The organism is Paenibacillus sp. P4_E11 (assembly GCF_056401635.1).
In genome coordinates this window covers 57,672-115,342 of record NZ_JBFUIX010000008.1, presented here as the reverse complement: position 1 = coordinate 115,342, position 57,671 = coordinate 57,672, and the positions used below count along the sequence as shown (strand labels likewise).

General features: G+C 52.3%; 45 protein-coding genes and 1 pseudogene (2 of these 46 cut by a window edge). 20 read left to right on the top strand and 26 right to left on the bottom strand.

What is annotated here, in order from left to right; all coding sequences use genetic code 11:
- The 4 genes from AC1DWB_RS05745 to AC1DWB_RS05730 all read right to left on the bottom strand — a co-directional run.
- A protein-coding gene (locus AC1DWB_RS05745; RefSeq protein ID WP_477540077.1) for a DUF58 domain-containing protein crosses the window boundary here: on the bottom strand, positions 1 to 1,063 show its 5' portion. The gene continues 179 nt to the left of window position 1, outside the view; 1,063 of the gene's 1,242 nt are visible here — the first part of the coding sequence; the start codon lies at positions 1,061 to 1,063; its stop codon lies off the left edge, out of view.
- Entirely contained in the window at positions 1,060 to 2,052 is a 993-nt protein-coding gene (locus tag AC1DWB_RS05740) for an AAA family ATPase (RefSeq protein WP_477540076.1), read from the bottom strand. Before AC1DWB_RS05740 ends, AC1DWB_RS05745 begins: the two co-directional genes overlap by 4 nt.
- A gap of 61 nt (positions 2,053 to 2,113) precedes the next feature.
- Positions 2,114 to 3,547: a polysaccharide deacetylase gene (locus tag AC1DWB_RS05735; RefSeq protein WP_477540075.1), complete on the bottom strand. Its 1,434-nt coding sequence runs from the start codon at positions 3,545 to 3,547 to the stop codon at positions 2,114 to 2,116.
- Positions 3,548 to 3,647: 100 nt separating this feature from the next.
- Positions 3,648 to 4,553 carry a helix-turn-helix domain-containing protein gene (locus tag AC1DWB_RS05730; protein WP_477540074.1) on the bottom strand — a complete coding sequence of 302 codons (906 nt, stop codon included), beginning with the start codon at positions 4,551 to 4,553 and terminating at the stop codon, positions 3,648 to 3,650.
- Positions 4,554 to 4,644: 91 nt separating this feature from the next.
- On the opposite strand from AC1DWB_RS05730, the gene AC1DWB_RS05725 reads away from it, so the two are divergent.
- On the top strand, positions 4,645 to 5,460 hold the full coding sequence (locus AC1DWB_RS05725) for a phytanoyl-CoA dioxygenase family protein (protein WP_477540073.1): 816 nt from the start codon (positions 4,645 to 4,647) through the stop codon (positions 5,458 to 5,460).
- 257 nt (positions 5,461 to 5,717) lie between these two features.
- Here AC1DWB_RS05725 and AC1DWB_RS05720 read toward each other — a convergent pair whose 3' ends face one another.
- Entirely contained in the window at positions 5,718 to 6,188 is a 471-nt protein-coding gene (locus AC1DWB_RS05720; protein WP_477540072.1) for a peroxiredoxin, read from the bottom strand.
- Positions 6,189 to 6,249: 61 nt separating this feature from the next.
- Between AC1DWB_RS05720 and AC1DWB_RS05715 the strand changes: the two genes are divergently transcribed.
- The gene (locus AC1DWB_RS05715; protein WP_477540071.1) at positions 6,250 to 6,846 is read left to right on the top strand and encodes a Uma2 family endonuclease; all 597 of its coding nucleotides are present in this window, start codon (positions 6,250 to 6,252) and stop codon (positions 6,844 to 6,846) included.
- A gap of 19 nt (positions 6,847 to 6,865) precedes the next feature.
- On the opposite strand, the gene AC1DWB_RS05710 is transcribed toward AC1DWB_RS05715, so the two are convergent.
- The 3 genes from AC1DWB_RS05710 to AC1DWB_RS05700 are packed head-to-tail and all read right to left on the bottom strand — an operon-like array spanning position 6,866 to position 9,515.
- Positions 6,866 to 7,651 (bottom strand): ABC transporter permease, encoded by a 786-nt coding sequence (locus tag AC1DWB_RS05710; RefSeq protein WP_477540070.1) that lies wholly within the window; start codon positions 7,649 to 7,651, stop codon positions 6,866 to 6,868.
- Between the two features lie 6 nt (positions 7,652 to 7,657).
- A complete protein-coding gene (locus AC1DWB_RS05705; protein WP_477540069.1) occupies positions 7,658 to 8,452 on the bottom strand; it encodes an ABC transporter permease in 795 nt (264 codons plus the stop codon).
- Positions 8,445 to 9,515 carry an ABC transporter ATP-binding protein gene (locus AC1DWB_RS05700; RefSeq protein WP_477540068.1) on the bottom strand — a complete coding sequence of 357 codons (1,071 nt, stop codon included), beginning with the start codon at positions 9,513 to 9,515 and terminating at the stop codon, positions 8,445 to 8,447. Before AC1DWB_RS05700 ends, AC1DWB_RS05705 begins: the two co-directional genes overlap by 8 nt.
- A 221-nt stretch (positions 9,516 to 9,736) precedes the next feature.
- Between AC1DWB_RS05700 and AC1DWB_RS05695 the strand changes: the two are divergent.
- Positions 9,737 to 10,810, top strand: a pseudogene (locus tag AC1DWB_RS05695) (LCP family protein); the annotation flags it as partial.
- An 883-nt stretch (positions 10,811 to 11,693) separates the two neighbouring features.
- Here the strand turns inward: AC1DWB_RS05695 and AC1DWB_RS05690 are convergent.
- From AC1DWB_RS05690 to AC1DWB_RS05675, 4 genes are all read right to left on the bottom strand, one after another.
- Positions 11,694 to 11,969, bottom strand: a complete 276-nt coding sequence (locus AC1DWB_RS05690; RefSeq protein WP_477540067.1) for a hypothetical protein — start codon at positions 11,967 to 11,969, stop codon at positions 11,694 to 11,696.
- A gap of 68 nt (positions 11,970 to 12,037) precedes the next feature.
- A complete protein-coding gene (locus AC1DWB_RS05685) occupies positions 12,038 to 14,506 on the bottom strand; it encodes a hypothetical protein (protein WP_477540066.1) in 2,469 nt (822 codons plus the stop codon).
- Positions 14,507 to 14,657: 151 nt separating this feature from the next.
- Positions 14,658 to 17,141, bottom strand: a complete 2,484-nt coding sequence (locus AC1DWB_RS05680) for a hypothetical protein (RefSeq protein ID WP_477540065.1) — start codon at positions 17,139 to 17,141, stop codon at positions 14,658 to 14,660.
- A 16-nt stretch (positions 17,142 to 17,157) separates the two neighbouring features.
- Positions 17,158 to 18,600: an L-fucose/L-arabinose isomerase family protein gene (locus AC1DWB_RS05675; RefSeq protein ID WP_477540064.1), complete on the bottom strand. Its 1,443-nt coding sequence runs from the start codon at positions 18,598 to 18,600 to the stop codon at positions 17,158 to 17,160.
- 171 nt (positions 18,601 to 18,771) lie between these two features.
- On the opposite strand from AC1DWB_RS05675, the gene AC1DWB_RS05670 reads away from it, so the two are divergent.
- Positions 18,772 to 19,560 carry an AraC family transcriptional regulator gene (locus AC1DWB_RS05670; protein ID WP_477540063.1) on the top strand — a complete coding sequence of 263 codons (789 nt, stop codon included), beginning with the start codon at positions 18,772 to 18,774 and terminating at the stop codon, positions 19,558 to 19,560.
- A 235-nt stretch (positions 19,561 to 19,795) separates the two neighbouring features.
- On the opposite strand, the gene AC1DWB_RS05665 is transcribed toward AC1DWB_RS05670, so the two are convergent.
- Entirely contained in the window at positions 19,796 to 21,139 is a 1,344-nt protein-coding gene (locus tag AC1DWB_RS05665; protein ID WP_477540062.1) for an ABC transporter substrate-binding protein, read from the bottom strand.
- Positions 21,140 to 21,664: 525 nt separating this feature from the next.
- Here AC1DWB_RS05665 and AC1DWB_RS05660 point away from each other — a divergent pair.
- The 4 genes from AC1DWB_RS05660 (at position 21,665) to AC1DWB_RS05645 (ending at position 31,083) form a co-directional block, all read left to right on the top strand.
- Positions 21,665 to 22,975 carry a glutamate-1-semialdehyde 2,1-aminomutase gene (locus tag AC1DWB_RS05660; RefSeq protein WP_477540087.1) on the top strand — a complete coding sequence of 437 codons (1,311 nt, stop codon included), beginning with the start codon at positions 21,665 to 21,667 and terminating at the stop codon, positions 22,973 to 22,975.
- A 133-nt stretch (positions 22,976 to 23,108) separates the two neighbouring features.
- The gene (locus AC1DWB_RS05655) at positions 23,109 to 24,224 is read left to right on the top strand and encodes a Gfo/Idh/MocA family protein (RefSeq protein ID WP_477540061.1); all 1,116 of its coding nucleotides are present in this window, start codon (positions 23,109 to 23,111) and stop codon (positions 24,222 to 24,224) included.
- A 1,081-nt stretch (positions 24,225 to 25,305) separates the two neighbouring features.
- Entirely contained in the window at positions 25,306 to 29,844 is a 4,539-nt protein-coding gene (locus AC1DWB_RS05650) for a glutamate synthase-related protein (RefSeq protein WP_477540086.1), read from the top strand.
- A gap of 183 nt (positions 29,845 to 30,027) precedes the next feature.
- Positions 30,028 to 31,083, top strand: a complete 1,056-nt coding sequence (locus tag AC1DWB_RS05645; RefSeq protein WP_477540060.1) for a SepM family pheromone-processing serine protease — start codon at positions 30,028 to 30,030, stop codon at positions 31,081 to 31,083.
- A 54-nt stretch (positions 31,084 to 31,137) separates the two neighbouring features.
- On the opposite strand, the gene AC1DWB_RS05640 is transcribed toward AC1DWB_RS05645, so the two are convergent.
- Complete coding sequence (locus tag AC1DWB_RS05640) at positions 31,138 to 31,512, bottom strand: hypothetical protein (protein ID WP_477540059.1); 375 nt, start codon at positions 31,510 to 31,512, stop codon at positions 31,138 to 31,140.
- 153 nt (positions 31,513 to 31,665) lie between these two features.
- Here AC1DWB_RS05640 and AC1DWB_RS05635 point away from each other — a divergent pair, with 153 nt between their 5' ends.
- On the top strand, positions 31,666 to 32,415 hold the full coding sequence (locus tag AC1DWB_RS05635; RefSeq protein ID WP_477540058.1) for an HAD family hydrolase: 750 nt from the start codon (positions 31,666 to 31,668) through the stop codon (positions 32,413 to 32,415).
- A 169-nt stretch (positions 32,416 to 32,584) separates the two neighbouring features.
- A complete protein-coding gene (locus AC1DWB_RS05630; protein ID WP_477540057.1) occupies positions 32,585 to 33,058 on the top strand; it encodes an NUDIX domain-containing protein in 474 nt (157 codons plus the stop codon).
- Between the two features lie 3 nt (positions 33,059 to 33,061).
- Here the strand turns inward: AC1DWB_RS05630 and AC1DWB_RS05625 are convergent, their stop codons facing one another.
- Complete coding sequence (locus tag AC1DWB_RS05625) at positions 33,062 to 33,379, bottom strand: hypothetical protein (RefSeq protein WP_477540056.1); 318 nt, start codon at positions 33,377 to 33,379, stop codon at positions 33,062 to 33,064.
- 135 nt (positions 33,380 to 33,514) lie between these two features.
- On the opposite strand from AC1DWB_RS05625, the gene AC1DWB_RS05620 reads away from it, so the two are divergent.
- Positions 33,515 to 34,360, top strand: a complete 846-nt coding sequence (locus tag AC1DWB_RS05620; RefSeq protein ID WP_477540055.1) for a GNAT family N-acetyltransferase — start codon at positions 33,515 to 33,517, stop codon at positions 34,358 to 34,360.
- A 168-nt stretch (positions 34,361 to 34,528) separates the two neighbouring features.
- Here AC1DWB_RS05620 and AC1DWB_RS05615 read toward each other — a convergent pair whose 3' ends face one another.
- Complete coding sequence (locus AC1DWB_RS05615) at positions 34,529 to 36,817, bottom strand: helix-turn-helix domain-containing protein (protein WP_477540054.1); 2,289 nt, start codon at positions 36,815 to 36,817, stop codon at positions 34,529 to 34,531.
- A gap of 246 nt (positions 36,818 to 37,063) precedes the next feature.
- Between AC1DWB_RS05615 and AC1DWB_RS05610 the strand changes: the two genes are divergently transcribed.
- The 4 genes from AC1DWB_RS05610 to AC1DWB_RS05595 all read left to right on the top strand — a co-directional run bounded on the left by AC1DWB_RS05610 (position 37,064) and on the right by AC1DWB_RS05595 (position 41,727).
- Positions 37,064 to 38,008 carry an ABC transporter permease gene (locus tag AC1DWB_RS05610; RefSeq protein ID WP_477540085.1) on the top strand — a complete coding sequence of 315 codons (945 nt, stop codon included), beginning with the start codon at positions 37,064 to 37,066 and terminating at the stop codon, positions 38,006 to 38,008.
- 12 nt (positions 38,009 to 38,020) lie between these two features.
- Positions 38,021 to 38,905, top strand: a complete 885-nt coding sequence (locus tag AC1DWB_RS05605) for a carbohydrate ABC transporter permease (RefSeq protein ID WP_477540053.1) — start codon at positions 38,021 to 38,023, stop codon at positions 38,903 to 38,905.
- Between the two features lie 76 nt (positions 38,906 to 38,981).
- A complete protein-coding gene (locus AC1DWB_RS05600) occupies positions 38,982 to 40,613 on the top strand; it encodes an extracellular solute-binding protein (RefSeq protein ID WP_477540052.1) in 1,632 nt (543 codons plus the stop codon).
- Between the two features lie 100 nt (positions 40,614 to 40,713).
- Positions 40,714 to 41,727, top strand: a complete 1,014-nt coding sequence (locus AC1DWB_RS05595) for a ComEC/Rec2 family competence protein (protein ID WP_477540051.1) — start codon at positions 40,714 to 40,716, stop codon at positions 41,725 to 41,727.
- A 56-nt stretch (positions 41,728 to 41,783) separates the two neighbouring features.
- On the opposite strand, the gene AC1DWB_RS05590 is transcribed toward AC1DWB_RS05595, so the two are convergent.
- The 10 genes from AC1DWB_RS05590 to AC1DWB_RS05545 all read right to left on the bottom strand — a co-directional run bounded on the left by AC1DWB_RS05590 (position 41,784) and on the right by AC1DWB_RS05545 (position 51,209).
- On the bottom strand, positions 41,784 to 41,972 hold the full coding sequence (locus tag AC1DWB_RS05590) for a hypothetical protein (RefSeq protein ID WP_477540050.1): 189 nt from the start codon (positions 41,970 to 41,972) through the stop codon (positions 41,784 to 41,786).
- A gap of 165 nt (positions 41,973 to 42,137) precedes the next feature.
- Entirely contained in the window at positions 42,138 to 42,800 is a 663-nt protein-coding gene (locus AC1DWB_RS05585) for a bifunctional 2-keto-4-hydroxyglutarate aldolase/2-keto-3-deoxy-6-phosphogluconate aldolase (RefSeq protein ID WP_477540049.1), read from the bottom strand.
- Between the two features lie 71 nt (positions 42,801 to 42,871).
- A complete protein-coding gene (locus AC1DWB_RS05580; RefSeq protein WP_477540048.1) occupies positions 42,872 to 43,849 on the bottom strand; it encodes a sugar kinase in 978 nt (325 codons plus the stop codon).
- A 104-nt stretch (positions 43,850 to 43,953) separates the two neighbouring features.
- The gene (locus AC1DWB_RS05575) at positions 43,954 to 44,403 is read right to left on the bottom strand and encodes an NUDIX hydrolase (RefSeq protein WP_477540047.1); all 450 of its coding nucleotides are present in this window, start codon (positions 44,401 to 44,403) and stop codon (positions 43,954 to 43,956) included.
- Positions 44,404 to 45,017: 614 nt separating this feature from the next.
- Positions 45,018 to 45,845 (bottom strand): sugar phosphate isomerase/epimerase family protein, encoded by an 828-nt coding sequence (locus tag AC1DWB_RS05570; protein WP_477540046.1) that lies wholly within the window; start codon positions 45,843 to 45,845, stop codon positions 45,018 to 45,020.
- Positions 45,846 to 45,860: 15 nt separating this feature from the next.
- Positions 45,861 to 47,159: an enolase C-terminal domain-like protein gene (locus AC1DWB_RS05565; protein ID WP_477540045.1), complete on the bottom strand. Its 1,299-nt coding sequence runs from the start codon at positions 47,157 to 47,159 to the stop codon at positions 45,861 to 45,863.
- Between the two features lie 80 nt (positions 47,160 to 47,239).
- Positions 47,240 to 47,401 carry a hypothetical protein gene (locus AC1DWB_RS05560; protein ID WP_477540044.1) on the bottom strand — a complete coding sequence of 54 codons (162 nt, stop codon included), beginning with the start codon at positions 47,399 to 47,401 and terminating at the stop codon, positions 47,240 to 47,242.
- 442 nt (positions 47,402 to 47,843) lie between these two features.
- On the bottom strand, positions 47,844 to 49,148 hold the full coding sequence (locus AC1DWB_RS05555; RefSeq protein WP_477540043.1) for a hypothetical protein: 1,305 nt from the start codon (positions 49,146 to 49,148) through the stop codon (positions 47,844 to 47,846).
- Positions 49,141 to 50,238, bottom strand: coding sequence for a DUF58 domain-containing protein (locus AC1DWB_RS05550; RefSeq protein WP_477540042.1), 1,098 nt, complete (start codon positions 50,236 to 50,238; stop codon positions 49,141 to 49,143). Before AC1DWB_RS05550 ends, AC1DWB_RS05555 begins: the two co-directional genes overlap by 8 nt.
- Positions 50,239 to 50,243: 5 nt before the next feature.
- On the bottom strand, positions 50,244 to 51,209 hold the full coding sequence (locus tag AC1DWB_RS05545) for an AAA family ATPase (protein WP_477540041.1): 966 nt from the start codon (positions 51,207 to 51,209) through the stop codon (positions 50,244 to 50,246).
- A 271-nt stretch (positions 51,210 to 51,480) separates the two neighbouring features.
- Between AC1DWB_RS05545 and AC1DWB_RS05540 the strand changes: the two genes are divergently transcribed.
- From AC1DWB_RS05540 to AC1DWB_RS05520, 5 genes are all read left to right on the top strand, one after another.
- Positions 51,481 to 53,844 (top strand): helix-turn-helix domain-containing protein, encoded by a 2,364-nt coding sequence (locus tag AC1DWB_RS05540; RefSeq protein ID WP_477540040.1) that lies wholly within the window; start codon positions 51,481 to 51,483, stop codon positions 53,842 to 53,844.
- A gap of 186 nt (positions 53,845 to 54,030) precedes the next feature.
- Positions 54,031 to 55,671 (top strand): extracellular solute-binding protein, encoded by a 1,641-nt coding sequence (locus AC1DWB_RS05535; protein ID WP_477540039.1) that lies wholly within the window; start codon positions 54,031 to 54,033, stop codon positions 55,669 to 55,671.
- Between the two features lie 75 nt (positions 55,672 to 55,746).
- Positions 55,747 to 56,679, top strand: a complete 933-nt coding sequence (locus AC1DWB_RS05530; RefSeq protein WP_477540038.1) for an ABC transporter permease — start codon at positions 55,747 to 55,749, stop codon at positions 56,677 to 56,679.
- Between the two features lie 76 nt (positions 56,680 to 56,755).
- Positions 56,756 to 57,577 carry a carbohydrate ABC transporter permease gene (locus AC1DWB_RS05525; RefSeq protein WP_477540084.1) on the top strand — a complete coding sequence of 274 codons (822 nt, stop codon included), beginning with the start codon at positions 56,756 to 56,758 and terminating at the stop codon, positions 57,575 to 57,577.
- Positions 57,578 to 57,581: 4 nt separating this feature from the next.
- On the top strand, positions 57,582 to 57,671 hold the beginning of the coding sequence (locus AC1DWB_RS05520) for a hypothetical protein (protein ID WP_477540037.1). The gene runs 93 nt beyond the window's last position; the window shows 90 of its 183 coding nt (coding positions 1–90); its start codon is at positions 57,582 to 57,584; its stop codon lies off the right edge, out of view.

Sequence of the window (57,671 nt, the reverse complement as noted above, 5' to 3'; positions counted from 1 at the left end):
ATGCTCGCCCCGCACCCATCAAGCGGCGCAACGCCAAGAGCAGCGCCCGATCTGCCTGCGGCGTGATGCAGACAAGCGTCTGCTGTGGCGAAAGCCGCAGCGCTGCCTCGCCCATGTAGTCCGCATACGACGCTCGACTATCCGGTCGCAGCCGGGCAAGCCATTCGTACGCCAGGCGGATTGCCTCGACAGAGGTGATCGTGACACCTACATCCCCGTTCACGCTAGACCGGAGCTGCGTCCAACTGCTCCCTCCTGCGAGTGACTGCCGAACCATACCAGCGGCCGCCCGAACAGCGGATTCAAATACAGCACGGCCCCCTAACCCCTCATAGGAGGAGGAGGAGGTGTCCACACATACCGTTATTCGCTTGGAGCTTACTGGCTCGAACGTCTTCGTCTTGAGCGATCCCGTCCGTGCGGTCAACTTCCAATGAATGCGCTGGAGAGGATCGCCTGCTTCGTAAGGGCGAACGCTTCGTAATACACCACTCTCTTGCCATAATACAGCTTGTCCTCCTGTCGAACCTTCATCATCGCTGCCAGATCGGAGCAACGCCTCTATGTTCATCGGTTTCGGATAGACGAGGAAGGAAGCTTGTCCAGCCTTGTTCCGTCTTGTTTGAGCAAGACCGAACAAGTCGCCGGTGTACAGCTCGACCCCTATGGAGCGATATTGACCTCTCGGCAAATCCCTTAATTCATACTGTAAAGTCATTTCCGAGCGAAACCACGGAAACAACAGCTGCCTAAACTCCACAATGTCTCCACCAGTGTGCTGCCACGTTTCACGTACCACAAGCCACATCACCGGCCAATAAGATCGATGCCGAATACGCAGTGTTACTCGAGTCGTCTCCCCTGCATACAAACGCGAAGCTTCGACGCGACTCTCGGCGTAGACGCCCCTTAACGGAAGCAATGCAGACCCAAGCGCTGCCATGAGCAGCACGGCCATGCCAACAAAAAGAAAGGCGGCCGATTGTCCACCCTTCCATATCCACAAAGCCAAGATGACGCCAAATAAAGCTAAAAACGCGGCAAAATCCCCCCACCTTCTCATAGCGTCCCTCCAGAAGCGGAGCGCATGGATGGAACCGATCCCGATGTTGAAATTCCATGCAACACAGCTTCTGCCGTTCGGCCCGCAATTCGCGCATCCAGCTTAAGGACGAGACGGTGCGCCCATGCCGGGACCAGAAGCGACTTAATGTCGTCGGGAATGACATACCCCCGTCCTGCCATGTAAGCTCGTGCTTGAGAAGCCCGCATTAAGGCTGCTACCGCACGGGGACTCGCTCCCCACTGCAGTTCCGGGTGATTACGGGTTGCCACGGCCAGCTTCACCAAATACACCTTCAATGAATCGTCCACGAACACAGTCCGCACCTGCTGCTGCATGACCATCAATTCGTCTGGCAGCAGAACAGGTATCGCACTCTCCAACGGATGGCGCAATTGCAGCCTACCCAATAAGTCGACCTCCTGCTGCTCGCCAGGGTATCCGATACGGATTTTGAGCAAAAACCGGTCCAACTGCGCTTCCGGCAACACGAAGGTCCCTTCCTGCTCGATCGGATTTTGCGTCGCTAATAACAGGAACGGCTCCGGCAATTGGCACTCGATGCCGTCTACCGTCACACGATGCTCCTCCATCGCTTCCAACAGCGCGGATTGCGTTCGGGGCGACGCTCGGTTAATCTCATCGACCAGCACTACATTTGCGAGCAGCGGACCAGGTCTGTACTCGAACTCTGTCGTCTTCGGATTGAAGATCGATACACCCGTCACATCAGACGGCAACAGGTCAGGCGTGCATTGAATGCGCTTGAAATCCGCACCAACGATACGCGCTAAAGTACGAACTAACATCGTCTTGCCTACGCCGGGCACATCTTCAATTAGCACGTGGCCGCCGCTCAGAAATGCCAATATAGCCAGCTCAATGCATTCTCTCTTACCTAGAATGACTTTCTCCGCTTGATAGATGATTCGCTCTATGAATTCATTCGGCCGATCAAACGGAAACCGCTCCTCTCTTGCATGCGGCATGGATGGAAACCCCCTCAGAAACTAACAATCTATGTTTCTAGTATCTCCATCTCCTGCTTTTTTAGACGCTTGCCATTCGTTTCGGCACACAGATTAATCCATAGCCTTTGGAGCTAATATCCACCGTTACTTCCCGTACCGAATCACCTAAGGAATAACCTAGTACCGGACTTCCGAGCAGCTCCACGACCTTCCGGAGCGGAACCATCACCACACCGTCGCGCATCGTTACATTCGCCAAATAAACGGCCTGCTTGGTTCGACCCGGCCCTGTTACGGATATCGAGTTCATCTTCACATCTACCTGCATATCATACATGCCGTAATTCACCGTCGCCGTCCTAGTCTCCCCTTCCCAAGTGACCAACGCCCCCATCCGTTCCGCTAACGAGCGCAAGGGAACATACAGCTTCTCCTGGCGGAATTCATAGCCCGGGGCCGTCATCTCCAGCGTGTTGGTACCTAACTGCAATCGCAACGGAGGAACGATCATCTGCTTCAACGCTGAAGTAGATTCTTCGATCGATAATTCGCTCTGCCGCATCAATTGCGCGACGGACTGCTCATCCCGGCTAGCCTGTAAGGCCGCGGAAGCAGAAGCCTCCGCATCCTGTGAGGAAGTGAGCTTACCCGCATCCATTACTATTTTAAGCCCCGCATTGTCCTGAGCCTTCGTTACCCACTTCTCATACTCCTCGCGTGTCAGGGACGCTGTTTTCTTCTGCTTATCGACAGCCGACTGAATGGGCCGAACTCCACTGGACAACGGTGCGAATCGATACCCTTTTTCCTTATAAAATCGGATGATCTCCGGAAGTGCACGAACCGTCTGGTCATGTCCGGAGCTATCATGCATGAGCACGATCATTTCATGCTTCAGCGGGGTCGACGTAACATTCCGCACGATTTCCGCATAGGGAACATTGGCACGCAACGCATCGCCACTATCGACGTTCCAGTCGAACACGGTATACCCGGCCTGGTCCAAGTAATAGAAGTAGAATGCATCGAAATGCGAGAAAGTACCTCCCGGAGCCCGAATCAGATTCGTATTCACCCCGGCCGCCTCTTGCAGCGTCTGATCCGTCTTCATGATCTGATCCCAGAACATACTGAACACGGGATATAAGTTGTTATATTGATGATTGTACGTGTGATTGCCGATACTGTGGCCTTCCTCCGCCATCCGTTTTATCGCATCCGGATACTGCTTCACATGCTCACCCAATACGAAAAAAGTAGCCAACACATTCTCTTCCCGCAATATATCGAGCACCTTGGGCGTCAGCTTGCCCGGCCCGTCGTCGAATGTCAAATAAACTGTAGGCTGCTCCGGCACCTCGTATACACGTTCCTGCGTGACCTTCACTCCAGCCTTCAAGCGATCATACACGTCGTCTCCTCCCGCAACTGGGCTTCCAGCAGCCCATACCGCGGATATTGGCAAAAAAGTGATTAACATGATGAAAGAAAACGCCGTACGTAGAAATCGCATAGAAAAACCCTCCATAAGTCTATCGATTTGGACTAGTGATAGAGTATATGAAGGGCAGAGCGAAATATGCCGGACGTATATATGAAGTTATGAGAGGTTGTCAGAGTTGTTGTTCCTTGCCTCCGTGTTTCGCTTGAGCCGCTTTGCGGTATGCGGTCGGACTGATGCCATACGCCGCCGTGAACTGCTTCGTGAAATAGAAGGGGCTTGTGAAGCCCACATCCTCGGCGACTTCCGCTATCGGCCTTGACGTATATTCCAGCTGCCTGGCTCCGTGACGCAGTCGAATGTGAAGCAGCATCTCTATGATGGAATGACCAGTCTCTTCTTTGAAAAGATGGGCCAGCCGCGAGGGCGACAAGCTGACTTTCTCGGCGAGCGATTGGATTGTATGTGGCTCCTGCATGCGTAATACGAGCAGACGCCTCACCTCCTCGACTCTCGGGTCTTGCCTGGCATTCGCCTGCTCCTTACCCGATTGATGGGCGAGCAGCAGCACAATTTCCTCCAGCGCCAAATAAGCCAGCCGTTCATGGAGCAAATCCCCGTGCAACTGGTCGTCGATGAGCCGCAGGAACGCCTGATGCATCCGATCAAATGTAACTTCCTGGTTGATCAGAATGTGGGACAAGCCCGGCAACGTCTCCGGTAACGTCAAATACGCCTGCCACTCCTCAGGCGGTACAAAGTGACACCATACAAAATCCCAATGTCCCTCTTCGGCGAACGTTTCATAATGATGCGGCGTGCCTGGTGTCAATATCATCACATCTCCACGTCTGCACAGCCGAACCTGCTCTCCGATCCGATAACTGCCGCAGCCGTCCAATGTAAATGTAATTAAATAATCGCGGGTTCCCGCAGGACGATTCGTCCGGTACCCGAGCGATTCGTTGAAGTGATCCGCCAACAGCACGCCGGGCGGCGGAGATACCGTCACAGCGGGAGCAGCTGGGACTACTGGTTCGATTGATTTGACAGCAGGATCGTTAAGGAATTCAGTCATTTTCTTCATTCCCTCCCATTCCCGCTCATTCTATACTAGAGGTATGAGTCGTGCAAGTCCCATCCCAATCTGGAGAGGATTGAACCTTAACGTGAACAAGTTACCCGCCACGATAACACCGGAGCAATTACAGCAGTTTGATACAGATGGTTATTTGATTGTAAGAGGCCTATTCTCCACACAGGAAGTCGAAGAGCTCAAACAGGAATTCACCACCCTTCATCAGAATGGTCCTGTCGAGCATCTGTTCTCCCCTGTTCCCGCAGACCAGGCTGGTGGCGATGTATTGAAGCAATATCCACGCTTCATGCATCCGCACCGAGTGAATGCCTTATCCCACCGCTATATGCTCGAACCGAAAGTTATGGATGTGCTGGAGGATCTATTCCAGGAGGAGGCGCTTGCAGCCCAGAGTATGTTCTATTACAAACCCCCTGGCGCACGAGGCCAGGCGCTGCATCAGGACAACTTCTATCTGCTGGTCGAGCCGGGAACATGTATTGCCGCATGGACTTCGGTCGACCCCTCGGATGAAGAGAACGGCGGCTTGTTCGTCGTGCCGAAGTCCAATCAAGGGGAAGTCCAATGTCCGCACGAAGCGGATGCTAGCGTGTCCTTTACTACGCATGAGGTGGTCGTTCCAGAAGGACTTGCGCCCGTTCCGGTCCGACTTGATGCGGGGGATGTGCTGTTCTTCAACGGGAACGTCATCCACGGTTCGTATCCGAACACTTCGTCGGATCGATTCCGCCGCTCCTTCATCTGCCACTACACCGGCATCTCAACCACGAAGATTAGCGGTTACTACACCCCGCTGTTTACGCGAGACATGCAGGAATTCGAGGTGGAGACGAATCCAAGTTCAGGACCGTGCGGCGTTGAATTTGCAGCAAGCAGCCCTCACTGAGTGAGGGCTGCTTTTTTATGTGGGCTACGGGGTCCGAGGTACAACTAGGCACCGTGTCGAGACAGCTACAACGCAGATTATCGAGTGAGACACAGCGTAAAGTAAGCCATATTGCCAATGCCTGCCACGTTTTTGCAAATAAGATAACTGAGTTCTTTTATTTGCAATCCATGCCATTTTTTTCTGAAATAGAAGAACTGAGTTCCTTTATTTCAGACAAAGCGGTCGGATAGCGGTAGCGTTTCGATTTCCCACTGCTAAGGCAGCTTGCGCGCCGCCTCCAACACCTTGTCAATGTGACCCTTGACGCGTAAGTTCCGCCATTCGGCAACGAGCTTGCCTTTGCGGTCAATCAGGAATGTGGAGCGCACGACACCCATATAATCGCGGCCGTACAACTTCTTCATTTTCCACACGTCATAAGCTTTGCAAGCTTTCAATTTCTCATCAGCGAGCAGGATGTAAGGCAGTTTATGGTTGCTGATAAACTTCTCATGTGAAGCGACAGAGTCGGGACTGATGCCAATGACGACTGTATCCGTCCCTTCGAATACTGCGTAGGCGTCCCGGAATTCACAAGCTTCGGTCGTGCATGTGGGCGTTTCATCCTGCGGGTAGAAAAACACAACGATTTTGCGTCCTTTGAAGTCACTTAACGACACTTCCTGTCCGTTCGACCCTGGCAGTTTGATCGCGGGAGCTTTTTTTCCAAGTTCGGGTTGCGGCATATGGGCTTCCCCTTTCTATTCAGCTATAATTGAAGAAAACGCTACACAAGGAGATCATTCTATGACGAAAGAGAAAGAAAGTAAGAAAAACCCCCTGATCCGTGAACAATCGGTTACTTACGATGATTATGCGAGTATGCCAGACGACGGGAATCGGTATGAGATTGACGACGGTGTGCTGGAGTTGATGAGTCCCGTCCCCACTCCCCGGCATCAGGTTATTGCAGTTGAAATGGCATATCTAATCAAAAACAGTTGCGATTCGGACTATATCGTCATCTTGTCCCCCATTGACCTAATCCTCTCCCCTAAGGAAGTGCGCCAGCCCGACTTGGTCATGGTTCATCGCAGCAGCGCTTCCATTATAACCAGAAGAGGGATCGAAGGCGTGCCGGATTTGATCGTTGAGATATTGTCCCCGCACTCGTTCAGAAGGGACAAGCAACGCAAACTTAAGGTGTACGCCAAGTACCTGATTCCCGAATACTGGATTGTTGACCCGGCGAATGAGGTGTTGGAGCGTTATTTGAACAAAAACGGTAAATATGAGCTGCAGGAACTGTTCATGAACGACGAACCTGTACGCTCCGACCGCCTGCCTTGTGTAACGCTCACCGTCGCTCAATTAATGAAGTCTGTAGAGCTGCTCCGAGAATAAGAATGCCCATCCCTGCCAGCTACGAGCCCGCCCCCCTATACTTACGCACACCATAGTTCCACAGCAGCAGCCCCATTGTTAGAAAAATAACGCCCATCACTGGGGTCAAGAACGCCATTCCGCCCCATTTGTCCCGGTCCAGAAAATAGGCCGCCGGATAAAACCCAACAAACGCAAAGGGCAGCAGGAACGTAAGCATAAACTTGATCAGCTTGTTATAAATATTAATCGGGTACCGCCCGTAGTTCTGAATGTTCCACATTAAGGGCAGCACTCCTGTAGGCGCGTCCGAGAAAAAGGACAGCGATGTTATCCCTACGTACACCCCGCCATAGATCATGATCGCCCCCATTGTAAACAACACGAAAACGAAAGGATCCGACCACGTCCAGCTCATCTCCATCTGAGCACCCGTGTACCCCATAATGAATAGGCCCACCAGACTGCCGAACAGCGAAGCCGGGTCGAGATTTTCCAGCATCAGCTGCATCAGATTGTGCGCCGGCCTGGTTAACACACGGTCCATCTCCCCTTTGCCAATATACCGTTCGGAGAAGTTCCACAGGTTGAAGAAGCAGCCGAACACCCCATAGGGCACCATGAAGTAGCCGTAGATAAAGACAACCTGTTCCTGCGACCAGCCCCCAAGCAGCGGCGTATGCATGAACACGACCAGAATAAACAGCAGGTTCATCCCTTGAAACAGCAGATCCGATGCGATCTCGATCCAGAAGTCGGACCGGTACGTCAGCCGACGCTTAATATAGTTGGAGAAATATTCCCCGAATAAGGATGCATAGAACATAGTCGGCTACCCTCCCTGTACGAACAATCGGCTGCGGGCGCTTCGCCACATGAACCAGATCGGTAAGATGAGGATGGTGAACCAGATGAGCTGCAGCCCGAACGCCTGGTAGACTGCACTCCCGGTTACTTTCCCCGTGAAGACGGAGCCTGGCAAATAAGTGATCGCCTGGAATGGAAGCACACTGGTCAAGCTTTCCAACCAGCCTGGGAAGAAGGACAGCGGGATGATTAGACCAGAGAACAGATCGACCGCTACCCGCTTCATTCGCATGAGCCCCTCGTTATTTTCCACGAAGAAGGCGAACAGGCCAGTCAGGATGTTAATCTGTGAATTGATCAGGAAGCTAAAGAATAACATGCACAAGAACAGCAGCCAGACTGAGGGATCGGTCGGCAGCCGGACCGGGAACAGAATCGTCGCGATGATCATGCCCGGCACCATGAACAGTAGAAGCCGGAACAACCCTTCGCCGAAGCCCTGCATCATCTTCACGAACAAGTAATTGTAAGGACGGATGAATTGCACAGCTACGCTGCCGTCACGAATCTCGCTGGCAATTTCCCGATCTAAGTTGTTGAAGTAAAATGCTCGCGCCATCCAGGAAACCGCTACATACGTCGTCATCTGCGTCACCGTCATTCCGCCCAGCGTCTCGCTTGCCCCATAGATCGCTTTCCACAGAAAGTAATAGGCGCCAATATTAATGGCATAAATAATAATACCGCTGTAGTAGTTGACCCGATAGGCTAACATCATGAGAAATCGGATTCGGATTAGATCCACGTAAGCGCTAAGCATGTACCTTGTCTCCTTCTGGAGCCGGAGTGGTGACTGCTGGGGTAGCTGCTGTCGGCGATTGTGCTGATCCGGTCTTGTAGATCTCCCTTACGATATCGTCTGTGTTCGGCTCATGGATCTGAATGTCGCGGATATCCACCGAACTCACGACACGCGCCAACACCTCGGACACGTTCGCTTTGTCCAGCGGTAGCCATGCGGTTGCCGTATAGTCATTGTCCTTGCTCCATCTCGCATCCAGGCCACGGGTAAGCTCAGCGAATCGCTCGACCGGAACCGCTTCGTTCAAATGCAGGACGATCTCCTTGCCCTTGCCCCACTGTGCCTTCAACTGCTCCAAGCCGCCGTCATAAATAATACGACCATCATCCAACATGATGACTCGTGAACACAGGGCTTCAATATCTTGCAGATCGTGTGTGGTGAGCAATATCGTCGTTTCGTACCTTCGGTTCATCGATTTCAGAAACTCGCGTATCTCAGTCTTCACCACAATGTCCAACCCGATCGTAGGCTCGTCCAGAAAGACGATGCTCGGATTATGGATCAATGACGCTGCGAGCTCGCAGCGCATCCGCTGGCCCAGACTGAGCTTGCGCACAGGTCGATTGAGCAACTCCTGAAGCTGCAGGCGTTCGACAAGCTCATCCAGCCGGACTTTGTACTCCGCTGCGGAAACCCGGTACACTTTGCGCAGCAACTGGAACGATTCGACGACGCCGATGTCCCACCATAACTGACTGCGTTGTCCGAAGACGACACCAATGCCTTGTACGAATTTCTCCCGTTCCTTGAATGGGACGTAGCCGTTCACCTCGATGAGGCCGGAAGTCGGCACGAGAATGCCTGTCAGCATCTTGATCGTTGTCGATTTGCCGGCGCCATTCTCCCCAATGTATCCGCATATTTCCCCTTTCGGGATCGTAAAGCTAATATCTTTCACAGCGGTAATCTCCGTGTACTCCCTGCGGAACAAGTCCCGTAGCGCGCCCTTCAGCCCGCCTCGGCTCTTGGACACTTGAAACTGTTTGCGCAGACGTTCTACTCGAATGGCTGGCTGCATATTGGAATCCCTCCTTCTTTTCCACAATCTGTGTTGCCATGAATCGACATAAGTTGCAGGACGCTTTTCGAAAACTATATAATGAATTTATAATCCTTGTCCGACAAAAGGAACCATCATTCGCAGCTTTTCCCCTCGCTTTTCCAAGTCAACACCTACTAATGTTACACGATCGCACAGCAAAGGAAAAGTCAGACCGATAGCAAAGGAGAGGGTTTCCGATGTGGAGAAAAATCCGGTGGGTCGTCTTGGCGTTCACTGTGGTCCTTGTTGGTGTATTCGGCTATTATGGTTATCATTTGTATCAGTTCAGCAACCATATTCAGAAAAAAGGCGAAGACTCGATATTCAGTCAATTTTATCCGCAAAATACGTCTGTCGAACAACCCGCACCACCTAAATGGGAGGGCAAAGATCGGGTTAATATTATGTTGCTGGGCGGCGATTCCAGGGGCCTCAGTAAAAACGAGGTGCCTCGTTCCGACTCCAATATGGTCATCTCCGTCGATCCTGTAACGAAGAAAGCCCACTTGTTCTCGATCCTGCGGGACACCTATGTGCGTATACCGGGATATGGCTCTGATCGGATTAATACCGCGATTACTTTGGGTGGACCTCAGCTTGCTATGCAAACTGCCGGTGATCTGCTTGGTCTGAAGATTCAATATTATGTGTATACCGATTTCCAAGGGTTCATGGCGCTAGTCGATGCTCTAGGTGGAATTGATCTGGAAGTCGAGAAGGATATGAAGTATCGGGATTCCGAAGAGCCAGAGTTCGACATTGATCTCAAAAAAGGGATGCAGCACATGAACGGCAAAACCGCGCTGCAGTACGTTCGCTTCCGACATGATGCGACGTCAGACTTCACCCGTACCGAACGGCAGCGCAAATTCATGACCGTCGTGGCGGACAAAATGCAAAGTACTTCCTCGATCTTCAAGCTGCCCAGCATCTTGAGCAGCATCGATCCCTATATCGAGACGAACATGGGCATATCCGACATGCTGAAGCTTGGCTCACTCGGGTTCGAGGTAAAGGCGACAGGTGTCAAGGGTATTCAAGTCCCACCTATGGATCTGCTGGAGGAAGATAATATCGGCGGCGCCTCGGTGTTGACAGTCAACCGGGATAAGCTGCAGAAGTTCGTCAAGGAGGAGTTCAGCGGGCTGCACGATCCAGATGCGGAGGATAGCGACACCGATTCGAGTGGATCGAGGACGAGCGGCAGCGGGACAGGCAGCTCGAGTTCGAGCGGGACCGGCAGTACGGGCAGCCGAGGCAACAACGTGTTAAGCGACGAGGGAGACTATGCCGTGAAGCCGATTGGCAATAGCTCGAGCAGCAGCTCGGGCGGTAGGGTGACGAACGGCGGCTCGAGCGCAGGGAGCAAGGCGACCGCTACGCCTAAGCCGACGCCCAAACCTACGCCGAAGCCAACGATCACGCCTAAGCCTAGCTCGGCGAGCGGCGGGACGACGGATGGCGATGGTGGCGACGCTGAGTCGTCCGCCACGCCGGCGTTGACGCCGCCGCCGGGCACGGGCGGCGGGGCGACGGGTGGCGCGGGCGCGACAGCCAAGCCGGGCGCGACTCCGAAGCCAGGCGCGAACAGCCCGAGCCCTAGCGGCGGCGGGGCGACGGGTAGCGGCACTGGAACGGGCGTCAGCGACGGGGCGAGCTCGGGCGGCGGATCTGCCACTCCCACCCCCGGCAAAACACCCAACCCTTCAGGCAGCACAATCCCGGCTCCTATGACTAACAGCCAACCTGGCAGCCTGTTTACGCCCATACCCATACCAAGTACATAGTAAACACTTCAAGGCACCTGATAAGACTATAGCGTGGTAAATACCACGCTATAGTCTTATCAGGTGCCTTGTTTTTAATCTGTATATCTGGAACAGAATTAGCGGAAAAAAAATCCACAATTGTACGAAAAGGCGATTCATCAGCTAATTAGTGGAATATTTTTCCGTTAATTTAAAGTTATCCGCAAATCCATGAAGGGATTAGGAGAATAACGGAATTATCTTCCACTATCCTGCTAAAAGATCGATCCATTTCAGAAATAGTGGAAAGTAATTCCACTATTTCTCTTGAGCCCGTCTTTCTATTTGCTATCAATCGTACAGCGCGGGACCTATCGCAGAAGGCCCCACAAGCCGGAAAAATATCTTAACGGATCACGCCGATCAACGCCAAGCGGCAGTTCGTTCCCGTGCAGCCCTCGCGATTGCCATGTACGAGCTCCAGTTCAAATCGATGGGTTCCGTAAGCAAGATCATCGGCAATGTAGAACATGTGATACCAGCTGTTGTCACCCAGCCAAACCGGTCGATCCCTTACCGACGTACTCCACTCCCCGTCATCCAACCTGTACCAAAATTCGCAAGATGTCTTCCCGAAGTCGGTCCCAAGCGTTAACCCTCTGCCTTCAAACGAGAATGACAACCGTGCAATGTGACAGACTCACTTGCCTGAACACCCATAGTCATATTGTCTTCCCAATCTTCATGTCTTTACCACGAAATATCAATGGTTCCGCTGATTTGTGCCAATTGAATGCGATTGCCTTTTATTTTACTAGATAAATCAAGATATGTTTCGCCGTTCTTCACTTCGACAATCCCCGCTTTCAAAGGCTCCAAGGGCGGGTAAATGTTCACGTCTGCATCGCGAAGATTAGAGACCGTAATGTTCCGAATTGCACGTTTTTTGGGTGTCGGGAACGGCTGATTTTCCCGGGACGAAACACGGGACGCCTCCTTTTGCTTCACAAAAACCCGGCATTCGTCATGAAAGGTCCGATCGAGCGCGTAAGTTGCCGCTCCTTCCCCGATCAGCGTTGTCTGTCCTATAATCACCGGAGCCCCATCGGGAAATCGCAGCTGGAGCGTTACCGAAGTGTCCTGCTTGCAGCCGGTAAAAAAGAACCCGTTGTCATGTCTAGCGACAAACAGCAGCGCCTGGTTTGCGCTTTCCTCATGCTTCGTTTGGAACAGCTCGTAACCGAATTCGGTCAGCAGATAGCGGACGATGAGGGAAGAATCCATGAAATCTTGCTTCTGCCGAATTGGCAGGTGCGTCACTCCTGCAGATTGGAAAGGAAGCGACCCGCGAACCCAACCGATCTTACCGCCGTTCCACTCGGATAAAGATCGGCTTAACGCGAATGTGCGCTCTTGATCGTTCTGCCTCACCGTAGTGTGTACATGTGTAAAAGGATCGTCCGTATGGCGAACAACTTCGCATAACGCCCCGCTTGACAGCTGAGATTCATGACGAAGCAGGAGGGCCCCCTTGTTCTCTGGAGCAGCATTCGTGATCGTATCTTCAGGCAATGACATATGGACGGTGAAGTCCCCATCAAGGCCTTGTACTTTCCGAAGATTCAACAGCTCCAGCACAATCGGATCTTCGACTGCACCATACAGCAGCACCTTGCCGCCATGACGTACATACTCAGCAATCCGCTGCGCTTGATCTCCTTTTAACCAGAAGGCAGAGGTAAACAAGATCGTATCCTGAAGCTTAGCAATAGCATGGTCAGACATTGCCAAGAAGTCATCTGTACTCAGAACCGTATTGAGCGGGAGGCCTTGATTAATCGCATTGCGCACAAACCAATCATTGAAGAATGCATCCGTAGAATGCTCGGTCGTTTCAGCCATAGCCGTATGCAGCTCACGGAACGGATATACCCACGTCAGAAGCCCTGGCTGGTCAGGCGCATCTTTGAAAGCTTTTTTGATGTGGGGGATAATCTCCATCGAGCAATCTTCATTAAGTTCACCTTTTTCCGTATCGATGGTCAGGATTTCTACGATACGCGGATTTTCCAGTTCTCCCTCCGCATTAACGCGAGCAGCGGAAAGCGGACAATAGATGTCATGCGGCTCACGGTCGTACAGATCCCACCACGGATTTTGCCAGAACCAGGGGTCATTGGCATAAAAACGGTACGGATATGTCTCTCCTGGGAGCACGGCAATCCGTGACATATAGCCGGTCATCTCCAAACCGAAATCATAGTTAAGGGCTCCCCATGGTGAATTAGGCGGTGGAAATTCCAAATACTTGTTGTCATAAAGATCAAGCATGGGAATACAATCCTTGGCCAAATCCATCCCAGTTCCAAAGTTCGTCCCGCGTATTTCCGTCCGGTAATTCGGACATTCCCGCTTGAATAAATCCCAGAACGACAGTATCTTTGTGGATAACTCTCGATAATCGGCCAGTGGAAGCTGCGTACCGTTATAGTTGGCGCCTAGATAGGTCCATGGAAAATAGGAGAGGGCAAAACCGTTGGAAAACCAAATATAGTCAAATCCAAGTGTCGGTAAAAAACTCGCGCATTGTCTGCCCAGATATTCTCCGAACGGTGTACCGTCGGGAATTCCGTCCGGATAAGCGGCATAAGAAGTCGTGTCCGATGTCAGCTTCGACCAACTGCATACAACCGTATAGTCCGCTTTTAGGGAAATATATTGCCCCCCTAATTCTGCGCGATTGATTTCCGGGTGGAGCTTATATTTGAAAACCGAATAGGCAAATTCCGGTCCTGCGTCAAAGGTGGCTCCAACCTCCATGCGGATGCCGAAACGCTCGGCTGCAATCTTTTTAAAGGAAGCGATAATGAACTGTAAATCACCGTAAGTAATTCTGGCCGGTTCACTAATGTAAGGCTGAGCAATTCGAGGATCTGTGTAGTCCTTAATGTGGTTGAAATACGTCTCATTGGCAAATCCGATGTAGCGGGCCCACTCAATCTCCCTCTGCAAATCACCGTCCCAGACTAATATCTCGCTTCCGTCCGCAATCCACAGCAGCATCGAACAGCTGTCCGCCATGCCGATTAGTGGAAGCCATTGCCTAATCACTTCCGCACATACGATTTCAATGGCCGCAGGTTCCATGCTTCTAAATGGCTTTAGACTCATTTCTAATGTGACCCTTTGCAGGGAACGTTTGGATTCTTGAAGTTTCATCGTATCTTCTCCTTCTTTCTTCTCACATTATACAATTTCCAACTCGATGCCGAGCACCATCGCTCCACGAATTCCGCAACGCCGTACTCAATTGCAGCGGGTATTGGTGTTCCCTGTCTGCGGAATCTCCCCTTTGATCGATTCGCCTTTTCTACCAGGTAATCTCGATTGTTCCGCTTATGTTGAGCAGACGGATGAAGCCTTCAGCGCCTCGATCGTCAAGTTCGAGATAGTGACGGTCTTTGTAGACCTCCACTCTTCCGGAAGTCAATGCTTCGAACGGAGGGAAGATCGTCACGTCCGCCTCCTTCAACCCCGTAACGACAATACTGCGATTGGTCGTTTTTTTATATGTTCGAATGGGGTGACCTTCCTTGCATGCTACAAGACCGGACTGCGCTTGCCTGATGAATACCCGGCATTCTTTGTGGAAGGAACAATCCAAAGAGTATGACGCACAACCCTTTACGATGATAGCCGACTGACCGATTAATAACGGCATCCCATGCGGAAACTGAAACTGCATGGTGGTTGTTGTATCCGGTTTGTATCCACTGAACAAGTAAGCGTTATCATGCCTGGAAACGAAACAATAATTGGGTTTCGCATGTTCCTGGTATCTTGTTCCGGGGTAAAATGTCGTCGTTTCATCAAATCGCGTTTGCAGAAAGACATATCCCAAATCGGCGAGCAAATACCGGGCAAGAATGGAAGCATCCATATATTCCGGACCATGCCTTACGGGCAGATGAGAATTGGATCCCGTTCCAAATGCCAGCGTTCCTCGAGTCCATGCAACCGTTCCGCCATTCCATCCCGGCAAACTTCTGGATAACGCGTAAACTCTGGTCTGATCATCCTGGATAGCAGAAGCTCTCACTTTTGTAAATTCGTCAGCCGGCCGATCGACTGTCTCGCAAATCGGACCGCCTGAAATAAGCGAATCATGCTTCAGCAACGAGCTTCGCGGATTCGTTAAAGTATCTTCCGCCATGGATGATTGCAAAATCAGTTCACCGTAAATCCCGTCGACTTGCCGGATGTTAAGCAATTCCTGCAACGCGGGTTGCGATAAGGGGCCGTAAAGCAGCAGCTTTCCGCCTTTCTGAACGAACTGCACGAGCCGCTGTGCCAATTCTCCGCCCAATAACGATGCAGAAGCGAACAGAATCGTGTCTTTAAGAGCTGGAATATTATCGTCGGTCATTTTGGTAAAATTCGCAGTGCTTATAACCGTATTCAGCGGAAGGCCTTGATTCATCGCATTTCGCACAAACCATTCGTCAAAGAAAACGAAACTTGCCTTCTCTTGAGAATCAGCAACGAGTTGAAAATTTTCGTCGAACGGATAAAGCCATGTCAAAACTCCGGGCTGATCAGGGAAATCTTTAATCGCCCTCGCCAAATGAGGGATCACTTCCATGGGGCACTCTTCAATCAATTCTCCCTTTTCCGTATCGATCGACAAAATTTCTACGATTCCGGGATTGCCTATGTTCCCTTCTTCGTTGATCCGTCCGATAGAAAGCGGACAATAAATGTCGTATGCTTCCCTATCGTAGGCATCCCACCATGGATTTTGCCAAAACCACGGATCGTTGGCATAAAATCGGAACGGGAACGTCTTGGCCGGCAATACGGCAATACGGGACATATAGCCTGCCATCTCCAAACCGAAATCCCGATTGAGCGCACCCCATGGCGAGTTCGGGGGAGGAAGCTCCAAATACTTTCTCGAGTACATGTCCCGTAGCGGAACAAAATCTTTGGCCAATTCCATACCCGTGCTAAAATTCGTCCCTCTGACCTCTGTCCGAAAATCGGGACATTCCTTTTTAAAATCGTCCCAAAATGACAAAATATTTTCCGACATCACCCGATAATCAACCTGATTAAAGCGATGCCCGTCAAAGTTGCTCCCGAGATAAGTCCAGGGAAAATAGGAAAAACCGAAACCGTTCGAGAACCAAATGTACTCGAATCCGAGATCCATTAAAAAATGTCTGGTTTGCCGGCCCAGAAATCGGCCGAAAGAAGTGCCTTCCGGAATACCGCCCGGGAAGCCCGAATACGAGACACGATCCTCTTTCAATTTTGACCAGCAGCAAATGACCTTGTAATCCGGCCGCAAGGAAACGAAATTCCCGCCGAGCGCAGCTTCATTGATTTCACGGTGAAGCTTATATTTAAAGTCGGAATAAACAAATTCCGGACCTGGATCGAAAGTCGCTCCTATATGCATCGCGAACCCTTGTTCGGCGGCCAAACGCTTGAATGTTTCAACGATTCGCTTTAAATCCCGATAAGTAATACGCGCTGGATTTTCGGTGTACACCCGCGCTTTCATCGGATCGTCCGGATCCGTAATGCCAAAGTATTCTTCATTTGCCAAGCCGATATAACGAGCCCACTCAATTTCTGTATCGTAATCGCCGTTCCACATCAGGATTTCGCTTCCGTCCGCTATCCACAGAAGCATCGAACATTGGTCCGCCATGCTTATCAGCGGCCGCCATTGCCGGATCGCTTCCTCGCATACTCGCTCGATGGCTGCCGGCTCCACGCTTTTGAACGGTTTCAGGCTCATTTCCAACGTCACTCTTTGCAGCGGTCGGTCTTTCCCTGCTTTTGTCATCTTCATATCCTCCCTGTTAGACGATCTGCAAATCGATGCCAAGCACCTGCGCGGCTTTGCGGATTTTGGCATTCACATGCCCGACACCCAGGGCGAAGTGGTGAGTCGGGCCTGCCGAGCACCACTTCTCTACAAATTCCGCAACGCCGTATTCGAAGCGGCAGCGGGTATTCGTGTTGCCGGTCTGGGGAATATCACCTTTGATGGATTCGCCTTGCGTTGCAATCATTTTATATTTGCCGTCGGCGGTTTGTGAAATACCGAGCAGCGTAACCGGCCCCGCCTTAATGCTGAATTCGACGCCGATGCCCGATCCACTCTTTCCGTGGAACAAATCAAGTCCGCGAATGATCGGCCGGCCGTCGCTGATCTTAATATTGTGCGGACCGTCATGTCCTACTAGCACGATATCGTCAACGAAGTCGCATGGATGCAGCTCCGCGAACGATCCTCCGGCATCCAGACGATCCATGATCAGCATCGCGGCGCATGTCTTCAAGTCGGCTTCTCCGGCGAGCGGAATGCCTTTGCCTGTCAGGAGCGAATTGCCGAGCACCATATTCGATCCGATTCGTTCGTACTCGTTATTGTCCAAACCGCGATAATAATAGGCGAGTCCCGTTAAACCGAATTCCACGATCAGCTTGTCGAGACCGACGGCCACCTTTGCCGACCACTCGAGGTCTTCCTGCTTGATCGGCCTTGTGACAGGATCGATAAACGGATCGGCAAGCGTGAAGATGCTCTTGATTTCAGCGATTTTGTCCGCTGTTTCTTTGACCGTAACGCCGTTCACCAACTTGGCCAGATCGCACATTTCGAGCATTTGCACATGTGCCCCGAAAGCGGCCGTAAACGCCGTAGGATCGGAGTTCATGTCGTACATCCCCTCGTACGTGTGCCCCATATATCCTATTTTGGCATATTTGAATGCTCTGCGGGCATTTGCCACTTGGCACCATGTTTGCAATTCCTTCATAGCGCGTTCGTCATCGTGAAGTGTTCCAACGATCATCCCGGCCGCAGGCTTCCCGGCGCGAATCAGCACACCGCCAATCTCCGGCAACGAGCAAATGTTATCGTTGGCAAGCTGCATATAAGTCGTCGTATTGCGATAGTCAAGACGTTTCCTCGGCTGTAATGCAACCAGAACAGTCGGAACGGATAAGTTAAGGATTGGGGTTGCTGCTGTCGAAGAGGTTACATACGTGCTTAAAAAGCAAAATAGGAAATCAACGTCCTGGCTTTTCAAGTAAGACGATGCCGCAAAAGACTTGTCTACACTGTCGACAAAGCCTGCCGAAACCACATCGACGTCATGCTTGCGAAGCATATCCTCAAACTCACGGCCATAGCCCTCTAGTTCCTCTCTTAACCCCGGAAATTGAGCCCAGTAAGGCTCATGGCCAACTGTCATTACACCGACCCGAGCATTTGCTTTTTTGAAAAAAGTACTCATTTCGCCTATCGTCCTCCTTGGTGTTGTTTCAATTTAAGCTTAGTAAAATCGAACCATTGATACAATGAACCGTGCAATAATTATTTAAATAATTCTACGATTACAGTTATAATAAAAGGAGGAGCCTCCTTCCCCATCGAACTCGGGAGGATTTGTCGAAAGGAGTATTCTATGATCGAACCGGTTTCTATCTATTTCGAGCATTGTGAGCCGAACTGGCATGTACCCAAAGGCAAGACTAACAACCATATTTTGCTGCTCGTTATAAGCGGGACCATGCTATACACCATTGAAGACCACTCCTTATCTCTGCAGAAGGGCGACATGTTGTTTGTTCCCCAGAGTGTTTGGCGCAGCGCTTCGAACTCGCCTAAAGAAGCCCATGACATGTATGTCGTTCACTTCCGTTATCACGGTGACGGGGATCGACTTCCCATGCTGTCCGAGCCGAAGCTCTATTTAATCAGGCCGTTTAACTTCGACTATATGAAGCAGAGATTTTCCTTGCTGACCCAGCACTGGTTGCGCAAATCCGACTATTCGGGCACTATCTGCCACGCCATATTGCTCGAAATGCTCGCTGTCATCAACGAAGAATCGGATTCTCAATCGATGCCGGGCAAATCCAACAGTATTGTTATGCAGATTCAAGCCTACATTCTAGATCATTATCGTCGATCCATCTCCATGGCTGAGTTGTCTGAATATGTGGATCGTACCCCCAACTATATCAGCACTATTTTCAAACAGGTTACAGGAGATTCTATCACCGAGTATATCCAGCAAATTCGCATTTCCGCCGCTTGTGACCTTCTGATCAATTCACAGATGAACGTAGGAGAAATATCTAATTTTCTTGGGTTTTGCGAGCAATCGTATTTCAACAAAGTTTTCAAAAAAATAACCGGTACACTGCCCTCGATTTACATGAAGGAGAAAGTGAAAATTTGGAAATCTTAGCGTTGTAGCTCGCTTGCGGTAAGAAAGCGCCATTGGGTTCTAAAACCGTGGCCTGAGGCAACTGCGAATGATTTCCCGGTGGCGTAGTGCAGTTGCCAATCAATACTCATCTGGGGTTGGCACAATATAAACCCACACTGGCACGCGTAGGGCGGCTCGGTGTGGGTTTATATTGCAATTATGTTGTTGTGAAGGTTATGCTAGCAGTCCATGCGGCGTGTCACGAGGGATTCGCCTAGTTCGCCTTCATCTCCGCAATTTTTTTGTTAACCTCTTCTTCTGCCTCACGAAGGGCGGTGTTTAAATCTTTTTTACCAAGCGCATAGTTCAAGAAATGCGTCGGCAGCGCCGTGCGGGCGATTTCGTCGTACTTGGTCGCTTCCTTGGTCGGCGCGAGCTTGTTCACATAAAGCGCATTTATGTTTTTGGTTGAAATGGAAGGATAGTTTTTGCCAGTCTCCTTGCGCACCTCTTCGCTTTTCAACGCGGTCAAACGAAGAATGCCCGCACCTTCTTTCTGAACCTCGTCCGAAAGCATAAGCTTAATAATTTCCATCGCTTGGTCCTTATATTTGCTTTGCGGGGAAATCGCGAACGTGCTGGCCAAAAATTGCAGGCTCGTCTTGGGCGATTCCGGGAAACTTGGGAAGGTTACAATATCGAAATTGAGCGGTGTACCCTCTTTTTCCAGTGCCAATAATTGAGGAAACATCGTGCTTCCCGCCCTCATGGCCAGCGTGCGGTTTTTCGTGAAATCATTAAATTCTTTATTGCTACCCGCCGTATTGTTCCCCGGAATCTGATTGAATTTGCCGAACGTCTCGAACATCTTCTTCCACGTATCCGTATTAAACGCTGCTTTCCCCGTTTTAACATCCACGAGAGGGGCAGACAACTGATTGTAGCCAAGATAATTCGATGGCGTATAGTCGAAGCCTCTGTACTGTACGCCGCCCTCGTTTCGGGTAAGCCTGACGGCGAGCTGGTACACTTCCTCCCATGTCATGCCGTCCTTCGGATACGGTACCGCAAATTTATCGAAAATGTCCTTGTTGTAGTAGAGTGCATAATTGCCCGTCCCCCAAGGCATCGTTAGCAGTTCACCCTTGTCCGAATATTTGCGTATACTGTCGACAAGACCGTCGTTCAATCGGGTCAAATCGACGTTATGCGACTTCACGAGTGGATCCAGATTGGCGAGCAATCCCACATCGTTCATATCATTCAGCCGGTTGTTAGGGAAAAACAACAGATCCGGAATTGTCCCGGCTGCGACTAGTTCCTGCGGAGAGGTGCCTTTGCCTTCGACGATAATTTTTATCGTGATGTAAGGCATTTGCTTCTGGATGTGGCTGACGATATACTGCTTCCCATAATCTTCCGTTAGTCCGCCTGTAAGATATAAGGTTAGCGTAGCCGGGGACGTGTTCTGCACCAGCGGCGTCGGTGTAGTTGTCGTTGAAGCGTTCGGCGCAGGCGTTTGGCTGCCCGCCGAATTTCCTCCTCCGCACGCTGCCAGCAGCACGGCGAATACACTTAGCATGCCGATCACGCGTACCTTCTTTTGAACAAAATTCATACAATCTCTCCCTTTATAATAGTTGATACAAATAGGAAAGCGATCACCCCCACCTGAGCAACGGCGCTTTCCGTATGCGGCCACATACATCCTAAGCATAGCGTAGATAAGAAAACGTTTTCAATGAACCTGAATACGGCTATTTGAATAATTCTACGACATTTCGAACGTTCCGAACCGAATTGGACAATACCTCCAAGCCTGACCAAAAACAATAATCTCCTTCTGGTGACCAATGGCTTATTAACCTACTCGGTCGACGGTGACGTACTCAGGAATGCGGTTCCTCACCATTACCTGTCTAAACAAATCCCGCAGCACGCCCTTCAGTCCACCTCTGCTTTTGGACTCTCGAACCTGCTAGCGCAGTCGTTCCACGCGAATCGCTGGCTGCATGTAAGGCTCCTCCTCTTTTCCCACTATCTATAGTGTCATGAATCGACATAAGTTGCAGGACTGTTTTCTAACACTATATAATAAAATTAACGGCAATTTTTTCTGTTGAAGGAGGAACATCTTGTGTCCATCAATCGCTCACAATCGGAATCCCTATATAAAGAAGCGTTAGACCATATCGTAGGAGGCGTGAACAGCCCCTCCCGTTCCTTCAAGGCTGTAGGCGGTGGCGCGCCTGTATTCATGGCGCGCGGCGAAGGCGCCTACTTCTGGGATGTAGACGGCAACCGCTATATCGATTACTTGGCTGCCTATGGACCGATCATTCTCGGTCATGCGCATCCGCACGTCACGGAAGCCATCGTAGAAGCCGCACGAAACGGCACCTTATACGGAACCCCAACGGAGCTGGAAGTACGCTTCGCGCGCATGCTGAAGGAAGCGATTCCTTCGCTCGACAAGGTGCGGTTCGTCAACTCCGGTACAGAGGCCGTCATGACGACGATCCGCGTGGCGCGCGCCTATACTGGGCGCAGTAAGATCGTGAAGTTCGCCGGCTGCTACCACGGCCATTCCGACCTCGTTCTCGTCGCAGCCGGCTCGGGCCCTTCCACGCTGGGCATTCCGGACAGCGCGGGCGTTCCTCCGAGCATCGCCCACGAGGTAATCACCGTGCCGTACAACGACATCTCGGCGTTGGAAGCGGCACTGACGCACTGGGGCACAGACATCGCGGCCGTGATGATCGAGCCGATCGTCGGCAATTTCGGCATGGTGATGCCGAAGCCCGGCTACCTGGAGGCGCTGTGCCGCCTGACGCGCGCGAACGGCTCCCTCGTCATCTATGACGAGGTGATCACCGCGTTCCGCTTCCATTATGGCGCGGCGCAGACATACGCGGGCGCCGGCTTCGCCGACTACGGCGCGGTCGAGCCCGACCTGACCGCGCTCGGCAAGATCATCGGCGGCGGCCTGCCGATCGGCGCCTACGGCGGACGGCGCGACATCATGGCGCAGGTTGCCCCTCTTGGTCCGGCCTATCAGGCCGGTACGATGGCGGGCAACCCGGCCTCGATCCGCGCCGGCATCGCCTGCCTCGAGGCGCTGGCCGCCCCCGGCACGTACGCGCAGCTGGAGGCGCTGGCGACGACGCTCGCGGGTGGCATCGCGGACGCCGCCTCGCGCCATGGCATCGCGCTGACGATCAACCGGATCGGCGGCGCCTTCTCGACGCACTTCTGCGACCACCCCGTCACGAATTATGACGAGGCGCAGGACACGGACGGCGAGCAATTCGCGGCGTTCTTCCGCCTCATGCTCGAGCAAGGCATCTGCCTGGCACCATCGAAATATGAGGCTTGGTTCCTCACGACGGCGCATACGGAAGATGATGTGGCCGCGACGATTGCGGCGGCCGACCGCGCTTTTGCCCAGATGTAAGTTCGGCGACCCGAACCTAATAAAGTGATAAATATGGGCAAAGAAATGCTATGTTCTCTTTCAAGGCCTTTCGATAGAATGGGTAAGAGAATATGAAATGTCGCTTCGGCGGCAGAAGGGTTAGGATGTTTCCATGAGCGTGAATATGGATGGAAAGACAATCCGAATCGGGCTGATTGGGTACAAGTTCATGGGTAAAGTGCACAGCCATGCCTATCGCAGTGTCCCCTTCTTCTTCGAGACGGGAGCAGTTCCGGTGCTTCAAGCCCTATCCGGTAGAGATCCACAGCTTGTGGCCGCAGCAGCAGCGGGAATGGGCTGGAACGATAGCGAGACGGACTGGCGCCGCTTAATCGAACGTGACGATATTGATGCCATCGACATCTGTACGCCGAATGGTTCCCATTATGAAATCGCACTAGCTGCAGCCCAAGCAGGCAAACACATTTTGTGCGAGAAGCCGCTCGCGGTGACCCTGGATCAGGCTCAAAACATGCTCAAAGCCGTTCAAGCAGCGAACGTGATCCATATGGTCTGCTTCAACTATCGCTTTGCACCGGCTATTCAGTTCGCCAAGCAGCTTATTCAGCAAGGAGCGATCGGTCCCATTCATCACTTCCGCGCTGTGTACCTGCAGGACTGGTTGTCGAACGCGAGCACGCCCCCGTCCTGGCGCGTCGACAAGTCGATTAGCGGTTCCGGGGCACTCGGCGATCTGATGGCGCATTCGATTGACCTGGCCCGGTTCCTGGTCGGTGAAATCCGCGATGTATCCGCTCTAATGGAATCCTTCCGACCGCAAGCCGATGTGGACGATACAGCATCCTGCTTGGCCCGGTTTGACAATGGCGCTGTCGGCGTGTTCGAAGTGTCCCGCTTTGCCAAGGGCAACCGGAATGGCAACCGGATCGAGATCAACGGTTCCAAAGGATCGTTGCGTTGGGATTTGGAGAACATGAATAATCTGCATGTGTATTCGGATGAGGACGACGCCGGTTGCCAAGGGTTCCGCCTTATTAATTGCACAGAGCAAGCCCATCCGTACGCCCAGGCGTATTGGCCGCCAGGCCACATCCTCGGCTATGAGCATACGTTCATTAATTTGATCTCCGAATTCATCCGAGGCATCGCTACCAGCATTCAGCCTTCGCCAAGCTTCGAGGACGGGTTGCGCAATCAAATGCTGTTGCATGCGATCGAGACTTCAGCCAGAACCGGGCACCGAGTAACGGTCGAGCACTGTAGCTAATTTCAATATCAAGCTTCGGCAATCCTTTGTCGGAATGAGATGTACTACTTGACCTAATATCGCCAAACACGAACAATAGATGCTTGTATGCAAACTTTGTTCGTGTTTTTATTTTGTCATTTTTTCCTTGTACAGCCAGACGCCCTGTGTTTAAAAGGAAAACGTTTACTTGTCGAATATTGGTACGATGTATTGTACGGATTGAAATTTCGTGTTATTCTTAATGTACTTGATTCGAACTTCCTCCACGGCCCATGGCCAAGCCTGGTTTAATCCACTCATAAGCCGGAAGGCATAGCAAGATCGGATCCACGCCGAGCTGCTGTGCGGGGGTGCCACCGCGCCCGACACCTATTTCTCATATAACCTATAACCTATAACCTATAACCTATAACCTATAACCTATAACCTATAACCTTATAACCTTATAACCTTATAACCTTATAACCTTATAACCTTATAACCTTATAACCTTATAACCTTATACTCTTATACCTTTAACCTTTAACCTTTAACCTTTAACCTTTAACCTTTAACCTTTAACCTTTCCCATGTGCATCGGCTAATATTCGCCCGTTCGGCAGCAGCAAACAAGCAAATAATGGACCTTGGATGGATCAGTCCCACGGACCAATTGACCCTTAACGGAAATAAGTTCCTCTATCGCATTCTGACCGTCGGTTAAGGTGCAATTAGCGGAAAATCGTTCCTTTATTTGGTGAACTCAGCGAGTTTCCATCGGATTAACGCTGAATAGCGGATATTTTTTCCTTTATTTTCGATTCCTCGCCCCAGTTTCGCCGAATAGCGGACATTATTTCCTTATCTCAATTGACCGAAACGACCGTACATTCAATCGCATAAGACCCCGCACGCGGGCCGCGGACTTGAGTTGTCCGGCCGATCAGTCTATCCTTCCGTGACCTTCATTTTTTTGCTTTTGCCGTTAGGCCTCTTTTCAAAAATTGGCGAATGGAACAGGCTTGTTTTTTGATTGGCAAAAAAGGGTATACGTTTTATACACGATAGGGAGGTGAAGGTCGGAATCCACCCATTCCGGCCAGACTATATGAATGAAATCATGATCAACGAAGGGCGTTTCCAAGATCTCTTGAAGGCTGAACACGACGCATGCGGCATTATTTGTATCATTGAAAAAGACGGCAAGCCGTCCCGCGACAATATCCAAAAAACAATCCAAGCACTCGTCCTCATGGAGCACCGCTCCGGGTTCATTGACGGCGAAGGCGACGGCTGCGGCATCTTGACCGACATCCCTCGCGCGCTCTGGAGTAAGCGTCTGATTGATGCTGGACACTCGGCCGAGCTGGCTTATGATCCGCACTTCTCGGTGGCGCACATCTTCATTCCACGTAACTTGGACAAAACCGTTGCTACCGTGCAAGCCGAGATTCGCCAAATGTTCGCAGACCGTAACATAGAAATCCTGCTTGAGCAGGAAAATCAAGTGAACAGCAACGTGCTAGGCCGCAACGGCCGTCTGGATGAGCCCTGCTTCTGGCAAGTGGCTGCGGTCAACAAGAAGCAAGAAGTCGTTACCGCCGACCATCTGTACGAGCTGCATGTCGCGATCGAAGCACGCTACTATGTGCATGTCGCTTCCCTCAGCAATGTGACAGCCGCTTATAAAGTGATGGGTGCCGCAAGCATTCTTCCGAAATATTTCAAGGACACGCAAGACCCGCTGTTCGCCGCACAAGTGACGATCGGGCATAATCGGTACTCGACGAATACTCTGTCCAGCTTTTTCCGGGTACAGCCGTTCTCACTGCTCGGTCACAACGGAGAGATTAATACCGTTAAGAAAATGCGCTATGAGGCCGATATGGTCGGCGTGCCACTCGTAGACGGCGGCAGTGACTCGCAGGATATGAACCGTGTCATCGAGACGTTCATCCATCGATTCGGCTTGAGCTTGTTCGAAGCGATGGAGCTCGTATTCCCGCCGATTCACAACGAGATGAAGCTATTCCGTCCGGAACTGCAAGACTTGTATGTGTATTATCGTCAAATCTGGGGCCACTATGCTCAAGGTCCGGCTGGTATCGTATCCCGCTACGGCAACGAGTGTGTCTTCAGCGTCGATGCCCTCGGCTTGCGCCCGGTATGGATGGTGGAAAGCGAGGCTTCCCTGTACTTCTCCTCGGAGCAAGGGATCATCACTGTAGATCAAATGGTTGCAGAACCGAAGCCTATCGCCCCAGGCGAGAAGATCGGTATCGAGCTGACGCCTAACCAACCGATCCGTGTCGTTCCTTATTATGAACTGCAGACGAAAGTGCTGGAACGCACATCCAAGCGGATCAACATTGGCGGTATGCGCAGGCACTTGTCATTCGTGAAGACCGATGCACAAACATCGCCTTCCGCTGCAATCGGAACAACGGACAACGTATATAGCTCGTTCGGTTGGGACCGTGATGGCATCCAGGCGATTGAATCGATGGCGCAAACAGGTGCTGAGCCGATTCGCTCGTTGGGCTTTGACGGCCCGCATGCAGCCCTAACGCTGGAACGTCAGAATATCCCAGACTTCATCAAGGAAAGCGTAGCCGTCGTCACGAATCCGGCGATCGACCGGGATCGCGAGATGGAGCACTTCTCCACCCGCGTCGTGATCGGTTCCCGTCCGACCATCTATGGTCAGATCGACGGTGGCGTACGTTTCGAGCTGATGGCGCCTATGGTGCTGGAAGGCGCGAACGGGATCGGCTCGCAAGAAGAGATCGGCCACATGTCGCTGGAGCAGATTATCGCAGAATGCCGCAAGCAAGGCGAGAACGCAGTTGCGACATTGTCGATCACGTTCAAGCGCGGCACATCGCTGCAAGCTGCACTTGATCAGCTCGCAGCGGATGCTATACAAGCCGTTCAGAACGGCGCTATTCTGGTCGTCCTTGACGATGCGCAAGCGCACCTGGACGACAACCTCTGGATGGATCCGCATCTTGCGGTATCCAAGGTCGACATTGCCCTACGCGGCGTGAAGCTCGGAAGCGGCGACAACTTGCGTCGTCACGCAGCGATTGCCCTGCGCTCGGCTTCGATTCGCAGCCTGCACGACATTGCCCTTACATGCGGACTTGGTGCGGAGATCGTGTCCCCTTACCTGCTGTTCGAAACCGCTGCAGACAAGGAAGGCGCACCTGCAGCTCGCAAAGTGCTGCTCACATTGGCCAAAGGGCTGGAGAAAGTCATCTCCACCATCGGTACACATGAACTGCGCGGCTATACTCGCTTCTTCTCCTCTATCGGCTTGAAGCCAGAGGTAGCAGCAGTACTGGATATCGTCAACTACCTCGGCAGCGAAGCAGCTGGAACTGGATTCGAAGAGCTGGAACAGGATGCGAACAGCCGCTATGCGGACTTCGCCAATCCGAAGGCTAAGGCAGCTAAGAACTTCCGCTTCTTCCAACGGATGTGGAAGGCTCTCGGCGACGCTGCTTCTGGAGCTGCACCTTACAGCGAATATATGGAGAAATTGCGTGAAGAAGAGAAGCGCAATCCGATCTCGATTCGTCACGTAGCCGATTTCAACTACACGAAGGCATTGCAAGGCCGCAAGCCGCTTGATCCATCGCAGGTCGACATCTCAATCGGCGGTCACAGCTTGCCGATGCTCATCTCCTCCATGTCGTTCGGTTCGCAGAACGAAACTGCGTTCCGCGCTTATGCGGAAGCAGGCGAACGTCTGAACATGGTCACGATGAACGGTGAAGGCGGCGAGATCAAAGACATGCTCGGCCGTTACAAGAAAACCCGCGGCGCACAAGTCGCTTCCGGACGTTTCGGCGTCAACGTGGAGCTGGCCAATGCGGTTGCTTTCCTAGAGATCAAGATCGGTCAAGGCGCGAAACCAGGCGAAGGCGGTCACCTGCCAGGCTCCAAGGTTACGGCGAAGATCGCAGCAGCGCGTAACGCCACGATCGGATCTGACCTGATCTCGCCTTCGAACAACCATGATATTTATTCGATCGAAGATTTGTCTCAATTGATTAGTGAGCTTAAAGAAGCTAGCGGACGCAAAGCGAAGATCATCGTGAAATGTCCTGTCGTTCCAGGTATCGGCACAATCGCGGTCGGTGTTGCCAAGGCTGGCGCTGACGTCATCACCTTGTCCGGCTTCGACGGCGGTACAGGTGCAGCACGCATACACTCGATCACACATGTAGGCTTGCCTACAGAGATCGGAACGAAGCTGGCTCACGTAGCATTGATCGAAGCAGGCTTGCGTCACAAGGTTGAATTGTGGTCCGACGGCGGATTGAAGTCCGGCGCCGACGTTGTGAAGATGGTCATGCTGGGCGCGAACCGCGCTGGCTTCGGCAGTCTCGCGATGCAGTCGATCGGCTGTACAACATGCCGCGGTTGTCACCTCGACACGTGTCATGTCGGGATCGCCACGCAGATCGATTCGATGGAGGAAGCCGATGAGAAAGGACTTCGTCGCTTCGTTCCTCGCGTATTCGAACCCGCGGTCGAGAGCTTGATGCGCCTGTTCGGCGGCATCGGCGATGAAGTTCGCCAAGTCGTAGCCGACCTCGGCTTCACCAGTCTGCAAGAGCTCGTAGGCCGATCCGACCTGCTTGAGCAGACAGCGAAGCTGGACCGCATCGATCTATCCGACTTGCTGCGCCCGGCACCGCTCTCGTTCCTGAAAGCAGCAACTGATGCCATGTCCGAAGCCGCTGCTACGACATCCGACATCCGCGTTGCGGCTGGTGCGGAAGGCCAAGAGTTCTATCCGGATTCCGTCGCCTTCGGCAGCGGTCCTGTCGTTCGCAAATGGTCCAAAGTCGTGGCTGAATCACGTATTCTCGGTACACGCTACTCCAGCCATCGCGTTCGCGACCGGTTCGACGGTAGCTACGATAAGCTGCCTGAAGTGTCACTGCATTTGACCGACGGCTCTGTACCGGGTAACGGCCTTGCGGCGTTCAACGCTCGCGGTGTGAACATCACCGTTCACGGCGGTGCGGAAGACGGTGTCGGCAAGATGTCGCTCGGCGGTAAAGTCGCGATCATGAAGACGCTCGGCCAACACGGCCGCTTCATCAACGGCTCCGTAGGGAAATCGTTCTGCTACGGTGCTCAGAACGGGCTGTTCATCGTCCAAGGCGGCGCTGACTCCCGTGCCTGCATCCGTCTATCCGGCGCTGACGTCATCTTCGGCGGCGAGATCGCTTCGCCGATCCAAGACGAGCTCGGCAACATCGCGAGCCGCGCCAATCTCAAAGGCTTCGCCTTCGAGTACATGACCAATGGACGCGCCGTCGTTATGGGCGATCCGGGGCCATGGATCTGCGCCGGGATGACCGGTGGAGTCGTGTACCAGCGCCTCGTACCGGAGATGGGCCTCGATCAGCAAGCGATCGAGCGCCGCGTCGCCAAGGGTGCGAAGATCAGCCTTCAACCGCTGGGCGTACAAAGCCGTGCAGATCTGACGGACTTGCTGGGCTCTTACAAGCAAGAGCTGATCGCTACAGGCCAACAAGACGCTGCAGCCAAGATCGACGAGCTGTTAGTCGACCTGGATGCGAACTTCGTACGCATCTCCCCTGTTGGCATGCAAGCTGATCAATCCGTTGCAACCGAATAAGCTTCTTATTTGAAGCTCTGCCTTTAACGAATTAAGAACCCGGCAAGGCGCTTCCTCCCAGTTACTGGAGGATCGCGGTTGCCGGGTCTTTTTCTTTTGCCCAATGTACAGTAAGATAGAAGCTAAAGTAAGTCAGATCCAGCTATTGCGCAAAACTGCTGAAATTCCGGAGGTGTACCCGCCATGGGCAAGAGCTTGATTACGCAATTCGGTCGGCGGTGGAAGCTCCTCCTGATCATCCTGCTCCTGTTGTTCACCCTGAACTACGTCCCGCTTCCGTATTATGTCGAGATGCCTGGTTCCATAGAGCCGTTAGATGAACGTGTGACTGTTCAAGGGCAGCCTCACATCGACCAAGGCGAATTGATGTTTACGACAGTATATTCGATCAGCGCCAATCCTTACGTATGGCTATATGGGAAGCTGGCCCCCCACGCCGAGTTGATTCCCAAGAAGAAGAAGCTCGGCCTCGTTCGTAATCCAGAATCGTACAGCCGGCTGCTTTCGTGGATGCGCGACGATTCTGAAGCGAGTGCCATCCTTGCTGCTCTGCACGTGTTGAACAAACCTGTACAGGTTGATTATCAGGGTGTTATTATTAACTATTTTCTAACCGACGCTCCTGCGGCTAATGTGTTGTTCGAGGGCGACATCGTGACTGCTGTGGAAGGCCGCAGCATCAAGAATGCCGACGATCTGAAGAACATCCTGAGCGGGAAGCGCCCAGGCGATCTAGTAACCGTAACGCTCAAGCGCGGTGCCAAAGCCGAGCAGCAGCTGAAAGTTCCCTTGATGGAGCTGAACGACGCGGCTGGCAAACGAACGGGCTTCGGCTTCGGCTATTCCACGGTGCAGTTCCCGATACACAACGAGAAGATTGACTTCAACCTGAACGATATCGGCGGGCCTTCTGCCGGATTCATGCTCGCGCTTGAGATCGTATCCCAATATCACAATGGTGAGCTGCCACATGGCTATAAGATTGCCGGGACCGGGACGATTGATGCGAACGGGACGATTGGTCAGATCGGCGGCATCGACCATAAAATCGTTGCAGCTGCAAAAGGCGGAGCCGACTACTTCCTGCTTCCCAAAAACGTTAATCCGACCGATCATAATGAAACCGAAGCAATGGAAGCCTACAGCAAGCTGAAAACGTCCATGAAGCTCGTTCCAGTCACGACGTTGTCGGAGGCCGTTAGCTATATCGAGAAGCTGCCTGTCAAAGCGGCCAAGTAGCAGGTCGGCTAGAAGGTCGATGTACTTCCTGCTTGTTGTATAGCTTATGCTAAGCTAATGATGCGGGTGGGACGGGCCTATTCTCGTAGGTTGTGGCGTAGGTTGTGACGTTGCAGCAGGGGCTCCTGGTGCTATAGTGCCTGGACTTGTCGGCGTCCCCGGGGCCCCCTGGCCTTCAATCGGCTGCGGGTTCCCCCCATTCGCGTCGCTTGGCCGGATGTTCGGGCTAGTGCGGTAGCTCTTCTCCGCTTCCGATCCACCCTGCGGGAGGTTCGTATTGACCCGATTCTGATCGACATTCCCATTGTTCTGCATCCCGCGTCGATCCATATTATGCTCCTGTTTAATCTTGTATTCGTTGTCGTTGCAGCCTGCGAGATTGACCACCAATCCCAATAGAGCTGTCCATTTCATCCATCTTTTTAGCATACGTATTCTCCTTTTTCGTGGAACAAGTCCATTTTATGTAAAGTCATTTATAGACTGCCCACAAAAAAGTTTTTCTTGTATGTAAGTAGTAATGTACGACTATTCTGCCGATAGTAATTTTAACTCTCGCAGTTCGTAAAGGAGCTCTTCCTCATGAAAAAAACATTAGCCCTGCAAACCCTATTGTTCGATCTGGACGATACATTGGTTCATTGCAATAAATATTTCGACCTGGTCCTCGACCAATTTTTCGATCTGATGACGACTTGGTTCGCCGGATATCGCCTAACGAAAGAGGACGTCAAAAATAAACAATACGAAATCGATGAACAGGGCGTGCTGCGGCATGGCTTCGTTTCGGACCATTTTCCACAATCGCTCGTTGATACTTATGCCCATTTCAGCGCTATGACTGGCCGGGAGTCGTCCATGGAGGAGCAGCGTCGGCTCTATGATCTTGGGATGAGCGTGTACGTGCAGACGATCGAGCCTTACCCGAACATGACGGAAACGCTGGAACGGCTCACCCAACAAGGGCACCATCTATACCTCTACACCGGAGGGGAAACCGTCATTCAAGAGCGCAAGGTAAAGCAGATGGGACTTAACACCTTCTTCGGGGACCGGATCTTCATCTCCCCTCACAAAACGACCGCGATGATGGAATCGATCCTGGACAAGCAACGCTTCGACCGGAACAAGACCTGGATGATCGGCAATTCAATCCGTACCGACATCATTCCCGCTATCGAGACCGGAATTAACGCCATTCACATCCCGGCGATAACCGAGTGGAAATACAATATCGTGGACATTCAGAGTGAGCCTAAGCGATTGTTCCTGCAATTGAAATCGTTGCTCGATGTTCCACCGGCTATTCTGCAGTACGGGATCACGAATTGATGGCTTACCACGTCTAATTGCATGCATACACCAAAAACACCTGACCGAGCAACTGCTGCTGGTCAGGTGTTTTTGGCGACACGAACATTCGTTCYTGTCCCTATAAGGGAATGAATGGTACAATAGAGCATATCACGATCATACTTAATCTAAAGGAGTGCCTTCCACCTTGGCACAAGCCCAATTTTATTATCGGAACCCAGACGCCCCTCAGCCGAATCAGCCTACCAGCCTGGGGGTAGTCGCTATCATCGAGTATGCTGGCTGCCTCCTTATGGAGAAGCGCTCCGACAGCAACCGCTGGGCGATTATCGGCGGTGCCATGCATGCGGACGAATCACTCGTCGAAGCTCTAGAGCGGGAAGTGAAGGAAGAGACAGGGTTAACTGTAGCCTCCACCCAATTGTTAGGGACTTTCTCCGATCCCTCCCGGATCGTCGCTTTTCCAGACGGACGGATCAAGCGCATTGTCACAATAGCATATTGGGTTAAGGTAGAAACCTACGACTCCCTGGTCATTAGTGAGGAGTCCCATGAGCTGCGGTTCATTCCAGCCGATCAACTGCTCCAGTTGCCCATTGCCGAGACGCACCTGCCCATTATCCATGCTTATCTCGAAACACAAGGAATTACTTTAGCCTGAAGGTCAGACCCGACGGTAACCTCTTCCGCTCGAAGACCCTTCGAATAGGGCATTTAATAACAATACTACCGCGGTCAAGATGTGCAGCAACATGCCCAATACTGGAATCCAGGCCAAGCATGCTGTGATGATGCCCAGTACACTGCCGATTCTTACCGTATTCTCCTTGCTGCTCAGGAGAAGCGTTACAATATGCACAGCCAGCATCACCCATAGCGGCGTGTAGCCAGTGGAGATGACGAACAACCCACCCAATATCGGGATACCAAGGAATGCCTCCATCCCACCCGATATGAATTTCATTAATCGCGATGTATTCACACGTATTCCTCCTCTTGTACTCCAATAATTAGATTATATCACTCGCTTGACCCGAACACATTGGCCTAACGTTTAGCTTTGCACCTAGACCTAAGGCCAGTCACTTTATACTATAAGACGGAGGACATTCCTTTTATGATAGAGCTTCGCAAGGAAGATTATCAGATTGTAACCCACCTGCTCGCACGATCGGGGCAGCCGCATGTGTTCGCCTATTCGGTTGTGGATCAGATCCAGTCCGGGAAAGTGTACGTAGATCGAGTTTCCGCCCCTGCCTGCTGTCTCATTCTTAGCGATAGTGGCAAGTATTTGGTCGTTGGCAGCGAGACAGATTCTTTGTTCACCCAATCTGTCGTGACCTTTCTTGGCAACCCCGAACTACATAAGGGTCATTATGATTTGTATGTATCTGATCCTCACCTGCTGGATTACATCCGCACGAGTTTGTACGGCCGAGCGGTCCAACTGACACGCACCCGGTATGAGTTGGACGATGAGGGCAGCCTGGCTTCCAGGTCGGATTCTTTAGCAGACCCCACCTATAGATTGACTGAGATGGATGCAGCGCTGTATACCAAATATCAAACCGCGATCGATGCTTCTTACAAGTTACTGTGGAGATCGCCGGAGAACTTCCTCTCGAACGGATTCGGGTATTGCGTCACGGTTGAGGGCGAGATTGCCTCGGCCTGCAACACCTACTATCGCGGGGCACAGTATGCCGAGATCGACATTATGACCTTGAATCCGTATCGCAACCAGGGCTTGGCCCAAGTAGCATGCTCCGCCTATATCGATCGATGCCGGCAGGATGGATTGACTCCTGTATGGGACTGCGATGCTGGTAACGCTCCCTCGAACCGGTTAGCCGCCAAGATCGGATTCAAGCCGATCGCTTCCTACGACATGCTGTGGTGGCATGCTGATCCGAAAGTGATGGAGAGCTATTTGAAAAGCTACAAATATATAGCGACTGAGTAAAGCTTATACCACCCACCATCGCACTATGAGCCTTGACTCGAAGAAGCAACGACAAAACCCGAAGGCAACCATTCTGCTCTTCGGGTTTTGTCGTTGCACTTTCAAAGTTACCCTGCGCCACAAGGCCAAAAGGCGAGATCATTCTTTAGCCTTTGCCCATTTGCAAGCTTATTCCTGATTGTCTACTGCGCGGTTAGCTCCAAGAGCAAGCTGCTTGCGGAACTCACCAGGTGGAGTGCCGGTCATCTTCTTGAACATCCGGATGAACGAGGTAACGTTCCGATAACCGATTCGGGCGCTAATATCCTGTACGCTCAGGTCGTGATCGGCGAGCAGCTCCTTGGCCCTATGGATGCGAACTGTATTGATGTGGTCGCTGAAATTGGCCCCCGTCTTCTCCTTGATATAGACGGACAAGTACGCGACAGACAAGTTCAACTTGTCGGCGAGTTGATCTAGCGATACATCATCGGCGAATCGGTTCTCTACATAGTCCATCACGAACAATATCGTCGGATCCTTCTCCTCCTTCTTCATCTGGATAATCGCGGCCGCAGCATGAAACAATTGTCCATAAAACTGCTTGAACTGTTCGAGCGTGCAGCATTCCCGCATTAGTGCATGCTGCCTCTGTAGGGAACCGTCGGCGCCGACGCCCGCCCCGTATGGCTCCAATATCTTAGCCACTCTCGCTATGACTCCTTCGGCTAGCTGACGGTGCTGCTCGATACTCGCATCCTTCTTCTCCATCTGATCCAACATCCGTTCCATGAAGGCTACGCAGTAATGCTGGTTCCCCGCTTGCACATTCGCATATAGCTCCTGCTCCTGGGTAACGGTGAACACAAGCTGAGCCGGGAGGGCACGCCTCTTCCAGATCACCTGACTTTCGTCCACCGGCCTTGCCTGCTGCGCCAATTCAAGCACTTCCCGGTAGGCGTCATTAAACTGGGCAGAATGTTCGTATAGCGGACTGATTGCGATCGTCACCAGAATGTACGCCTTATCGCGGTCCAGAATCGTCTTCAGCATCGCAATCGTCTCACCGAGATGCTCCGGCATTTCCTTGCTGCGAACGAGCGATAGTATCTGGTTGTTCTCTATCTGGAACGTATGCGAGGATGGTATCTGTTCTGAGATGACGAGCTGGATATATTCATAGATATAATAGGCCATTCTCCCCGTCTTCATCTGACTGTCGGCAATAGGCTGCAGCTTGAAGTGGAGTTGGAACAACACAACGAGGAACGATTCCTCCATGACAGCGATGTCTTTCCATTCATTAATATCAGATGTAATAGACTTTAGCTTGTTGATGTAACCGAAGCTGGTCAAGAGCGATCGTTGGTTCATCAGTTCCTTGTGGACCGTCATCTTTTCATTCATCAAATCATGGATGTTCTGATGAATCAGGTCGAATTCGCGGATGGTGCTTTGAAGCTTGACCGGATCCCGGCTTAGTATCGAAGTCACCATCTGCTTCACAGGCCGATTGATTTTGCGGCTGTAATAGACAGAGGCGATTAGGCCAATCACGATCGATACCGCCAGAATGAGAAGCAGCGTCAAGTTCGCATTGCGGACTCGGGATGCGATATTCGTGTTAGGCACCGCCGTAATGAAAGTAAGCTCCGAGCCTTCGATATGCTGGGCGAAGAAATAATAATCCCCGGATAAGCCGTACCCGCCATCGCTTCCAAACACTGGTACATCTCTAGCAGAGAGCTTCTCAGAGGAACGATACAATAGCGTTCCGTCCTTCTGCATAATCATGAACGGTCTGTTGTCTTCAGTGCCGTAGAATGCCTCCTGAAGCTTCCTAGCGTCCAGCAATGCAATCACCTGGTAGTTGGATGACGGCATACGAAATGAGAACGGGATCAACTGAGTCTGTACCGATGAGTTCAAAGTCGATATGGTAAACGATTCGCCGGGATGCAGCATATAATTGCCGTTGCGACGAAATTGCTCCTTCCAGTAGGAGAAGGGATAATGGCCGTTGACATAAAATCGCGAAAAAAACAAATCCGCCTCGACACTGCCCTCCTTCTCCACTATAAACGAGTGCGAATCGTAATAGACGAGCAGGTTGTTCAAGTAGAACATCGGATTGTACGCCTGCGATCGAAGCTCCTTCAGCACTTCCCCCGCTTGCCAATAGTTAATGTCCGCTTCGTTCTTCCCCAGCAATTGCCGATTGAAGGCAATAACCTTCTCATCCGTATAGAGATCGAACAGCAGCGTCCGGACCCGGTCGAAATGGGTCTTGTACCGTTCTGCCGTATTCTTCAGCATCAGTTGGTTGTACTGAATAATCTCCTTCTGTACACCTTTGTTGAACAAGTGAACAGAGAAGGCGTTGAAGACGGCAAACAACAGGATAATGCTGAGAAAACTGAAAAATATGTTGAACACCAAAGATTGTCGGTTAAAGATAGCCCATTTCAAGCGCAGCATACTCCTTTGTACATGTGTACGTATGTACGTGTTGTCGTCATTCCTTCTCCTGCAAGTTTCCTTCATTGTAACGGAAGTTCGGTTTAGGTTGAACACGCCGTTTTTTGGGAAGTTATCATTTTTTTGTCCGGGATAATGAAGCGTACGGGAACGTAAGAAGTGTAAATTTGATTCCCCGTCTGTCTCTGCTATGCTCCAGGAAGAACAGAAACGAAAGCAGGTGGGGATTTGTCGAAACACGCTTCCATGCCGGTAACAACGACGGAAGCCGGATTCAAACCGAAACGATCGGCGGTCATACGTCGAATCCGCAAAAATTGGGATTTATATTTATTGATAAGTCCGGTCATTTTGTTTTTTATTATTTTCGAGTATGTTCCCATGTACGGCGTGCAGATTGCGTTCAAAAACTTTATCGCGACCAAGGGGATTTGGGGCAGCCCATGGGTTGGGCTCCGGCACTTCGAACGATTTTTCGAAAGCTATTATTTTTGGCGGCTGCTCAAAAACACACTCGGGATCGGGCTATATCAACTAATCGTCGGATTCCCGGTGCCCATCATTCTGGCGCTCCTGATCAATGAAGTGAAATCCAAAAAATTCAGCCGGTTCGTGCAGACGGTTACGTACGCTCCGCATTTCTTGTCAACCGTCGTCATAGTCGGCATCCTGTTCATCTTCCTGTCCCCGCAAACCGGGTTGGTGAATATAGTCATAACTTGGTTCCGGGGTGAACCGATTGAATTTCTGACCGAACCGGCCTGGTTCAAGAGCATATACGTCTTGTCCGGCGTCTGGCAACAGATGGGATGGAGCTCGATCATCTATCTAGCCGCCTTGACCGGCATCGATCCGCAGTTGCACGAAGCGGCCCGAGTAGACGGAGCAAGCCGGTTGCAGCGCATATGGCATATCAATCTACCGGGTATTGCGCCTACTATCACGATTCTGCTCATCCTGAATATGGGTTCTCTGCTCAGCGTTGGCTTCGAGAAGGTGTTCCTGATGCAGAACCCGCTCAATATGCAGGCCGCCGACATCATCTCGACGCATGTATACCGCAAAGGGATTATCGATGGGCAGTACAGCTATTCTGCAGCCGTCGGACTGTTCAATTCCGTCATCAACTTCATCTTGCTGGTGCTGGTAAACAGGATCGCACGCAAAGTGAACGACACAAGCTTATGGTAGGAGGTGGTCCCAATGACTCGACAAAGCGTCAACGAGAAAACATTTGATTGGTTCGTGCATGCGGTGTTGGCGCTGCTATGCGTGATCGTGCTGTATCCGCTCGTATTCGTCCTGATCGCGTCCTTCAGCAGCCCCGATTCGGTCATGCGCGGAGAAGTCTGGTTATGGCCCAAAAACCTCACGGTAATCGGATATCGGAAAATATTCCAGAACAATGAAATATTGACTGGTTATATGAACACGATCCTCTATACGGTCGTCGGGACTGCGATCAATCTGGTCCTGTCTACCGCTGCGGCTTATCCGCTCTCGCGCCGAGACTTCCTCGGCCGCAACGCCATTACGGCGATGATGGTCTTCACGATGTTCTTCAGCGGCGGAATGGTCCCTACCTATCTGCTCGTCAAAAGTCTAGGCATGCTGAACTCGATGTGGGCGCTTATTATACCAGGGGCAGTATCCGTGTACAACATCATTATTATGCGCACCTTCTTCCAGAGCGGCATCCCCTACGAGATGCAGGAAGCCGCGTCAATCGACGGCTGCTCGAACCTGACGATCCTCATGCGTATCGTATTGCCGCTATCGATGCCGATTATCGCCGTCATGATCTTATTCTACAGCGTCGGTCATTGGAACGCCTATTTCAGCGCCCTCATCTACTTGACCGACCGCGATCAATATCCGCTGCAGCTGTTCCTGAGGGAAATATTGATTCAAGGGCAAATGCAGGAGATGCTCGGTATTGGCGACGACACGCAGGCCAATATCGTCATGGAAGGCGAAGCGATCAAATACGCCGTCGTCATCGTGGCCAATTTGCCAGTGCTTATGCTATATCCATTCCTACAGAAATATTTCGTCAAAGGTGTCATGATTGGGGCCATAAAAGGTTGATTTAATAATATTGGCTATTGAGGGTATCACCCTATTAGCACATAATGACAAGGTAGAAAAGGGAGGACATGCACCAATGAACACTAAAAGATGGATAGCCGTTACGACGACCTTAGCGGTCGCAGGCAGCCTGCTCGCGGCATGCGGCGGCAAGGGGAATGAAGAAGCAGGAACCAGCAAGGAGGGAACTGCGAAAGAAGTCGCCAACCTGAACAATGCGGGTTTCCCGATTGCGAAGGAACCCATCTCGCTTACGTTCTTCACGGGCAAGGCGGCAACCAACGGTAATAACTTCGAGGAAACGCTCGTATGGAAGGAATATGCCAAGAAATCGAACATCAATGTCAAGTTCCAGCTCGTACCGTTCGACAATTTGACCGAGAAGCGCAACCTTGCTCTGGCTGGCGGCGACTATCCCGACGCCTTCTACTCGGCGCGGGTGCCCGCTTCCGATCTGATGAAATACGGCACACAAGGAACGTTCATCAAGCTGAACACCCTGATCGACAACTACGCACCCAACTTCAAGAAGCTGCTGGAGAAATACCCGGATCTGAAGAAGGGACTGACGATGCCAGACGGCAATATCTATTCGTTCCCGTCGTTCTATAGCCCGGATTTCCTCCCGATGCTGATCGGAACACCGCTGTGGGTGAAGCAGGAATGGCTGACCAAGCTGAACATGAAGGAACCAACAACGACCGAGGAGCTGTACCAGTATTTGAAAGCCGTTAAGCAAACCGACTTGAACGGAAACGGACAGTCCGATGAAATCCCGTATGCTGGTGAAGGCATCAACCCGCTTATCGAACAACTTCGCGGCGCCTGGGGCTTCGGCAACCGCGGTCTGGGCCACAAGTTCGTCGATATCGATCCGAAGACGAACGAGCTTCGCTTCTTCCGTACCGACGCGAAATATAGAGAAGTCATCGACTATGTGCGCAAACTATATACAGAAGGACTTATCGATAAAGAGATTTTCACGATCAAGACGAGCGCGCTGTTCGCCAAAGGGCAAAAAGGCGTTTTCGGCAGCACGATCAACCCGAATCCGATCACCCAGCTGAACCAAACTGATTATTTCGGTCTTGGCGCGCTCAAAGGGCCTTATGGCGATCAACTGTATTCTCACGTTAAAGTGCCTGCCGTATGGCCGGGAGCGTTCGTAATTACGGACAAAAACAAAAATCCCGAAGCAACGGTCCGTTGGATCGACTATTTCTATGGTGACGAGGGTGCCACGTTCTATTTCATGGGCCTCGAAGGGCAGACGTACAAGAAAGAAGCAGACGGCAAGCTCCAGTTCGTAGATGAAATCACGAAGAACCCGAACGGCCTCACGATGGACCAGGCGCTCGCCAAGTACATCACTTGGCTCGGCGGCAGCTATCCAGGTTACGTTCAAGAAAAGTATTTCAAAGGCTCCGAGACACTGCCTGAATCCATCGCCGTTGGTAAAAAAGCTCAGCCTTATGCGGTCAAGGAACTGTGGAACAACTTCAACTTCACGGAAGAAGAGACCGAATTCCGCTCCACGGTCGGCTCGGACATCCACACCTATATCGGCGAGATGGAAGCCAAGTTCATTACCGGCTCTCAACCCATGTCGGAGTGGGACAAGTACGTCACGACCGTACAGAAGATGGGGCAGGACCAGTATATGAAGTCTTACAAACAAGCTTACGAGCGTTATAAGTCGAGCAAATAATACATGGACTCCGGACTTGAGATCCGAGAACATTGCGGGAGGTACGGCAAGTCCGTCCTCCCGTTATTGTCCATTCAACCGAAGAAAGGAGACAGCCAGCATGCCATTCAAACGTTGGAGCAGGGGCTTACGAAAAATCGGGGCAGCAGGTGCCCTTGCCATTATTCTGGCATCGTGTTCAGAGACACAGCCACAGTCTGGAGCCATCACGTCTCCGGGACCGGCACCTTCGACAGTGGTAGCCATGCGGACGGAGCAGCTTTTCGACAAGAAGGCTTTTCAAGGGCAGTTATCGATTCGTTACTTCCATCTGGCAGGCGACTATTTGACCGGAGACAGCTTCCTGATTACGTCCCCGGAAGGCCGAACGATGCTCATCGACGCCGGTCTGCCGGAGGTCGGACCGCAAGTAGTGAACTACTTGAATAAGCTCGGCATCGATACGCTGGACATTGCGCTGAATACGCACCCCCATATCGACCATATCGGCGGCTTCGCCACTGTTGCCAAGGACAAAGGGATCAAGCAATTCTTCATGGTGAATTTGCCCTATCCGACATCCAACCCTTACAAAAACACCATGGCTGCCCTAGCGGCGAAGCAGGTGCCGATTAAGACGCTGGAGGAGGGTGATACGTTTCAACTCGGCAACAATGTCCAGGTTGAGGTGCTCAACCCGCCGAAGGGCGAACTGCCAGATGCCGTGAAATCGTTCTCCGCTCCGGAGATTAACGATTACTCGATGGTGCTGAGAATAACCTATGGAGACCGCTCGTTCCTGATAACAGCCGATATTTACAAGCATCGTGAGATTGAACTTACCGCGTTCAAATGGAAGGACAAGCTGAAGTCCGATATGATGGACATTCCGCATCATGGCAGCGAATCGACCTCCTCCTCGGAAGCGTTCCTGCAAGCGGTATCGCCGCAAATCGTCGTCATGAGTCAGAACAATTTCCAAAGCCCCAATTTGAAAGAACGGCTGGAGAAAAAAGGGGTAGCGGTCTACTCGACAGGACTGCACGGGAATATCCTGGTTCACTCAGATGGCAAGAAGATCGAGGTCATGACGGAGAAAGACTGGACGGCGCCCACCACCCCTAGGGCCAAGTAACGGGAAGGGTCGTCGTCACCTCGATGACCCGGAATCCGCCAGTGATCGCGTGCTCTCTAATACGCCTTCGGCACATCCACCTTGCGGGTCACGCCGTTGTCGGTGAAATACAAGTGTACCCCATGGTCCTGATCGTCCATGAAATAGGGCACGTACCGACTCTCCAACGCCCGCATCGGCACGAGGAGTGCAGCGATCCGATGGCGTGAAGCTGACTGGGTACGTGCCTGCAGTTGCCAGTGCAAGTCGAGGCCGTCCATTTTGCTTGTGTTTTTTTAGGTATTTCAGGGGAATATTGGGGACGAAAAAAGAGATCAGGGATTCGCTCCCTAATCTCTTAAGCTTATTTCGGATTGCCTACCGCGCGATATTAGCTTCAATAGCAAGCTGCTTGCTGAACTCACCAGGCACTATTTCTTCGCCGCGCGATAGGCCTCCATGTAGCTGGCAGCCTTCTGCGTGACGAGGTTATAATTGCCGGTCTTGACGGCATCCGAGGTTAAGTCGGAGCCAATACCGACTGCTACCGCGCCAGCCTGAATCCACTCGCCGAGATTGGACAGCGACACGCCGCCTGTTGGCATAATGTTGGCCTGCGGCAGCGGACCCTTAATGGCCTTAATCATCGCCGGGGAGAACAGGTTGCCCGGGAACAGCTTGACGATGTCGACGCCAAGCTCAAGCGCGGTCTGGATCTCCTGGATCGTCATGCAGCCCGGCATAATCGGCACTCGGTACCGGTTGCACAGCTCGACGGTGCGCGGGTTGAGTGAGGGGCCGACGACGAATTCGGCCCCGCTCAGGATGGCGGCGCGAGCCGTCTCAGGGTCGAGTGCGGTGCCGACGCCGATAATCGCGAAGCGGCTCTCGTCCTGCGCCGTGCTGGAGTAGCGCTTAGCCAAGTCTTCGATGGCGCGCAGCGCGAATGGAACGGTCATCGTCACTTCGATGACCTTGATCCCTCCGGCGATCGCATGCTCCGCCATGCGGACGACTTCTTCGGCCGTTTCGCCGCGAAGGACGGCGACGACTCCGGCATCGGTGATTTGCTGAATCAGCTTGATTTTCTTCATCCTGTTCATCTCTCCTCTGGGTTGGTCCTTCATGGGGTCAATCCATTGCCCCCATGATCACTCTATCTGTCCTATCGTTCGACGTGAGCCTTATTATTCAGGACCGCCTGCACTTGTTCCCAAGTCGGAAGCCCCTCCCAATCGCCTTCCATCTGTACGACCATACTGCCGATGAGATTGCCTAATCGTACGGCTTCCGCATGGGCATAACCCTTAAGCAAGCCTACGATGAAACCTGCGCAAAATCCATCGCCCGCTCCAACCGTGTCGACCACCCGCTCCGCCTTGAAGTAAGGCACCGCTGTGACGCTGTCGTTCTCCACTACATACGTTTCATCGTCCCCGCCTTTGACAATGGAAACAGCAGACAGCTCAGACAGCCGCGCGATGATCTCCTCGAAGCTGTCCGTCTCGTATAGCAGCTTCAGCTCGTCCAAGCCTGGCAAGAAGTAATCCGCTTCTGCAGCGAACTCCAGCAGCACGGGGCGGGCCTCTTCAATCGTCCACAGCTTGAGCCGCAGGTTCGGGTCGAAGCAGACGATGACCCCATGCTTCTTGGCAATGCGGATCGCCTCGCGTACGGTTTCCCGGCATGAAGCGCTCAACGCCGCTGTGATGCCCGTTACATGCAGGATGCGTGCCTTAGCAATATAGCTCTCATCCAACTGCTCAGGGCGCATCAGACTAGCAGCCGAATTGCGTCGGTAGTAGTATACTGAAGATTTGCCCGAAACTACTTCACGGATAATTAATCCTGTCGGTGCGTCAGCTGATAGCACGGCTCGAGACACATCTACGCCTTCACCGCGAATCTGCTTCACAATATATTTGCCCAACGGATCGCTGCCGAGACGGCCGAACCAACCGGATTGATGGCCAAGACGAGCAATCCCGATAGCCAAGTTGCTTTCCGCTCCCGCGAGCGATTTCTCGAATTGGGCGGAGTATTCAATCCCCTTCGGCCCACTCGGCATCATCAGCCCCATGGACTCGCCAAAAGTAACGACTTCGGGCGCACCAGCAGACTGTGCTGCAGTAAGGTCTTTCACTTGCGCTCCCCCTCATTATGTTGTAGCTTGTACCCTCTGCTGTCATTCTACCAAGCTGATCATGTCCCTGACAACCTTATTCGGAATCCTATCATTATTCTAACTTACCACCCGAAGCTATCGAACCACTTGCCCCGTCTGTAATTATGTACTGCTCGGCGGATATAAGGGATTACATCCGAGGGCAGTTCCGTAAGCGGTACCCAGACTAGCTCCGAGCATTTATGAGGCTCGCAGTTGACCGGATCGCCTTGCCAATCCTGCACCACTACGAAGAAATCGACCCATTCTCCAGTATCTGTGTATCGGTGCATCACACCCACCACTTCGACTTGCTCAGGAGCAAGCTCCACCCCTGCTTCCTCGCGAGCTTCCCGTATCGCCGCATGTACGACCTGCTCGCCGCCGTCCAGCTTCCCCGCCACTACACTCAGCTTGCCATCTTCATAGCCGGTATTGCTACGGCGGAGCATCAACAGCTTATCCTCGCGGATGAAGAATAGATGCACCGCCGCTCCCGGTCGGAACCATTCCTCTCTATTACGTTCTCCCATTTATAGTCTCACCCGACTCTCTACTGATCTCATTGTTGCCATAACCTCTATCTTAGGATACTATGCCGAACCGTGCAATGGCTCTGGATGAACGTTGTGCCTGGACGACACATAGGTTTGAAGTCGGGGCACCTGGCGGTGATCGGACCGTAGTTCCGTTATTTCCGTCCCGAAGCGCTCATTGGGAATTTTTACGGACATAGATTCCGTTATTCCTACAAAATGGAGCCGATTTCAGCAGATTCACATCCCTTAACGGATCGTATGTCCGCAATCGGGTGATATACGGTGTTATAAAAGCGAATAGCGGATCCAATGAGGCTGTCGATTAACTGTTGATAGAGGCTAAGACGGCCGTTCCGAGTGAAAAAGGACCCTTCTGCTCAGACATCTTGTTTGAACCTCCTTGATTGTATAAGGGATTCAGCGGTGGGAGGTTCAAGCCAAAACTCGCCAGGGTCCTCTTTTTCACTCTCCACTCCTCTTGTCCACAGTTAATCGACAACCTCCCAATGTCCGCTACTCCGTGCAATCGAACCTTTTCGCTCTGGACGCCTGCGCAAAAATAGGGGCAGAACCTAAGGTTCCACCCCTACTGACTAATCCAGCACTCCCTACTGACCAGCCAACAACTCCCGCATGTACTGCAAATACTGCGGCAGCGCGATCTCAGGCCCCGGCAGCTCAGGGTACCACATCTTCTCCCACTCGAACGACAAGTAGCCGTCATAACCAATGGCGCGAAGCGCCTGCAAGTTGTCCCGGATCGGAATGTAGCCATCGCCGGTCAGGACGTATTTGTACTTATGCCCTCTTCCGTTATCCTCGGATTGCACACAGTCCTTGAAGTGCGCGTGTCGGATCAGTGATCCGAACCGCTCTGTCACTTGCTGTGCGGTCTCGCCGCTGTGATACGTGTGCACCGTATCCCACAGCACGGCGATGCCGTCGGGATTACCGGCCTCACGGAGCACCCGCTCCACGGCCTCCGACGCCGAGAAGTCATCATGCGTCTCGATGACGACCGATACACCAAGCGGACGCACCAGCTCGGCCGCGCGGGCCAGGCTATCCGCCACTTGCTGCACGGCGAAGTCGAACGTCATCCCGCCTGGTACTTTGCCCAGAAAGGTACGTACGAGCGGTGCGCCCAGATCATAGGCCAGCTCCGCGTTCAGCTGCAACTGCTTCAGATTCGCAGCCACTTCTTCTGGTGTCTTGCCTGTGAAGATCGTATACCCCGACAAGCTGCATATCTCGACATTGCGTGACCGGAACCATTCTACTGCTTGCTTCCGGTCCGCTGCATTCATCGCCGTGTCCACGTGCCGGTCACCCTTAATCCGCAACTCTACACCATCGAATCCATACGCCCCGGCATGCTCCGCTACCTGCTGCAAGTTCCAGTCCGGGCAGCCCAATGTACTGAACGCCAGTTTCATCCTCGCTCCTCCGAATTACAGGTTAGCTTTCATAACCGCCTCATAATGCTCGCTCGTTCCGAAGGAACCCCCGCTCCGTGCATAGAATGCTTCATCCAAGCGGTATACACCGTCAACCGAATGGGTCCAGCTAGCTTGTCCCTCTGGGTGGTAGCCGCGCATCGTCTCCCAGTTCGCATAATTCTGATGGCCATTCGTCTCGATGATGCCGACCTTGAGACCTGGCAGCGGCGCCAAGCGGGCCGCCAGATTCTTGTTCCAATCGACCATCCATGGATTGACCGTCAAGTCCGCGCACAAGCAAGGGATGCCGCGCTCGTGTGCCGCCTTAGCCACTTGCAGCGTCACGCTGAGTGTCTTGGCAATCGGCTTCAGCGTAATAGCGCGGTAGCCAAGGTCAATACGTTCAATCGCATCACTCAGATTATGTACACTCTCATCGGCAGTCACTCGAACCGGAATCTCATGTACCGCCACCTTGTTCTCCTCGGCGAACGGCTCCTCCATCAACACAATCCGATCAAGAGCGCCGATCCGATCCGCATGATCCAGCAGCCGGAGCAGCCTGTCCAGTGTATCGTAGCGGCCATTGGCGTCAAGATAGTACAGCACCCGGCCGCTATCCGTGTAAGGTGTCGTCCGCTCTGCGCACAACCGATGAAGGACGGTGAGACGCTCTTGATCCCAGGCTAGCATCTTGTCCAGATCGCCATCTTTGTCAGGATCCGAGCCCAGCTTCGCCTTCAGCAGGAAATAACCCGCATCCAGCATCGCCGTGATGTCCGCTTCGCTGTGTCCATAGGAGACGACGGGTGTGGACGCCAATTCCTTATGTCGGAGCGACAGAATCGACCGATACTCCGCCGGAAGCATGTCATCATAGTCAGCTTTGCCGGTTTCCTTCGCATATAGCAGCCATGCCGCGTGATCGAGGGGAACGAGCGCGTTCAGGACGAACGTCTCTCGCAGGTCACGCCGCCCCGTTATTGACTTCCCGTGTTCAAAAGCCGCGTGTACGATCTGCTCGAGCAACTCAGGCGGCGTGCGATACGATGCCCCCTGCGCCCGCGACAATCCGAAGCGAGTAATGTCCCGCATCATGCCGTTCGCTTCCTGCTCCGGAACGGTGAAGAATACAGAAGGATCGGACCACAGCACGCTTTGAATGCCTAACCCGATCGCCGAATGTCCAGATGAACTGCCGAGCAGTGCCAACGTCTGCCACAGCTCGCTAAGATAGCCACCCTTGAAACCGAATGGGCTTTGCAGCGGCTCGCGTTCGGTCGCCAACCCGGTTTGACCAATTGTTATCATGAATTTTCCTCGTCTCCTGACCCAATATGCTATTTCCTCTATTATTGTACTACAGGAAATGGGAATGGGGAGAACCTTTTTTACGAGTTAGAGGGCTGGATCGGCTGCTTCTTCCCACGCAATCCCGCAACAATCAGCAACAGCAATGGATACCCCAGGGCCAGGATGTGAGCATAGGAACCCCACGCCTGAATGAGCCCTATCAAGTAGGTTTGGTTCGGAGAAGCGAGCAAAGCTACCACTAACGAAATCATCCCAAAAGGAAAGATCAGAAACTTACTTCGTACCCAGGTTTTCCGAAAAAGCTTCCCTCGGCCCCCGGATCACGGATTGCGAAGTGGATTCCTCGATACCGATGCGAACAATCGATCTCTTTGCACACTCAGTTTTTGACCATGCAGCATGAGCGGCTCTAATACATAACCGAATACGGATTTCGTATCGACTAACCCCTGTTCACGACCGCCGCACGTAGATTACTGTCCATGCCCGCCTGAAATTTCCGAATGACGAGATCCGCACTGTTACCGAGAGCACTACGAATTGCTGCGATATTATCGTTCAAGGAAGCAGCAAGAGGAGCAGGATGCCCGGCTGCGGCATGCTGCTCCTCTTTTTTTGAAACGCCTTGTAGCTTTTGGAATAACCGCTTGACTTACCCTTGCTACATAAACATGCCCTCGACTATAGACCGGAATCTCGTTTCAGTCGGTTCGACACACTCTCCTCTATTGTCTCGCCGCCGTAACGCACTGCGTTATAGGCCTCTGTTAACTCGCCACGTTGCGTCGCATTCAGCTGTCGATCCTCCCGAGCTTTCAGTTGTTCCTGCGCTGTTAGATGGGGCTCGAACGGCTGTGCGGCCCCTACACTGCGACGAATGAACGCTCGGTAAAGCTGTCGGATCCGCTCGGCACCGTTCATTCGCTCCCAACTCGGCTCTCGTTCGAACCTGGAGACGAAGGAGGCGACTCGCTCGCCCAGCTGCTTGCGCAGTTCGCCCCAATCGAGCAGGTTCGTCTTCTCTTCCTCGTAGTCCTGAACACCGGCTGCTCCCTCTTCCGACCGTTCTCGCAGCCAGGCGATCAATCTTCGGACCTGACGGTAGCCCACCCGGACGATCACATATAGGACGGCGATCACCAGCGCGGCCAATATCGCTACTCCCAGGTAATACGCCGCTTTCTCCAGGAAGAGAGCCAGGGCCGATGGACCTGCATCCGGATCGGTCGGCATCCCCATGTTGGCAGGAGGCTGCGCAGGTTGATTGGGTGTCGGTTCGCCCTTATCGCGGCTCATCCATCGTATCAACGAGTTAATCAGATCCACTAGAGAGTTTTTGAGCGAAGCCATCATCTGCTTGATCGGGCCGAAAAATCCAATCGCCATAACGACGACCAGGACCAGCACGATTAACAGGCGGTTTTTCCAAACAACGCCTTGCGCCAACCGAACCTCATTATCCCCCGAGTGCGTCTCTTCCTTCAGATTGTTGCTGTTGGAGAAGAACAGGGTGAGCACTAGCGCAATCGCGCCTAACCAGCTCAAGGAGTCCGTATAGTCGGCATACAAGGAAAGTCGGGGCAGGATAAGCGCTGCCATCAAGTAAGCAAACAAACAAATCCAATACAGACCTACCGGAAACACGAAGTGCCAAGCCGTCCGAACGGTTCGGAAGCCATGGGCATACAGAACTCCACCTGCAATCACTGCACCTAGCGCCGCAAACCCTGTGCCAAAGGCCAGCCATGTAAGACCGCCAATTAGCAAGGCGCTGACTAGAAGAAGCACGAAGCGCATTTCCACACGCAAGGCCATTCGAGCGAGCGCTCCAAGCGGCATATACAGGGTGAGCGCCAACACCCAATAGGGGAAAATCGTATCCAGTCCAGGCAGTGGAGACAGCAGCAACAGCGCCGGGAAGAAGAGCAGTACTTCCACGATGCCTCGGCCCCATGCCCGGAGCAGCGCTAGCAGGAAACTATGCATGCAGCCGCACCTCCTCGCGTGTGAGCGGAATGATGCGAACCGCATTGTCCGTCCGCTCCAGTTGATCAATGCGCTCCTGCATCTCTTCGCTGACATAGGCTGTAATCAGCACGATGTCCAACCTGCGCGCGCCACGTTCCAGATCCTGATCCAGGAACGTCTGGATCGCCACAGTCCGGTCCACGACGACCATCGCCATCGTGTCGAGCAGCAGTTCCACATGCTGTGCTCCGGTGCCCGGCTCGACCCGCACCGCTTCCTTCGGAGCGTCGACGGTCCCGCTGTTGCAGCCGAAGCCGGTCGGAATGCCTCGGCGTATCGAGTCCGACGCGAGTGACGCTGCATACCGAAGCCCCTGCTCGACAAGCTCGGGGTCGGACACTTGGCTCCACATCTGCTCCGACACCTCGAAGTTCACGTAGATCATCAGCCGATGATCGGACGTAAAGTCGCGCTGATGCACTTGCAACTGCCCGCTCCGTGCCGTCGCCTTCCAGTTGACAGCATTCAGCGGATCGCCATAGCGGTATTCCCGCGCGCCCTGAATGATGAACGGATCGTCGAGAATCCACCGTCTTACCGTAATGTCTCCCTGCCAGCTATGCGAGGGCAGCGGAATGTCTTCTAGTTCGACTAGCTGCGGATACACCAGCAGTCTCACGTCCAGCTTCAACGTCTTGGAGAGCCTGCCCATACCGAATATATCGCCACATGTAAGCGAGACGCTGTTCAGATCGTAGCAGCCTCGTCTCGCACATACGATGCGGTGCTTTCGTGTCACGCTCGTGTAGGGCATGAGCGAGAAAAAGCTCTTCTGATTCTGCATCAGCTTGCCTGCCTGGATATCGAAGTTATCCTGGCGGGGAAATCGCAGCGACGCATCCATCAGGGACTCTAACCGCAGCCAAGGCAGAGGCAGGAACTTGACGTTGGCGATCTTCTCTACTAATTGAACCTCGTCTCCCTCGTAACAGGAACGTTCACTGAAGTGGCGGGTGTACGATACTTTCCGCAATCCGAATATCCCGAATATACGGCCTTGCACGAATACAGCGATGAAGGCGACAAAAATGAGCCATGCTGCGATCATGGCGCTCAGCTCCGCCCGATCAGCTGTTCCTCGGCGGGAACCGTCAGCTCGGTCAACAGCTGGCCGAGAATGGCCTCCGCCGGATTCCCCTTGCCGCGCGTGGAGGCGCGAAGGATGATGCGGTGCGCAAGCACGGGCTTGGCCATCGCCTTCACGTCGTCCGGGATACAGAAGTCCCGGCCCTGCAAGATGGCGTGTACTTGGACAGCACGAAGCAGCGATTGACTGCCGCGCGGACTAACGCCCATCACGATGTCCGGATGGTTGCGCGTGCGTTCCACGAGGGCGAGCATATAGTCGTATAAGTCCTCATGTACGCGGACTTGTGAGTAGCTGAGCTGCGCTTCTTCCACCTGTGCGGCACTTGCGACTGGCACAATCTCGTCGAGCGGGTTGCCCGACTTGAACCGCTTCAGTATGTCCTTGCCTTCTCCGAGATTCGGATAGCCCATACTGACCTTAATCAGGAAACGGTCGAGCTGCGCTTCCGGCAGCGGGAATGTACCCGAGTTCTCGATCGGATTCTGCGTGGCGATAACCATGAACGGGCGCGTCAGCTTGCGGGTTTCCCCGTCAATGCTCACTTGGCGCTCTTCCATGCATTCGAGCAAGCTAGATTGCGTGCGCGGCGTGGCGCGGTTGATCTCGTCGGCCAGCAGCACGTTGGAGAACACAGGACCTGGGCGGAATTCGAATTGTGAGGCTTGCTGGTTATAGAAGTTAATGCCGCTAAGATCAGATGGAAGTAGGTCAGGTGTGAATTGTATGCGCTTAAATACACCGCCGACCGAAGCTGCCATCGCTTTGGCCAGCAGCGTCTTGCCCGTGCCGGGAACATCCTCCAGCAGCACATGACCGGAAGAGATCAAGGCCACCAGTAGCTGATCGATGATCTCCGATTTGCCTACTACGACTTTCTGCACATTTTCCTTAATGGTGTCCGCCAATTGCTTGATCTCACTTGTGTTCATGTCTGTCCATCCTCTCTCTACTCGAAAGCGCTTTTACTCTCTATGATAGTGGAGCTAGCAGAGAATGACAATTATTAAATAATATGAGGGGTTAATGAGTAAATTTGATAATCCATCTCAAACATCGTCTATATGCGCTCCCACCAATATGCTGTATATTGACTGTGTATACCCTTGCAAGGGTACGGCAGACATATTGTAGGCATGTGCTTCTCCAGCTTTAGTCGATACCGGTACAAGTATTTACGGATATGCAAAGGGGGCGATTAACTTGCTAGAAAAGCTGCGAAATAGAGAAAGAGGTCGGTTTTCCAGCAAAAGTGTCTTTATGAAGCTACTGCTGTCCTATCTGGTTATTTTGTTGCTTCCGGTAGGAATCGGCAGTCTGTTCTACAACCGAGTAGAACGGAGCATGGTCGACAACTCCAATCGCGCACACCTAGGGCTGCTTGAGCAAGTAAGACTCGTCATGGACAACAAGACGCAGGAAATGGAACGATTGGCGCTGCAAATCGCCCTTTACCCCAAGCTGCCGTTCCTACTCAACATCCGGGAGTCGGACTCTGACGTGGACCAATACCAGTTTATTGAGTTTATGAATTATTTGAACCATCTTGAGATTGGGAAAGGGTTAGCCAAGGATATCCATATTTACTTCGCCCGCTCCAATACCATTTTGTCGCCTCGCATGAAGACCGACCTGGGCACCTTCCTGACTCAAATTCAGACCAGCTCCGATCCGCAATACCAGTCCGCGATGAAGCAGCAACTTTCCAACTACGCCTTTCAAACTTACTTGCCCTCCATGCCTGTCACTGTTGGAGCCAGTAAAGTTACAGTCGTTCCGTTCCTGCAATCGTTACCGCTTGGGGAACGTGCCGCGATTGAAGGTTCGCTGTTGATTCAGATGGACGAGGAGCAGTTGAAGAGTTTGGTCCGGCAAATCGAATGGGTCAATCAAGGCGAAGTCTACATTCTGAATAAAGAGGGTCATGTGATCATGTCTCCCTCGGACAACCGCAGCCTTCTAAGCGAAATGGAAGTTCTGAACCAGAATGCAACTGGGTCGACCTCGAGAACGATAAACGGCCAAGAGTGGATGCTGTCTTACACCACCTCGGCGCAGAACGGATGGAAATACGTCTCGGTTGTGCCCAAATCGATCGTGATGGCGAAGGTCGAGGAGTTGAAAAGCTGGGCGGTCTCGCTCCTCATCATCTCCCTGGCAGGCGGCATTCTGTTGTGCTACTTGTTAACGTATCGCAACTATGGCCCGATTCGGGATATCGTGGGCGCGATCGTCAAAGGGCAGAGCATGGAACCCCACCCGAAGCGGCGGATCAATGAATTTGATTTCATCCAACAAGCGATTGCCCGCTCGCTGCAGGAAGAGAAACGGCTGCGCGAGACGGTATCCCGGCAAGTGCCGGTCATTCAAGACAGCTTCTTCTCCCGCTTGCTTCGAGGGTACGGCTATGCCTCACAGGTCACCCCGGATCAGCTTCAAGCCATGGGTATTCATTTCGATTCCGCTTACTTCGGTGTGCTGATCATTGAACTTGTAGAGAGCGGCAAGGACGGCAGGGGTAAATCCGAAGAGGAGCAGGAGCTCGCTCAGTTCATTATCCAGAACTTAAGCGTGGAGCTGCTTCAAGCACGTGGCTATGCGGTCGTACTCGACCGGCATCGTATAGCGGTAATCTGCTGCGTACAGAGTTCATCCGTAGGCTCGGAAGAAATGAAAGCGTATGCTTTCCAATTAAAGACCTTGCTTGAGGACCGATTCCACATCCAAGCGACCCTAGCCCTCAGCTCGATTCGGGGGGGCCTGCAGTCTATAGGCCGCTGTTATGGGGAAGCGCTACTGGCACTCGAGTACAAGATCACCAAGGGTACGAATACGATCATCAGCCATGAGACGATTCCGGTACCGGACCAGCACGCCTACTACTATCCGATGGAGCTCGAGGTCCAACTGATGAATCTAGCGGAGAGCGGCGATTATACCGGCATTGAGCAGCTTCTGAACCAAATCTACGAGGTGAATGTAAAGCACCGCGCGATGACGCCCGATATTAGCAAATGTCTCTTCTTCGATATGCTAGGGACGTTGCTTAAGCTACGCAGTACCATTCAACCGAACCATACAGAAGATAATGTGGAAGTTGAAGAGGATGCTGACCCCTTTAAGCTCATGCTTAGCTGTACGACGGCGGACGATATGCTGGTTCATATGAAGATCTGGTATGAATCAATCTGCAAGCATGTGAAGCTTAGCCGGTCCGACCATAGTGAGAAGTTGCTCACGTCCATGTCCCAATTCATTGACCGCGAAGCGTTCAACAGCAATTTCAATTTAACCGCGATGGCCGACTATTTCAACTTATCCTCCCAATACTTGTCTACGTTCTATAAGAAAGGCACAGGCCACAATATCTCGGACCGGGTTGCCCTCGTACGCATCAATCAAGCCAAGAAGCTGATGGCAGACCGCTCCCTAACGATCACCGAGATTGCTCACAGGGTCGGGTATACAAGCGATATTGCTTTGATCCGGGTCTTCAAGAAGATTAATGCCGTTACCCCCGGGAAGTATAGGGAGTTCACTAAGCCATTAATTCGCCTTCATCCATAAATCGGTTTGGACCTCTTACTATATAGCAGTGACGAAGCTTAAATCCAGTTAGCCATTCAGAACGAATCGAAGTATACGGACGTATCTCCGTTTCTTATAGTGGAGTCAGATCAAGGGAACCTCGGAAGATGTGACCCCATGACGGACTTGATCTTATTCAACCATACAGGGGAGGTAGCATGGAATATGGCACGTAGGAATCAAAGGGCAAGGAAGATCGGTGCATTGTCGGTGAGCGGTGTGCTTCTGGCTACGCTAGTATTGGGCTGTACGGGAGGCGGCTCGAAGGAACAAGACGGCAAAGCGGCCAATAACGAGGCGACGAGCGTTCCAACGAACAAGACGGAAGGTGTGAAATACCCCACTTCACTGAAGTACTGGGTTGCGATGGATCCGGACGTTGCGGTTTCCATGAAGAGCTACGGCGAGTTGCCGCTTTACAAAGAGTTGGAGAAGGCAACAGGCACCAAGGTCCAGTTCCAGCATCCTTCCAGCACTCAGACCGACGATCAGTTCTCCCTTATGTTAGCTTCAGGCGACCTCCCAGACGTCATTCAAACCTACTGGAGCACGGTTGCCAAAGGCCCGGATAATGCGATCAAGGAGAATACGATTATTCGCTTAAATGAGCTGATCGAGAAGCACGCGCCCAATCTGAGCAAGGTGCTGAAGGATAATCCCGAATTCAAGAAGCTGATTACGACCGATGAAGGTAATATCTATGAATTCCCTTTCCTGAACAGTGACAGCGCGACAAGAGTATATCTGGGGCCGATCGTACGCCAGGACTGGCTGGATAAGCTTAAGCTGCCGATGCCTACTACGATTGATGAATGGTACACCACTTTGAAAGCGTTTAAAACTCAAGACCCGAATGGCAACGGCAAAGCCGATGAAATTCCGCTGCTGCCGTCCAACGATTTCATGTCCATTTGGGCGAATGCCTGGGGCGTGTCCCTCGATTTCTACCAGGAGAACGGTAAGGTGAAATTCGGTCCGATTGAGCCGGGATTCAAATCGTTCTTGACCACGATGCGGCAATGGTACCAAGAAGGCTTAATTGACAAAGATTATGCAGCCACGGACGCAAAGCTCAGAGATGCGAAAATCTCGAACGATACAGTCGGCGTCTTAGAAGCTTATGTAGCGAGCGGGCTCGGTCGGTATATGGATCTGGTTAAGCCCAAGGTGCCGAGCTTCGAGCTCGCCGGTGCTCCGATTCCCGTACTGAAGAAGGGCGATAAGTCCAAGCTAGGCACCAAGGTCAGTGCCTTCCCTGGGGTAGGGGCAGCCATTACCGGCAAGAACAAAAATCCCGAAGCCACCGTCAGATGGCTGGATTATGCATACGGCAAGGAAGGAAGTATGCTGTTCAACTTCGGGATTGAGGGGCAAAGCTACAAAATGGTCGACGGGTATCCCAAATATACCGACGATGTAACGAAAAATGCGAATAAATTGTCCATGTCGCAAAATTTGTCCCGCTACACGATAGCCAATGCCGGTGGCCCCTTCGTCCTGGATGGCCGGACAACCGAACAACTCGCTAGCATGCCGCAGCAGACGAAGGCCAAGAAAACATGGGGAGAAGCGACGGGCGAGAATCTGCTTCCTACTTTATCCTATACCGTGGAAGAAAGCGCAAAGGTGAACGCGATCATGACCGACGTCAAAACGTACCTGGCGGAGAATATCACCAAATTCATTATGGGCGCCCTGCCGATCGATAAGTTCGAAGAGTTCGTGAGCAAGTTAAAAAGCATGAAGGTTGATGAGATTACGGCTATTAATCAGAAAGCGCTTGAACGTTTCAACAACCGCAAATAACAAGTAAGTGTGTAAACGAGGGAGCCGGACGTCCACTTCCGCGTTCCCTCTCAACATGAGAGTTAGGAGTATCCTATGGACATATCGGATCACAAACGGGGCTTGCGGCGGTTTCTAGCGAAAGATTTTCACAGGAATAAAATGATTTACTTGATGCTGCTCCCTATCGTCCTGTACTATGCTCTCTTCTATTACGCACCCATGTACGGCATTCAGATTGCCTTCAAGAATTTCTCGCCAGGCCGCGGCATCTTGCATAGTCCCTGGGTTGGGCTGGAGCATTTCAAGGCTTTCTGGGACAGCTATTACTTCGGCCGGATTATCCGCAACACCCTGTTGATCAGCTTCTATGACCTGCTGTTCGCTTTTCCGGCGCCGATCGTACTAGCCCTACTGTTCAATGAACTTCGCAGCACCCGATTCAAGCGTTTGGTCCAATCCATCACATACTTGCCTCACTTTATCTCGATTGTGGTGGTGGTGGGACTGCTGCTCGACTTCTTATCGTCGGACGGCCTCGTGAATCAATGGATCGAGATGCTCGGCGGTGAAACGATTCCGTTCCTGCAATCTCCGAGCTGGTTCCGCACCCTATATGTGAGCTCCGGCATCTGGCAAAGCATCGGCTGGAGCTCCATCATCTACTTGGCTGCTATAAGCGGTATCGATCCGACCTTGTACGAGGCGGCGAAAGTCGATGGCGCAGGCCGATTCAGACAGATGTACCATATTACATTGGCGGGCATTATGCCCACGATCGTCATTCTGCTGATCCTGCGCATGGGGGCCTTGCTTGCAGTAAGTGACGAGAAAATCTTACTCATGTACAATCCACTCACCTATTCAACCGCGGATGTCATCGGTACATTCGTCTATCGCAAAGGACTGGTCGAGTCCAACTACAGCTTCAGTGCGGCGATCGGTTTGATTCATTCTGTACTTAATTTCCTGCTGCTTGTGCTCGCGAATCAGTTCAGTAAGCGATTGGGCGGAGCCAGGTTATGGTGAGGGCAAGGAGGGCTTGAATTTGCTAGAGAGAAGAACGTGGGGCGGTCACCTGTTCGACGGATTCAACGTTGTGCTTATGATTCTGTTATCGGCGGTGACCTTGTATCCGCTGTTGTATGTCGTGTTCGCTTCGATGAGTGATCCTGGGCAATTGATGCAAGCGAGAGGGCTGCTGCTGTTCCCTGCGGGATTCAGTCTGGATGCATACCGAGCGGTATTGCACAATCCGATGATCCTGTCCAGCTATTGGAATACGCTCATCTATGTCGTGACGGGGACCGCCATTAATATGGCGATGACTTGCCTAGCGGCTTACGCGCTTTCCCGTAAAAACGTGTTCTGGAATCATCCGGTCATGATTATGATCGTGATCACGATGTTTTTTCAGGGCGGGCTTATTCCAACGTACCTGCTTGTCAAAAATCTAGGCATGATTGACACGATGTGGGCTCTAGTACTTCCTCCGGCGATGAGCGCCTGGAACATGATTATTATGCGTACCGCTTTCCAGAACGTCCCTGTCAGCCTGGAGGAGTCGGCCCGCTTGGACGGGGCGAATGACTTTACAATCCTGATGCGGATCGTAATCCCCCTCTCGCTTCCGGTATTGGCGGTTATGGTGTTGTTCTACGGCGTGGCCCATTGGAACTCTTGGTTCTCTGCGTTGATTTACTTACGAACGCGGGACTTGTATCCGTTGCAGATGGTACTGCGCGAAATTCTGATCCAGAACGATACGAACAGCATGATGAAGGCATTTGAATCGGACCGACTCGCAATTGGTGAGACGATCAAGTACGCCACCATCATCGTGGCGACCATCCCCATCCTGGTGCTGTATCCGTTCCTTCAGAAGTATTTTGTCAAAGGCGTGTTAATCGGATCTTTGAAGGAATAAATGAATGAAACAGGAGATGGCAGGCCATCCGTACGACCCAGAGGTCGAGCATTTCATCGAGTGCATTCTCGAAGACAAGCCAACGTTATGCGAC

Bases quoted from the DNA above. Each gene is read 5' to 3' on its own strand.
- AC1DWB_RS05740 (WP_477540076.1), bottom strand. From the start codon at position 2,052: ATGCCGCATGCAAGAGAGGAGCGGTTTCCGTTTGATCGGCCGAATGAA.
- AC1DWB_RS05735 (WP_477540075.1), bottom strand. From the start codon at position 3,547: ATGCGATTTCTACGTACGGCGTTTTCTTTCATCATGTTAATCACTTTT.
- AC1DWB_RS05730 (WP_477540074.1), bottom strand. From the start codon at position 4,553: ATGACTGAATTCCTTAACGATCCTGCTGTCAAATCAATCGAACCAGTA.
- AC1DWB_RS05720 (WP_477540072.1), bottom strand. From the start codon at position 6,188: ATGCCGCAACCCGAACTTGGAAAAAAAGCTCCCGCGATCAAACTGCCA.
- AC1DWB_RS05715 (WP_477540071.1), top strand. From the start codon at position 6,250: ATGACGAAAGAGAAAGAAAGTAAGAAAAACCCCCTGATCCGTGAACAA.
- AC1DWB_RS05710 (WP_477540070.1), bottom strand. From the start codon at position 7,651: ATGTTCTATGCATCCTTATTCGGGGAATATTTCTCCAACTATATTAAG.
- AC1DWB_RS05705 (WP_477540069.1), bottom strand. From the start codon at position 8,452: ATGCTTAGCGCTTACGTGGATCTAATCCGAATCCGATTTCTCATGATG.
- AC1DWB_RS05700 (WP_477540068.1), bottom strand. From the start codon at position 9,515: ATGCAGCCAGCCATTCGAGTAGAACGTCTGCGCAAACAGTTTCAAGTG.
- AC1DWB_RS05685 (WP_477540066.1), bottom strand. From the start codon at position 14,506: ATGAAACTTCAAGAATCCAAACGTTCCCTGCAAAGGGTCACATTAGAA.
- AC1DWB_RS05680 (WP_477540065.1), bottom strand. From the start codon at position 17,141: ATGACAAAAGCAGGGAAAGACCGACCGCTGCAAAGAGTGACGTTGGAA.
- AC1DWB_RS05675 (WP_477540064.1), bottom strand. From the start codon at position 18,600: ATGAGTACTTTTTTCAAAAAAGCAAATGCTCGGGTCGGTGTAATGACA.
- AC1DWB_RS05670 (WP_477540063.1), top strand. From the start codon at position 18,772: ATGATCGAACCGGTTTCTATCTATTTCGAGCATTGTGAGCCGAACTGG.
- AC1DWB_RS05665 (WP_477540062.1), bottom strand. From the start codon at position 21,139: ATGAATTTTGTTCAAAAGAAGGTACGCGTGATCGGCATGCTAAGTGTA.
- AC1DWB_RS05655 (WP_477540061.1), top strand. From the start codon at position 23,109: ATGAGCGTGAATATGGATGGAAAGACAATCCGAATCGGGCTGATTGGG.
- AC1DWB_RS05650 (WP_477540086.1), top strand. From the start codon at position 25,306: ATGATCAACGAAGGGCGTTTCCAAGATCTCTTGAAGGCTGAACACGAC.
- AC1DWB_RS05645 (WP_477540060.1), top strand. From the start codon at position 30,028: ATGGGCAAGAGCTTGATTACGCAATTCGGTCGGCGGTGGAAGCTCCTC.
- AC1DWB_RS05640 (WP_477540059.1), bottom strand. From the start codon at position 31,512: ATGCTAAAAAGATGGATGAAATGGACAGCTCTATTGGGATTGGTGGTC.
- AC1DWB_RS05635 (WP_477540058.1), top strand. From the start codon at position 31,666: ATGAAAAAAACATTAGCCCTGCAAACCCTATTGTTCGATCTGGACGAT.
- AC1DWB_RS05620 (WP_477540055.1), top strand. From the start codon at position 33,515: ATGATAGAGCTTCGCAAGGAAGATTATCAGATTGTAACCCACCTGCTC.
- AC1DWB_RS05615 (WP_477540054.1), bottom strand. From the start codon at position 36,817: ATGCTGCGCTTGAAATGGGCTATCTTTAACCGACAATCTTTGGTGTTC.
- AC1DWB_RS05610 (WP_477540085.1), top strand. From the start codon at position 37,064: ATGCCGGTAACAACGACGGAAGCCGGATTCAAACCGAAACGATCGGCG.
- AC1DWB_RS05605 (WP_477540053.1), top strand. From the start codon at position 38,021: ATGACTCGACAAAGCGTCAACGAGAAAACATTTGATTGGTTCGTGCAT.
- AC1DWB_RS05600 (WP_477540052.1), top strand. From the start codon at position 38,982: ATGAACACTAAAAGATGGATAGCCGTTACGACGACCTTAGCGGTCGCA.
- AC1DWB_RS05595 (WP_477540051.1), top strand. From the start codon at position 40,714: ATGCCATTCAAACGTTGGAGCAGGGGCTTACGAAAAATCGGGGCAGCA.
- AC1DWB_RS05585 (WP_477540049.1), bottom strand. From the start codon at position 42,800: ATGAAGAAAATCAAGCTGATTCAGCAAATCACCGATGCCGGAGTCGTC.
- AC1DWB_RS05575 (WP_477540047.1), bottom strand. From the start codon at position 44,403: ATGGGAGAACGTAATAGAGAGGAATGGTTCCGACCGGGAGCGGCGGTG.
- AC1DWB_RS05570 (WP_477540046.1), bottom strand. From the start codon at position 45,845: ATGAAACTGGCGTTCAGTACATTGGGCTGCCCGGACTGGAACTTGCAG.
- AC1DWB_RS05565 (WP_477540045.1), bottom strand. From the start codon at position 47,159: ATGATAACAATTGGTCAAACCGGGTTGGCGACCGAACGCGAGCCGCTG.
- AC1DWB_RS05555 (WP_477540043.1), bottom strand. From the start codon at position 49,148: ATGCATAGTTTCCTGCTAGCGCTGCTCCGGGCATGGGGCCGAGGCATC.
- AC1DWB_RS05550 (WP_477540042.1), bottom strand. From the start codon at position 50,238: ATGATCGCAGCATGGCTCATTTTTGTCGCCTTCATCGCTGTATTCGTG.
- AC1DWB_RS05545 (WP_477540041.1), bottom strand. From the start codon at position 51,209: ATGAACACAAGTGAGATCAAGCAATTGGCGGACACCATTAAGGAAAAT.
- AC1DWB_RS05535 (WP_477540039.1), top strand. From the start codon at position 54,031: ATGGCACGTAGGAATCAAAGGGCAAGGAAGATCGGTGCATTGTCGGTG.
- AC1DWB_RS05530 (WP_477540038.1), top strand. From the start codon at position 55,747: ATGGACATATCGGATCACAAACGGGGCTTGCGGCGGTTTCTAGCGAAA.
- AC1DWB_RS05525 (WP_477540084.1), top strand. From the start codon at position 56,756: ATGATTCTGTTATCGGCGGTGACCTTGTATCCGCTGTTGTATGTCGTG.